55 protein-coding genes and 1 pseudogene (1 of these 56 cut by a window edge) are annotated in these 54,259 nt (G+C 73.3%); 13 read left to right on the top strand and 43 right to left on the bottom strand.

Features of this window, described 5'->3' with window-relative positions; translation table 11 throughout:
• A protein-coding gene (locus ACFUJ1_RS29870) for a TetR/AcrR family transcriptional regulator (RefSeq protein WP_378650657.1) crosses the window boundary here: on the bottom strand, positions 1 to 144 show its beginning. It extends 558 nt beyond the left edge of the window; the window shows 144 of its 702 coding nt (coding positions 1-144); its start codon is at positions 142 to 144; the stop codon falls past the left edge of the window.
• A gap of 93 nt (positions 145 to 237) precedes the next feature.
• Here ACFUJ1_RS29870 and ACFUJ1_RS29865 point away from each other — a divergent pair, with 93 nt between their 5' ends.
• Positions 238 to 1,416: an FAD-dependent monooxygenase gene (locus ACFUJ1_RS29865; RefSeq protein ID WP_378650656.1), complete on the top strand. Its 1,179-nt coding sequence runs from the start codon at positions 238 to 240 to the stop codon at positions 1,414 to 1,416.
• Here the strand turns inward: ACFUJ1_RS29865 and ACFUJ1_RS29860 are convergent.
• Positions 1,389 to 2,282, bottom strand: coding sequence for an alpha/beta fold hydrolase (locus ACFUJ1_RS29860; protein WP_378650655.1), 894 nt, complete (start codon positions 2,280 to 2,282; stop codon positions 1,389 to 1,391). The genes ACFUJ1_RS29865 and ACFUJ1_RS29860 overlap by 28 nt on opposite strands.
• A 56-nt stretch (positions 2,283 to 2,338) precedes the next feature.
• On the opposite strand from ACFUJ1_RS29860, the gene ACFUJ1_RS29855 reads away from it, so the two are divergent.
• Complete coding sequence (locus tag ACFUJ1_RS29855; protein ID WP_378650654.1) at positions 2,339 to 4,261, top strand: BTAD domain-containing putative transcriptional regulator; 1,923 nt, start codon at positions 2,339 to 2,341, stop codon at positions 4,259 to 4,261.
• A gap of 5 nt (positions 4,262 to 4,266) precedes the next feature.
• On the opposite strand, the gene ACFUJ1_RS29850 is transcribed toward ACFUJ1_RS29855, so the two are convergent.
• Positions 4,267 to 4,797 (bottom strand): DinB family protein, encoded by a 531-nt coding sequence (locus ACFUJ1_RS29850; protein ID WP_378650653.1) that lies wholly within the window; start codon positions 4,795 to 4,797, stop codon positions 4,267 to 4,269.
• Positions 4,798 to 4,892: 95 nt separating this feature from the next.
• Between ACFUJ1_RS29850 and ACFUJ1_RS29845 the strand changes: the two genes are divergently transcribed.
• On the top strand, positions 4,893 to 5,843 hold the full coding sequence (locus tag ACFUJ1_RS29845) for a helix-turn-helix transcriptional regulator (RefSeq protein ID WP_378650652.1): 951 nt from the start codon (positions 4,893 to 4,895) through the stop codon (positions 5,841 to 5,843).
• Positions 5,844 to 5,846: 3 nt separating this feature from the next.
• Here the strand turns inward: ACFUJ1_RS29845 and ACFUJ1_RS29840 are convergent, their stop codons facing one another.
• The 3 genes from ACFUJ1_RS29840 to ACFUJ1_RS29830 all read right to left on the bottom strand — a co-directional run bounded on the left by ACFUJ1_RS29840 (position 5,847) and on the right by ACFUJ1_RS29830 (position 9,107).
• Positions 5,847 to 7,037 carry a cytochrome P450 gene (locus tag ACFUJ1_RS29840; protein WP_378650651.1) on the bottom strand — a complete coding sequence of 397 codons (1,191 nt, stop codon included), beginning with the start codon at positions 7,035 to 7,037 and terminating at the stop codon, positions 5,847 to 5,849.
• 137 nt (positions 7,038 to 7,174) lie between these two features.
• Positions 7,175 to 8,401 carry a hypothetical protein gene (locus ACFUJ1_RS29835; protein ID WP_378650650.1) on the bottom strand — a complete coding sequence of 409 codons (1,227 nt, stop codon included), beginning with the start codon at positions 8,399 to 8,401 and terminating at the stop codon, positions 7,175 to 7,177.
• Positions 8,402 to 8,612: 211 nt separating this feature from the next.
• Positions 8,613 to 9,107, bottom strand: a complete 495-nt coding sequence (locus ACFUJ1_RS29830) for a hypothetical protein (protein ID WP_378650649.1) — start codon at positions 9,105 to 9,107, stop codon at positions 8,613 to 8,615.
• Positions 9,108 to 9,600: 493 nt separating this feature from the next.
• On the opposite strand from ACFUJ1_RS29830, the gene ACFUJ1_RS29825 reads away from it, so the two are divergent.
• Positions 9,601 to 9,894: a hypothetical protein gene (locus tag ACFUJ1_RS29825; RefSeq protein WP_378650648.1), complete on the top strand. Its 294-nt coding sequence runs from the start codon at positions 9,601 to 9,603 to the stop codon at positions 9,892 to 9,894.
• 6 nt (positions 9,895 to 9,900) lie between these two features.
• On the opposite strand, the gene rho is transcribed toward ACFUJ1_RS29825, so the two are convergent.
• The 3 genes from rho to ACFUJ1_RS29810 form a co-directional block, all read right to left on the bottom strand.
• Positions 9,901 to 11,016, bottom strand: a complete 1,116-nt coding sequence (rho, locus tag ACFUJ1_RS29820; protein WP_378650647.1) for a transcription termination factor Rho — start codon at positions 11,014 to 11,016, stop codon at positions 9,901 to 9,903.
• A gap of 234 nt (positions 11,017 to 11,250) precedes the next feature.
• Positions 11,251 to 12,258 carry a DUF3349 domain-containing protein gene (locus tag ACFUJ1_RS29815; RefSeq protein WP_378650646.1) on the bottom strand — a complete coding sequence of 336 codons (1,008 nt, stop codon included), beginning with the start codon at positions 12,256 to 12,258 and terminating at the stop codon, positions 11,251 to 11,253.
• Between the two features lie 57 nt (positions 12,259 to 12,315).
• Positions 12,316 to 13,821, bottom strand: coding sequence for a phytoene desaturase family protein (locus ACFUJ1_RS29810; protein WP_378650645.1), 1,506 nt, complete (start codon positions 13,819 to 13,821; stop codon positions 12,316 to 12,318).
• A 74-nt stretch (positions 13,822 to 13,895) separates the two neighbouring features.
• On the opposite strand from ACFUJ1_RS29810, the gene ACFUJ1_RS29805 reads away from it, so the two are divergent.
• Complete coding sequence (locus ACFUJ1_RS29805; RefSeq protein ID WP_378650644.1) at positions 13,896 to 14,369, top strand: nitroreductase family deazaflavin-dependent oxidoreductase; 474 nt, start codon at positions 13,896 to 13,898, stop codon at positions 14,367 to 14,369.
• 325 nt (positions 14,370 to 14,694) lie between these two features.
• Here the strand turns inward: ACFUJ1_RS29805 and ACFUJ1_RS29800 are convergent, their stop codons facing one another.
• From ACFUJ1_RS29800 to ACFUJ1_RS29785, 4 genes and pseudogenes are all read right to left on the bottom strand, one after another.
• The gene (locus tag ACFUJ1_RS29800) at positions 14,695 to 15,138 is read right to left on the bottom strand and encodes a Type 1 glutamine amidotransferase-like domain-containing protein (RefSeq protein WP_378650643.1); all 444 of its coding nucleotides are present in this window, start codon (positions 15,136 to 15,138) and stop codon (positions 14,695 to 14,697) included.
• Positions 15,138 to 15,638: a YcxB family protein gene (locus tag ACFUJ1_RS29795; protein ID WP_378650642.1), complete on the bottom strand. Its 501-nt coding sequence runs from the start codon at positions 15,636 to 15,638 to the stop codon at positions 15,138 to 15,140. The genes ACFUJ1_RS29800 and ACFUJ1_RS29795 overlap by 1 nt, the downstream gene beginning before the upstream one ends.
• Before the next feature lie 27 nt (positions 15,639 to 15,665).
• Positions 15,666 to 16,853, bottom strand: coding sequence for a hypothetical protein (locus tag ACFUJ1_RS29790; protein ID WP_378650641.1), 1,188 nt, complete (start codon positions 16,851 to 16,853; stop codon positions 15,666 to 15,668).
• A 139-nt stretch (positions 16,854 to 16,992) separates the two neighbouring features.
• Positions 16,993 to 18,093 (bottom strand): annotated as a pseudogene (locus ACFUJ1_RS29785) (nitrate/nitrite transporter).
• Between the two features lie 122 nt (positions 18,094 to 18,215).
• On the opposite strand from ACFUJ1_RS29785, the gene ACFUJ1_RS29780 reads away from it, so the two are divergent.
• Together ACFUJ1_RS29780 and ACFUJ1_RS29775 are read left to right on the top strand one after the other, a co-directional pair.
• Positions 18,216 to 18,359, top strand: a complete 144-nt coding sequence (locus tag ACFUJ1_RS29780) for a hypothetical protein (RefSeq protein ID WP_378650689.1) — start codon at positions 18,216 to 18,218, stop codon at positions 18,357 to 18,359.
• A gap of 502 nt (positions 18,360 to 18,861) precedes the next feature.
• Positions 18,862 to 19,038: a hypothetical protein gene (locus tag ACFUJ1_RS29775; RefSeq protein ID WP_378650640.1), complete on the top strand. Its 177-nt coding sequence runs from the start codon at positions 18,862 to 18,864 to the stop codon at positions 19,036 to 19,038.
• A gap of 3 nt (positions 19,039 to 19,041) precedes the next feature.
• Here ACFUJ1_RS29775 and ACFUJ1_RS29770 read toward each other — a convergent pair whose 3' ends face one another.
• Entirely contained in the window at positions 19,042 to 20,286 is a 1,245-nt protein-coding gene (locus tag ACFUJ1_RS29770; RefSeq protein WP_378650639.1) for a serine hydrolase, read from the bottom strand.
• A gap of 111 nt (positions 20,287 to 20,397) precedes the next feature.
• Here ACFUJ1_RS29770 and ACFUJ1_RS29765 point away from each other — a divergent pair, with 111 nt between their 5' ends.
• Positions 20,398 to 22,395, top strand: a complete 1,998-nt coding sequence (locus ACFUJ1_RS29765) for a hypothetical protein (protein ID WP_378650638.1) — start codon at positions 20,398 to 20,400, stop codon at positions 22,393 to 22,395.
• On the opposite strand, the gene ACFUJ1_RS29760 is transcribed toward ACFUJ1_RS29765, so the two are convergent.
• Genes ACFUJ1_RS29760 through ACFUJ1_RS29750 form a run of 3 tightly spaced genes read right to left on the bottom strand, consistent with a single transcriptional unit; the run spans position 22,392 to position 25,894 of the window.
• Complete coding sequence (locus tag ACFUJ1_RS29760; protein WP_378650637.1) at positions 22,392 to 23,939, bottom strand: long-chain fatty acid--CoA ligase; 1,548 nt, start codon at positions 23,937 to 23,939, stop codon at positions 22,392 to 22,394. The genes ACFUJ1_RS29765 and ACFUJ1_RS29760 overlap by 4 nt on opposite strands.
• A complete protein-coding gene (locus ACFUJ1_RS29755; RefSeq protein WP_378650636.1) occupies positions 23,939 to 25,072 on the bottom strand; it encodes a DUF5938 domain-containing protein in 1,134 nt (377 codons plus the stop codon). The genes ACFUJ1_RS29760 and ACFUJ1_RS29755 overlap by 1 nt, the downstream gene beginning before the upstream one ends.
• A 27-nt stretch (positions 25,073 to 25,099) precedes the next feature.
• Entirely contained in the window at positions 25,100 to 25,894 is a 795-nt protein-coding gene (locus ACFUJ1_RS29750; RefSeq protein WP_378650635.1) for an SDR family NAD(P)-dependent oxidoreductase, read from the bottom strand.
• Positions 25,895 to 26,022: 128 nt separating this feature from the next.
• On the opposite strand from ACFUJ1_RS29750, the gene ACFUJ1_RS29745 reads away from it, so the two are divergent.
• Entirely contained in the window at positions 26,023 to 26,628 is a 606-nt protein-coding gene (locus tag ACFUJ1_RS29745; protein WP_378650634.1) for a TetR/AcrR family transcriptional regulator, read from the top strand.
• 55 nt (positions 26,629 to 26,683) lie between these two features.
• On the opposite strand, the gene ACFUJ1_RS29740 is transcribed toward ACFUJ1_RS29745, so the two are convergent.
• From ACFUJ1_RS29740 to ACFUJ1_RS29715, 6 genes are read right to left on the bottom strand one after another with little or no spacing between them, the layout of a single operon-like run.
• Positions 26,684 to 27,382, bottom strand: coding sequence for a hypothetical protein (locus ACFUJ1_RS29740; protein ID WP_378650633.1), 699 nt, complete (start codon positions 27,380 to 27,382; stop codon positions 26,684 to 26,686).
• Between the two features lie 39 nt (positions 27,383 to 27,421).
• On the bottom strand, positions 27,422 to 28,480 hold the full coding sequence (locus ACFUJ1_RS29735) for an LLM class flavin-dependent oxidoreductase (RefSeq protein WP_378650632.1): 1,059 nt from the start codon (positions 28,478 to 28,480) through the stop codon (positions 27,422 to 27,424).
• A 31-nt stretch (positions 28,481 to 28,511) separates the two neighbouring features.
• Complete coding sequence (locus tag ACFUJ1_RS29730) at positions 28,512 to 29,723, bottom strand: ketosynthase chain-length factor (RefSeq protein WP_378650631.1); 1,212 nt, start codon at positions 29,721 to 29,723, stop codon at positions 28,512 to 28,514.
• Positions 29,720 to 30,982 (bottom strand): beta-ketoacyl-[acyl-carrier-protein] synthase family protein, encoded by a 1,263-nt coding sequence (locus ACFUJ1_RS29725; protein WP_378650630.1) that lies wholly within the window; start codon positions 30,980 to 30,982, stop codon positions 29,720 to 29,722. Before ACFUJ1_RS29725 ends, ACFUJ1_RS29730 begins: the two co-directional genes overlap by 4 nt.
• Entirely contained in the window at positions 30,979 to 31,719 is a 741-nt protein-coding gene (locus ACFUJ1_RS29720) for a hypothetical protein (protein ID WP_378650629.1), read from the bottom strand. Before ACFUJ1_RS29720 ends, ACFUJ1_RS29725 begins: the two co-directional genes overlap by 4 nt.
• Positions 31,719 to 32,714, bottom strand: coding sequence for a ketoacyl-ACP synthase III family protein (locus ACFUJ1_RS29715; protein WP_378650628.1), 996 nt, complete (start codon positions 32,712 to 32,714; stop codon positions 31,719 to 31,721). Before ACFUJ1_RS29715 ends, ACFUJ1_RS29720 begins: the two co-directional genes overlap by 1 nt.
• 197 nt (positions 32,715 to 32,911) lie before the next feature.
• Here ACFUJ1_RS29715 and ACFUJ1_RS29710 point away from each other — a divergent pair, with 197 nt between their 5' ends.
• Positions 32,912 to 33,907, top strand: a complete 996-nt coding sequence (locus tag ACFUJ1_RS29710; RefSeq protein WP_378650627.1) for an acyltransferase domain-containing protein — start codon at positions 32,912 to 32,914, stop codon at positions 33,905 to 33,907.
• A 1-nt stretch (position 33,908) separates the two neighbouring features.
• On the opposite strand, the gene ACFUJ1_RS29705 is transcribed toward ACFUJ1_RS29710, so the two are convergent.
• The 17 genes from ACFUJ1_RS29705 to ACFUJ1_RS29625 all read right to left on the bottom strand — a co-directional run bounded on the left by ACFUJ1_RS29705 (position 33,909) and on the right by ACFUJ1_RS29625 (position 49,925).
• Positions 33,909 to 34,688, bottom strand: coding sequence for an SDR family NAD(P)-dependent oxidoreductase (locus tag ACFUJ1_RS29705; protein WP_378650626.1), 780 nt, complete (start codon positions 34,686 to 34,688; stop codon positions 33,909 to 33,911).
• An 82-nt stretch (positions 34,689 to 34,770) separates the two neighbouring features.
• Positions 34,771 to 35,622 carry an NAD(P)H-binding protein gene (locus tag ACFUJ1_RS29700; protein WP_378650625.1) on the bottom strand — a complete coding sequence of 284 codons (852 nt, stop codon included), beginning with the start codon at positions 35,620 to 35,622 and terminating at the stop codon, positions 34,771 to 34,773.
• 8 nt (positions 35,623 to 35,630) lie between these two features.
• Positions 35,631 to 36,473: a BTAD domain-containing putative transcriptional regulator gene (locus ACFUJ1_RS29695; RefSeq protein WP_378650624.1), complete on the bottom strand. Its 843-nt coding sequence runs from the start codon at positions 36,471 to 36,473 to the stop codon at positions 35,631 to 35,633.
• 288 nt (positions 36,474 to 36,761) lie between these two features.
• Positions 36,762 to 37,691 carry an MBL fold metallo-hydrolase gene (locus ACFUJ1_RS29690; RefSeq protein ID WP_378650623.1) on the bottom strand — a complete coding sequence of 310 codons (930 nt, stop codon included), beginning with the start codon at positions 37,689 to 37,691 and terminating at the stop codon, positions 36,762 to 36,764.
• 55 nt (positions 37,692 to 37,746) lie between these two features.
• Positions 37,747 to 38,637, bottom strand: coding sequence for a glutathione S-transferase C-terminal domain-containing protein (locus tag ACFUJ1_RS29685; protein ID WP_378650622.1), 891 nt, complete (start codon positions 38,635 to 38,637; stop codon positions 37,747 to 37,749).
• Positions 38,634 to 40,259 (bottom strand): ABC transporter ATP-binding protein, encoded by a 1,626-nt coding sequence (locus ACFUJ1_RS29680; protein ID WP_378650621.1) that lies wholly within the window; start codon positions 40,257 to 40,259, stop codon positions 38,634 to 38,636. The genes ACFUJ1_RS29685 and ACFUJ1_RS29680 overlap by 4 nt, the downstream gene beginning before the upstream one ends.
• The gene (locus ACFUJ1_RS29675; RefSeq protein ID WP_378650620.1) at positions 40,256 to 41,062 is read right to left on the bottom strand and encodes an ABC transporter permease; all 807 of its coding nucleotides are present in this window, start codon (positions 41,060 to 41,062) and stop codon (positions 40,256 to 40,258) included. The genes ACFUJ1_RS29680 and ACFUJ1_RS29675 overlap by 4 nt, the downstream gene beginning before the upstream one ends.
• On the bottom strand, positions 41,049 to 42,032 hold the full coding sequence (locus ACFUJ1_RS29670) for an ABC transporter permease (protein WP_378650619.1): 984 nt from the start codon (positions 42,030 to 42,032) through the stop codon (positions 41,049 to 41,051). Before ACFUJ1_RS29670 ends, ACFUJ1_RS29675 begins: the two co-directional genes overlap by 14 nt.
• Positions 42,032 to 43,597 carry an ABC transporter substrate-binding protein gene (locus ACFUJ1_RS29665; protein ID WP_378650618.1) on the bottom strand — a complete coding sequence of 522 codons (1,566 nt, stop codon included), beginning with the start codon at positions 43,595 to 43,597 and terminating at the stop codon, positions 42,032 to 42,034. The genes ACFUJ1_RS29670 and ACFUJ1_RS29665 overlap by 1 nt, the downstream gene beginning before the upstream one ends.
• The gene (locus ACFUJ1_RS29660; RefSeq protein WP_378650617.1) at positions 43,594 to 44,055 is read right to left on the bottom strand and encodes a nuclear transport factor 2 family protein; all 462 of its coding nucleotides are present in this window, start codon (positions 44,053 to 44,055) and stop codon (positions 43,594 to 43,596) included. The genes ACFUJ1_RS29665 and ACFUJ1_RS29660 overlap by 4 nt, the downstream gene beginning before the upstream one ends.
• A gap of 23 nt (positions 44,056 to 44,078) precedes the next feature.
• Positions 44,079 to 45,029 carry an aromatase/cyclase gene (locus ACFUJ1_RS29655; RefSeq protein ID WP_378650616.1) on the bottom strand — a complete coding sequence of 317 codons (951 nt, stop codon included), beginning with the start codon at positions 45,027 to 45,029 and terminating at the stop codon, positions 44,079 to 44,081.
• Between the two features lie 35 nt (positions 45,030 to 45,064).
• On the bottom strand, positions 45,065 to 45,805 hold the full coding sequence (locus ACFUJ1_RS29650; protein WP_378650615.1) for an SDR family NAD(P)-dependent oxidoreductase: 741 nt from the start codon (positions 45,803 to 45,805) through the stop codon (positions 45,065 to 45,067).
• Complete coding sequence (locus tag ACFUJ1_RS29645; protein WP_378650614.1) at positions 45,802 to 46,026, bottom strand: ferredoxin; 225 nt, start codon at positions 46,024 to 46,026, stop codon at positions 45,802 to 45,804. The genes ACFUJ1_RS29650 and ACFUJ1_RS29645 overlap by 4 nt, the downstream gene beginning before the upstream one ends.
• A gap of 4 nt (positions 46,027 to 46,030) precedes the next feature.
• Positions 46,031 to 47,227, bottom strand: coding sequence for a cytochrome P450 (locus tag ACFUJ1_RS29640; RefSeq protein WP_378650685.1), 1,197 nt, complete (start codon positions 47,225 to 47,227; stop codon positions 46,031 to 46,033).
• Between the two features lie 37 nt (positions 47,228 to 47,264).
• The gene (locus tag ACFUJ1_RS29635; RefSeq protein ID WP_378650613.1) at positions 47,265 to 48,155 is read right to left on the bottom strand and encodes a hypothetical protein; all 891 of its coding nucleotides are present in this window, start codon (positions 48,153 to 48,155) and stop codon (positions 47,265 to 47,267) included.
• On the bottom strand, positions 48,152 to 49,621 hold the full coding sequence (locus tag ACFUJ1_RS29630; RefSeq protein ID WP_378650612.1) for an MFS transporter: 1,470 nt from the start codon (positions 49,619 to 49,621) through the stop codon (positions 48,152 to 48,154). Before ACFUJ1_RS29630 ends, ACFUJ1_RS29635 begins: the two co-directional genes overlap by 4 nt.
• Positions 49,622 to 49,658: 37 nt before the next feature.
• Positions 49,659 to 49,925 (bottom strand): acyl carrier protein, encoded by a 267-nt coding sequence (locus tag ACFUJ1_RS29625; protein WP_378650611.1) that lies wholly within the window; start codon positions 49,923 to 49,925, stop codon positions 49,659 to 49,661.
• 195 nt (positions 49,926 to 50,120) lie between these two features.
• Here ACFUJ1_RS29625 and ACFUJ1_RS29620 point away from each other — a divergent pair, with 195 nt between their 5' ends.
• A complete protein-coding gene (locus ACFUJ1_RS29620; RefSeq protein ID WP_378650610.1) occupies positions 50,121 to 50,453 on the top strand; it encodes a winged helix-turn-helix transcriptional regulator in 333 nt (110 codons plus the stop codon).
• A 28-nt stretch (positions 50,454 to 50,481) separates the two neighbouring features.
• Here the strand turns inward: ACFUJ1_RS29620 and ACFUJ1_RS29615 are convergent, their stop codons facing one another.
• The 3 genes from ACFUJ1_RS29615 to ACFUJ1_RS29605 form a co-directional block, all read right to left on the bottom strand.
• Positions 50,482 to 51,036, bottom strand: a complete 555-nt coding sequence (locus tag ACFUJ1_RS29615) for a hypothetical protein (protein ID WP_378650688.1) — start codon at positions 51,034 to 51,036, stop codon at positions 50,482 to 50,484.
• Positions 51,037 to 51,407: 371 nt separating this feature from the next.
• Entirely contained in the window at positions 51,408 to 51,764 is a 357-nt protein-coding gene (locus ACFUJ1_RS29610) for a rhodanese-like domain-containing protein (protein WP_378650609.1), read from the bottom strand.
• A gap of 9 nt (positions 51,765 to 51,773) precedes the next feature.
• Positions 51,774 to 52,187, bottom strand: coding sequence for a MarR family winged helix-turn-helix transcriptional regulator (locus ACFUJ1_RS29605; RefSeq protein WP_378650608.1), 414 nt, complete (start codon positions 52,185 to 52,187; stop codon positions 51,774 to 51,776).
• Between the two features lie 112 nt (positions 52,188 to 52,299).
• Here ACFUJ1_RS29605 and ACFUJ1_RS29600 point away from each other — a divergent pair, with 112 nt between their 5' ends.
• Entirely contained in the window at positions 52,300 to 53,100 is an 801-nt protein-coding gene (locus ACFUJ1_RS29600) for an alpha/beta fold hydrolase (RefSeq protein ID WP_378650607.1), read from the top strand.
• 65 nt (positions 53,101 to 53,165) lie between these two features.
• Entirely contained in the window at positions 53,166 to 54,230 is a 1,065-nt protein-coding gene (locus tag ACFUJ1_RS29595) for a serine hydrolase domain-containing protein (RefSeq protein ID WP_378650606.1), read from the top strand.
• Positions 54,231 to 54,259: the final 29 nt, after the last annotated feature.

Below are 54,259 nucleotides of genomic sequence, written 5' to 3'. Positions count from 1 at the left end.
CATGGAGAGCGTGGCCAGGCCGTCGGCGTCGGCGAGCGCGATCGCCTCGGCCACGATCAGCTCCGGTGTCAGTGCGGGTTTCGGGCCGCGCGTGGGGCGGCGCTCGACGCCCCAGAGCAGTTCAAGGGCGGTCGGTGCCGGCATGCGCGCTCCCTTGTTGACGGATAACTGTGTCTACCATACGCTGATCCGTGTCCGACGGATACAGTATCCATTGGACGCAGATTGGAGACCACCATGCGCACCACCACCGTCCTCATTTCGGGTGCGGGCATCGCCGGGCCCGCGCTCGCCTACTGGCTGGACCGCTTCGGCTTCCTGGTCACCGTCGTCGAGCGGGCGCCCGCGCTGCGCTCCGGCGGCCAGGCCGTCGACTTCAAGGGCCGCACGCACCGCACCGTGCTGGAGCGGATGGGCGTGTGGGACGAGATCACGCGGGCGCGGACCGGCACCACCGACACCGTCTTCGTCGACGGCACCGGCCGCGAGCTGGCGACCATGCCGGGCGAGTTCACCGGCGGCGACGTCGAGATCCTGCGCGGTGACCTGTCGCGGATCCTGTACCGGCGCACCGCCGATCGCTGCGACTACCGCTTCGGCGATGCCGTCTCCGCGCTCACCGAGACCGCCGCCGGGGTGCAGGTGGAGTTCGAGCGCGCCCCCGCCGAGCGCTTCGACCTGGTCCTCGGCGCCGACGGCATCCACTCCCGGGTGCGCGCGCTCGCCTTCGGCCCGGAGGCGGAGTACGTCGAGCACCGCGGCTACTGCTACGCCGTCGCCGGGGCGAGCCCGTGGACCGGCGGCACCGGCGCCCCGGAGCGGATGCGCGCCACCGGCCACAACGCGCCGGGCAGGCTCGCGGTGAGCGGCGGCCCGAAGGCCGAGCAGCTGTACCTCTTCGCCGGGCCCGCGCCGGACCACAGGGCCGAACCCGCGGCGCAGCGGCGGCTGGTCGCCGACGCCTTCGCCGGGCTCGGCTGGGAGGTGCCGCGCATGCTGGCCGAGCTGCCCGGCTTCGACGACTTCCACCTGGACGCCATCGCCCGGGTCCGGATGCCCACCTTCAGCCGGGGCCGGGTGGCGATGGTCGGCGACGCCGGGTACGGCAACACCCTCGGCGGCTTCGGCACCGGCCTCGCCGTCGTCGGCGCCGCCGTGCTCGCCGGCGAGCTGGCCGTCGCCGACGGCGACCACGCCGTCGCCTTCCCCCGCTACGACGCGCTGATGAAGAAGTACGCGAAGATCGCGGGGAACAGCAATGCCGGGCGCTTCCTCGCCCCGCGCACCGCGACCGGCATCCGGCTGCGCAACGGGTTCCTCCGCTCCCCGGTATTCGGGCTCATGACGAAGTACGCGAGTTCCGCCGCCGAGGAGATCGAGCTGCGCGACTACCCGGCCGCGCTCCCCACCCGCTGATCCGCGTCGCGGCGCAGCAGCGCCCTGAGCTCGGCGGCGACCAGCGCGGGCTCCTCCTCGGCGATGAAATGCCCGCAGGAGACGGTGCGGTGCTGCAGATCCGGCGCCCAGGCGCGCCAGAGCGCGGCGGCGTCGTAGCCGAGCCGGGCGCCCCAGTCCTGCTGCAGCACGGTGACCGGCATGGCGAGCGTGCGGCCCGCGGCCAGGTCGGCGCGGTCGTGCTCGACGTCGACGGTGGCCGAGGCGCGGTAGTCGGCGACGATCGAGGGGACGGCGGCGCGGCTCGCGGCCAGGTACTCGGCCCTGACCTCGGCGGGCAGTGCCTCCGGGCGCAGGGTCCAGGCATCGAGGAAGTGGCCGAAGAAGGCGTCGGCGCTCGCCGCGATCATCGCCTCCGGGAGCCCCTCCGGCTGCGCCATCAGGGACAGGTGGAAGCCGACCGCGCCCGCGGTGCCGTGCAACGCGTCCCACATGTCGAGCGTGGGCAGCACGTCCAGGCAGGCGAGGTGGGTGACGGCGGCCGGGTGGTCCAGCCCGGCGCGGAAGGCGACGATGGCGCCGCGGTCGTGGCCGGCCAGCGCGAAGCGCGGGTGCCCGAGCTGTTTCGCCAGCGCGACGATGTCCGCGGCCATGGTGCGCTTGGCGTAGCCGGTGCGCGGCTTGTCGCTGGCGCCGTAGCCGCGCAGGTCGGGGCAGATCACGGTGTGCTCGGCGGCCAGCTCGGCGGCGACGTGCCGCCACATGAGCCGGGTCTGCGGGAAGCCGTGCAGCAGCACGATCGGGCTGCCCGCGCCGCCGACGGCGGCGGAGAGGCGCACACCGTCGGCGACCTCGATGTCGTGCGTGGTGAATCCGGAGAAGGTCATGGGACCAGCCTGCGGGGCGCGAATGAGCAACCGATGAGCGCCGCTAGGGTGCGGTGATGGAGATCGGCGTGCTCGGTGCGGTGCGCGCGCAGTCCGGTCCCGGCGCGCCGGTGGCGCTGGGTGGCCCGCGGCAGCGCGCCCTGCTGGCCCGGCTCGTCGTCGCCCAGCGCCGGGTGGTGCCGGTTCCGGTACTGATCGAGTCGCTCTGGCCCGAGCCGCCCGCCGACGCCGTCGGCACCGTGCGCACCTTCGTCGCGGCGCTGCGGCGGGCACTCGAGCCGGACCGGGTGCCACGCACGCCGCCGCGGCTGCTCGTCACCGATGGCCCCGGTTACGCCCTGCGATTGCCCGACGCCGCCGTAGACGCCTGGCGCTTCGCCGACGTCGTCGACACGCTCGGCGACGCACCGCCCGCCCGCGTCGCCGGCACCCTCACCGAGGCGCTCGGCTGGTGGCGGGGCCCCGCCTACGCCGAGGCAGGGCAGGCGCCGTGGGCCGTCGCCCCGCGCACCAGGCTCACCGAACTCCGGCTGCACGCGATCGAGCGCCTGGCCGAGGCGCGGATCGCGCTCGGCGAGACCGACTCCGCCGCGGCCGAACTGGATGCCCACGTCCTGGAGCACCCGTGGCGCGAGGAGGGCTGGCGGCTCCTGGCGCTCGCCCTGTACCGCTCCGGCAGGCAGGCCGACGCGCTCGGCACCGTGCGCCGCGCCCGCGCCGTCCTGCGCGACCGGCTCGGCATCGACCCCGGCCCGCGCCTCGCCCGTCTGGAACGGGAGATGCTGAACCAGGCCGAGCACCTCGACCCGGCCGACGGCGCGGCCCGCGTCTGGGCCGATGCCACCGCCGCCTACGCGGGCACCGTCTCCGACCGCACCCGCCTCACCTCCACCGTCGGCCTGCTGCGCGACCTCGCCGTCACCGGCGGCCACGGCCTCGAAGCCGCCCAGCGGCACCGCTCCGACGCCGTGGCCGCCGCCGAGGAGCTCGGCGACCCCGAGCTCACCGCCCGGGTGATCGGCGCCTACGACGTCCCCGCGCTCTGGCCCCGCGCCGACGACCCGCCCCGGGCGAGGGCGCTCGTCCGGGCCGCCGAACGCACCCTCGCCGCGCTCCCCGCGGCCCCCGCCCTCCGCTGCCGCCTGCTCGCCACCATCGCGGTGGAGTCCCGCGGCGCCGACGCCACCCCGCGCGCCGCGCACGCGGCACGGGAAGCCGAGCGGCTGGCCCGCGAACTCGGCGACGCCGCCCTGCTCGCACACGCCCTGAACGGCCGCTACATGCAGAGCTTCACCCGCACCGGCCGCGCCCCCGAACGCGCCGAACTCGGCACCGAACTGCTCGCGCTCGCCGACCGCAACGGCCTGGTCCGCCCCGCCGTCCTCGGCCACCTCGTCCGCCTGCAATCGGCCTGCGCCCTGGACGATCTCGACACCGCCGACCGGCACGCCACCGCCGTCGACGCCCTGGCCACCAGGCACGACATCCCCCTGGTCACCGTCTTCACCACCTGGTACCGCGCCCTGCGCACCGCCCGCACCGAGCCCTTCGACCGAGCCCGCGCCGCCTACCACCGAGCCGCCGAGCCGCTCCCCGGCTCCGGCATGCCCGGCCTCACCGCAGGCCTGCTCCCCCTCGCCCTTGCCGCCCTGCACCTCCAGCACGACCGCCCCATCGACGACACCGACCACGGCCCCGCCCAACCCTGGCTGCACCCCCTCCTGCTCGCCGAATCCGGCGACCACCGAGCCGCCCGCACCGCCCTGCGCACCCTGCCCCCTCCCCCGCCCGACCCGCACGCCGAAGCCCTCTGGTGCGCCGTGGCCCGAGCCGCCCTGCTCTCCTCCGACCCCGCCACCATCATCCGGGCGCACGCCGCCCTCACCCCCGCCGCCACCGAAATAGCGGGCGCCGCGGGCGGTCTCCTCACCGCGGGCCCGGTCGCCACCCACCTCGCCGAACTCGACCGGGCCGGGTAGCGGGCTCAGCCCATGGTCTTCTGACCGTCCAGCGACTCCCGGATGATGTCGGCGTGCCCGGAGTGCTGGTTGGTCTCGGCGACGATGTGCATGAGCACGCGGCGCGCGGACCAGGTGGACTCCTGGAACCAGGGGGCGGCGGGGAGGGGGAGCTCGGCGCTCAGGTCGGCGGTGGCGACGAGGGCGTCGGTGCGATCGGCGATCTGCTGGTAGGTCGCCAGCACGTCGGCCAGGGTCTCGTCCGGGAGCAGGCGGAAGTCGGTGTCGCGCTGGGCGAAGTCGGCCTCGGTCATGGCGTCCATGTTCTTCATCGAGGACGGGTCGACGATGAAGTCGGCCCAGCCGCGCTCGGTGGCGGCGACGTGCTTGATCAGCCCGCCGAGGGTGAGCTCGCTGGCGGTCGGACGCTCACGTGCCTGCTCGTCGGTGAGGTTCTGCACGGTGAAGCGCAGGAAGAAGCGGGCCTTGCCGAGCATGGCGAGCAGGTCCCTGCGCTCGGCGTCGAGGACGGCGGGGGCGGCGGTGGAGGTGGTCATGTCGGGCCTTTCGGTCGAGTGGTTCCGGCTTCGAGAACTACGGTAGAACCCATTGCGGCCACTTTCCGGCCGCAATTCCGCGCAGAATCGAGAACATGGCCAATACCAGCACCCGAACCCTGCGGCTGCTGTCGCTTCTGCAGACGCACCGGTACTGGCCGGGCACCGAGCTGGCCGACCGGCTCGGCGTCTCGCCGCGCACCCTGCGCCGTGACGTCGAGCGGCTGCGCGAACTCGGCTACCCGGTGCAGGCGAACCGCGGCGTCGACGGCGGCTACCAGCTCGCGCCCGGCGCCGCGCTTCCGCCGCTCATGATCGACGACGAGGAGGCGGTCGCCCTGGTCATCGGATTGCAGACGGCCGCGCACGGCGGCGTGGCCGGCGTCGCCGAGCCGTCGATCCGGGCGCTGGCGAAGGTGATCCAGGTGCTCCCGCCGCGGCTGCGCAAGCGGGTCGACGCGCTGCGCGCCATGACCGTCCCGGCGACCTTCGACGCGGCGGCGGCCGGCCCGGACCCCACCGTGCTCACCGCCCTGGCCGCCGCCTGCCGCGACACCGAGCGGCTGCGCTTCGGCTACACCGCCGCCGACGGCCGCAGCGCCGACCGGCACACCGAGCCGCACCGCCTCGTCTCGCTGGGCAGGCGCTGGTACCTGGTCGCCTACGACCTGCACCGGCACGACTGGCGCAGCTTCCGGGTGGACCGGCTCACCGAGCCGCGCGGCGACGGCTCCCGCTTCCGCCCGCGCGAGCTGCCCGCCGCCGACGCCGCCGCCTTCGTCCGCGCCGCCGTCGAGAACGTGCCGCGGCCGTACCGGATCGAAGCGATCGTGCAGACCTCGGCCGAGCAGGTCAGGGCCAGGATCGGCCGCTGGTGCACCGCCGAGGAGATCGACCCGGGCAGCTGCCTGGTGCGGATGACCGCCGACTCGCTGGAGTGGCCGATCATGGGCCTCGGCTCGCTGGACGCCGACTTCGCGGTGGTCGAGCCCGCGGAGCTGCGCGACCGGCTGCACGCCTGGGGCGAGCGGTTCGGCCGGGTCTGACCGCTACCCGACGAGCAGTGGCAGCCGCTCCCAGCCGCGCACGGTGGAGGTGGGCGAGAGCTCGAGCCCGTCCCACTCCACGTCCCAGCTCGGGAAGCGCGCCAGCAACTCCTCCAGCGCCACCCTCGCCTCCAGCCTGGCCAGCGAGGCGCCGAGGCAGAAGTGCGTGCCGAGGCCGAAGGTGCGCAGGTTGCTGATCTTCCGATGGATGTCGAAGCGGTCCGGCTCGTCCCAGCGCTCGGCGTCCCGGTTGGCCGAGGCGACCAGGATCATCATGGCGCTGCCCGCTGGCACGACCTGCCCGTGCAGCTCGACGTCGGCGGTGACGTAGCGGGCGATGGCGTGCCCGGTCGGCTCGAAGCGCAGCGTCTCCTCGATGGCGTTCGGGATGAGCCGCGGATCGGCGGCGAGCGCGGCGCGCTGCTCCGGGTACCTGGCCAGCAGTGAGCCGAGCCAGCCGAGCAGCCTTGCCGTCGTCTCGTTGCCCGCGCCCGCCACCACCGAGATGTAGGTCAGGATCTCCTGCCTGGTCAGCGTGCGGGTGACACCGGCGGTGTCGACGAACTCGGCCTGCAGCAGCTCGGTCATCAGGTCGTCCGACGGGTGCTCGGCGCGCCAATCGATGTACTCGGCGAAGTGGTCGGCGTTCGGGATCGCCCGCTCGGAGACCTGCATGCGCTGCCCCGGCTCGGTGCGCAGGTTGGCGTCGGCCCGGTCCCTGACCGCCTGCTGGTCCGCCTCCGGGATGCCGAGCAGCATCCCGATCACCCGCATCGGCACCTCGTTCGCGTAGGCGGCCATGAGGTCGAACCGGTCCAGCCCGGCGAGCCGGTCGAGCGCGCGCACGCACATCTCCCGGATCTGCGGCTCCAGCGAGAGGATCCGGCGCGGGGTGAAGACCCTGGCCAGCAGCCCGCGGTGGATGTCGTGCGCGGGCGGGTCCTCCATGAGCAGGGTGCCCGGCGGAATCTCGATGCCCGCCTTGATGATCTCCAGGATCGGGCCGCGCGAGGAGGAGAAGGTCCGCCAGTCCAGCAGCGCCCGGTCCACGTCGTCGTAGCGGCTCACCGCCCAGAAGTCGTGGGTGGCGTTGTAGTACAGCGGTGCCTCGGCACGCAGCCGTGCGTAGACCGGGTACGGATCGCGCGCGATGTCGCGGTCGAACGGGTCCCAGTAGACGGGTTCGGTGACCATGGGGGCCGCCTTCGAGTCGAGCGAACCTGCGGAAGAATCAAATTACCACTCCGCAAGTACGTCGATCCGGAGAACGAGAACAAGATTCTTGCGAACGGCCACCCGCCGCAGGCTGCGACGGGTGGCCGGTATCGCGGTCAGATCCGGTCGAGCAACCAGCCGCACAGCTCCTCGGTGATCTGCGTGTGCGGCTCGCTGGACGAGGCGAGCACGAAGTCGTCGAAGGCGCTCTCCTCCGGAACCAGCTCGTCGATCGGGGTGTAGAGCTCCGCGTGCGTGTCCAGGTTCCGCACGTCGACCGCGCTCACCGCCGGGACGAAGCAGTGCTCCGGGATCGGGTTCTCCACGCCGAGGCCGAAGATCTTGTTCAGTCCATCGGCGAGGATCCCGAACCCGGCCAGGGTGCCGCCCGGCGCGCCGTCGATATCCGGCAGGTCGGGGGTGTGCACCTCGTTCTTCTGCACGGTGACCACGCGCAGCAGCGCGGCGAGGTCGTCGCCGCCGGTCGGCGTGGTGCGCAGGTCGGTGCCGAAGATCCCGATGCCCTTGCCGCGCACCGCGGTCCGCCCGGCGCCGATGCCGTTGCCGACGCCGTTGCCCGGGCCGTTGGCGAGCCCGAGCAACCGGGGCCTGCGCGGCCAGTCGCCGACCCGGCGCAGCTCCTCGAGGAACTGCACGCGCAGCTCGCTCATCACCGGCTTGTCCGACCAGTCCGCGATGTGCCGCCACAGCAGCTGCTGCGCCGCCGGGCTGTTCATCTGGTCCGAGAACCGGCTGTCCAGATCCCGGATGTAGTGCGCGAAGCTCTGCAGCGAGATCGGGATGTTGGCGCCCCGGTGCGGGCTGTCGTAGGAGAAGTAGGTCGCCGTCTGGTGGTCGATCCCCTGCGTCTCCAGCGCGGCCAGCGCGTGCCTGGTGACCAGCCCGCCCATGCTGAACCCGCCGACCACCAGCGGTTCCCCGCCCGCGCGCTGGGCGATGGCCCGCATGATCGCGGCCCGCGCGGCGTGGCTGTTGTCCAGGATGGAGGCGCTGCGCTCGGTGAAGCCGAGCAGGATCACGTCCCGGCCCCGCTTGCGCAGCTCGGAGATCAGCGGGTACCTGCCGTTCTGCTCCAAGCCGGAGTAGCTGAACTTCAGCGTGCTCGGCCCGCTGTTGAAGCCGTCGGCCAGGATCACCGGACGGGTCAGCCCCCCGTGGCCGCGGTCGCCGTAGTAGACCCAGGCCATGCCGCTGGGCAGCTCCCAGGTCTCGTCCGGGTTCGGCGGCTCGACAGCGGGGGCCGCCACCGGCCCCGATCCCAGCAGAATGGGGGACGCTGCCCGCAGGGCGGCGGCGACATCACGTTCGTTCGGATCGCTCACTTGGCTCCCTCACGTCGCTCTTCGACCGCACCCGGCGGCGCGGCCGGGTCGAGTATGGAGCGCACGCGCGGCCGCCCGTCGAGACAACCGCAGATCATCGGGGGTTCACCGCCCTGCCGCCCGCGATGGCCGCTGTCCGGGAAACGAAGGTTTCGATCGGGGGGCGATCCGCGCGGCCCCCCTGTGTTTCCGACCGGAAACAATGCGGAGGTCAGTGAATGATCGGGAAGTCGCTCTCGTGCACCGAGACCACCACCGCCAGATCGGCGAAGGGCGCGGAGCCGCGGGCCATCCGGTGCCCCCACCTGGCCAGGGAGCCGCGCACGCCGTACTTGATCCGGATCCCCTCGCGCACGGTGTTCAGCACCGAGCCCTCGCCGAAGATCAGCGCCTCGCCCTGCTGTTCCCGCGAGCCGAGCGCCCGCGCCCCGCGCCAGTCGCCGGACTGGACGATGACCCGCGGATCGCGAACCAGCTGCTCGACCTCGGGCGACCACGACGACACCCGGAACGCGAGCCTGCCGTCGCCTGCGGGCACCACCAGCCGCTTCCGCGTCTCCCAGCGGCCAGGCAGCACCTCGTGGGTGACCAGGACGGTGCCCGCATCCCACCAGAAGGAGCCGGGGTGCCAATCGGCCGGACGGCCGAAGGCCCGCTCCGGCAGGTTCTCCTTGTCCACGCTATCGGCCTCGATCGTCGTCGTCATGGATCCCACCTGCCCCTTGTGTCACACCGGTTTCCGCACGGCACTACCCGCGATACGTCCTCCGAACCCGGCCACGTTTACCCACGCGGCGAGCGGCTACATCCTCATCGACACCAGACCCCCTGCCGGGGCGAAACAACCGCGGACCGGGCCGAGCGCCTCGACACGACCGACCGTTCCGTTCCACCCGCGCCGGCAGGGGCCGGACGGCCGGGGCGCCCCCCAGCGTACCCGCGGTGACCGCTCGGCCCTCGCCTCCACCCGAGGCGAGTGAGCCCGGTCACCTGACCGGCGCCCCGGCCGCACCGCCCCGCAGTGGGCGGACCCGCGGCCACCTGGCATTTCCCTGCCGTTCATGGTCCCGACGCCGCCCGTACGCCGTTCTCCGGCGCGATACATTGACGTAACGCGCCATCGGAGGGTCACGATTGAGAGCGTAACAACATTGGTTGACGCGTCTTCGACAGGGGAGAATCTCGTGGAACCGTGGACTGTGACCAGTCCAACCGACGGCGTACTTCGCTTCACCAACGCCACCCATTCCCGCGCGGCGATGATCGCCGTCGAGCCGGTCGGCGACGTCCAGCTCGGGCCGAGCGATCCGGGCGACCCCTACACGAGCTTCGTCTCGGAGGGGCGCGCGCCCGGCGAGTACTTCGAGCGCCGGGTGACCAGGCGCACCGGCTCCGGCCCCGCGGGGATCCGGGTGCGCTGGATGATCGCCGGGATCGGCCCGCGCACCTGGGTGCACAGCCTCACCGACCTGCGGGCGGGCACCGCCAGCTGAAGGCGCTCAGCGCTGCGCGGCGGTGACCCCGGCGAGGAACTCGGCATTGGTACCCACCTGGCGCAGCCCGGTCAGCAGCAGCTCCAGCGGTTTGCCGCCCGCGGCCGCGGCGAGCGTGCGACGCAGCAGCGCGTCGGCGGCGAGCTCGCCGGAGGTGAGGAGCAGCTCCTCCCTGCGGGTGCCGGAGCGCGGCAGGTCGACGGCGGGGAAGGTGCGCCGCTCGGCGGCGGCGCGGTCGAGCACGAGTTCGGCGTTGCCGGTGCTCTTGCACTCCTCGAAGATCACCGTGTCGGCCAGCGAGCCGGTGTCGACCAGGGTGGTGGCGACGATGGTGAGCGATCCGCCGTTCTCGATATTGCGGGCGGCGCCGAGGAAGCGTTTCGGCGGCAGCAGGGCGGCGGAGTCGACGCCGCCGGAGAGGATCCGCCCGGAGGCGGGTGCGGCCAGGTTGTAGGCGCGGGCCAGCCGGGTGAGCGAGTCGAGCAGCACGACGACGTCGCGGCCCGCCTCGACCAGCCGCTTGGCCCGCTCGATCGCCAGCTCCGCCATGCCGACCTGCTCGGCCGGGGTGCAGTCGAAGGTGGCGGCGGCGATATCGCCCGGCACCGAGCGGGTGAAGTCGGTGACCTCCTCCGGCCGCTCGCCGACCAGGACGAGCACCAGTTCGCACTCGGGGTGGTTCTTGGCGATGCCGTGCGCGACGGCGCGCAGCACCGAGGTCTTGCCCGCCTTGGGCGGGGCGACGATCAGCGCGCGCTGGCCCTTGCCGATCGGCATGGCCAGGTCGACGACGCGGCCGGTGAGTTCGTGCGGCTCGGTCTCCAGCCGCAGCCGCTGGTCCGGGTGCAGCGGCGTGAGCTCCGCGAAGGCGGGCCGCGCCTTCGCCCGCGCCGGGTCGAGGCCGTTGACGGCCGTCACCCGCAGCAGCGGGTCGCGTTTGCCGCGGGCGCCGGGGCCCGCCACGCCGGTGACGAAATCGCCGCGGCGCAGGCCGTTTTCCCGCAGCAGGCGGGGTGCGAGGTAGAGGTCGCCGTCGTCCGGGAGGTAGCCGCGCACCCGCAGGGTGGCGGTACCGCCGGTGATGTCGAGGATGCCGGTGACGGCACGTTCTTCGATGGTCATGGGAATGTCCTTGCAAGAGTATGGGTTTCGGAGACGTCCGGGCATGCGGCCGCAGACGTGCGCAGAACACGGAAGCTGCGCGGGGGCGAGAGGGATTCTCGGAATCTCGATGCGGGAGCAGTGCTACATCCGCGGGGAGAAGACGCGGCCAGAGTACGTCCGGCGGCGCTGCCCGGTCAAGGGCCGAACTCGCTGACCGGTGCAACAGCGCCGGTCAGCGCGGTATTCCCGGTTTCAGCGCCGGGTTTCGTCCGGGCGCGAGCCGACCGGGACCCCGGTCACCATGAAGACGGTGCGCCTGCCGACCTCGACGGCGTTGTCGGCGAAGCGCTCGTAGTACCGGCCGATCAGCGTGAGGTCGACGGCGGCGGCGACGCCGTGGTCCCAGAGCGGGCCGAGCACCGTGGCGAGCAGCTCCTCGTGCAGGTCGTCCATGGTGTCGTCCTGGTCGGCGAGCCCGGCCGCGACCTCGGCGTCCCCGGATTCCAGCACCTCGGCGGCGGTGGCGGCGATGGCCGCGGCGGCCGCCCCCATGCGGGCGACCAGCGGGCGCACCGGTTCGGGGACGACGTGCTCCGGGTGCCTGCGCCTGGCCGCGGCCGCGATGTGCGCGGCGAGCGCGGCCATCCGGCGCAGGTGGGTGCCGAGCTGGAGGGCGGTGACCACCTGCCGCAGCTCGCCCGCGACCGGGGACTGCAGGGCAAGCAGCCTGGCGGCCTCGCGCTCGATCTCCGCGCGCACCGCACCCGCTTCGGCGGCGAGGTCGATGGCGGTCTCGGCGCTGCTCAGCTCGGCCTCCACCAGCGCGGTGGTGGCCTCCGCGACGACCGCGCCCGCCCGCAGGCACAGGCCGTGCAGCAGTTCGGCCAGGCCGCGCAGGTCGTCGTGGTAGCCGACCCTGGCGTTGTGCTCGGAGGGGCCGCCGGGCAGCACCGGCGGCCGCCAGGTGCCCTCGACCGGCCAGTCCACCGCGTTCAACCGCTCCCTGACCCGGGCGAGGTCGGATTCCCGCGGCAGTTCCTGGGTGAGCCGGGTGATGGCGACGCCCGCCTCGACCCGGTCGGCGGGCAGCGTGCCCTGCGCGACCAGCCCGGCGACCACCTGCTCCACCTCGTCGTCGCTCAGGCGGCGGCCGAGCAGCGCGAGCAGCGGCACCCGGTCCTGCTCGGGCACGCCGTCCGGGTAGCCGGCCCGCAGCCAGTCGACGATCCGGCCGAGCAGCTGCGACCATTCGAAACTCACGCCATCACGCTCCCTGTACTCGCCGCCGCGATGCCCACTCGGGGCGACATCGAAACCCTATCCGCTGTCGCCCGCCCGCGCCGGGCCGACCAGCCCGGCGACGATCCGCGCGGAGAGCAGCACCAGCGGGAGCCCGCCGCCGGGGTGCGCCGAGCCGCCGACCAGGTACAACCCGGGCACCGGCGCGGTGTTGGCCGGGCGCAGGAAGGCCGCGCGCGGGCCGTTGGAGGAGGAGCCGTAGATGCAGCCGCCCGGGGTCGCGGTGCGCCGCTCCAGCTCGGCCGGGTGGATGATCGCCCGGTGCAGGATCCTCCCGCGCACGTCGACGCCGCGCTCGGCCATGAGGTCGAGGATCCGGTCGGCGTAGCGGTCGGCGAGTCCCGTTGTGTCCCAGTCCATGTCGTGCTCCGGGGCGTGCCTGGGCGCGTTCACGAGCACGAACCAGGCGCCGGTGCCCGGCCCCGGCACTATTTCCGGGTCGTCGGGGGCGCTGATGTAGACGGTGGGGCTGCGGACCGGGCGCAGCGGGCCGTTCCTGCCGAAGACCGAGTCGAATTCGTCGTCGTAGTCCTCGGCGAAGAGCACGCAGTGGTGCGGCAGCGGTGGCGGGTCGTCCAGCGCGAGCAGCAGCGCGAAGCCGGAGAGCGACGGGATCGCGCGGCGCAGCCGGGCTCTCGCGCGCCGGGCTTGCCGGGTGTGCACCAACTTTCCGTACACCTGCGCGGCATCGGCATTGGCGACCACCAGGTCGGCCGCGCGGCCGGTGCCGTCGGCGAGCACGGCGCCGGTGACCCGGCCGCTCGGGTCGGTGACCAGCTCGGTGACCTCGGCCTCGGTCTCCAGCACGCCGCCGAGTTCGACGAGGCGGTCCCGCAGCGCCGTGGCGATCCGGCCCAACCCCCCGCCGACGTACCAGGAGCCGAAGGCCTGCTCGCTCCACGGCACCGAGGCGAGCGCGGCGGGCGCGCGGCGCGGGTCGGAGCCGGTGTAGGTGGCGTAGCGGTCGAGCAGGAAGCGCAGCCGCGGGTCGTCCAGGTAGCGGCGGCCGAGGCCGCGCAGCGTCTGCCAGGGGGCCACCGTGCGCACCTGGTCCGGGGTGGCGATGCCGCCGATCATGGTGCGCAGCCCCATCGGCGACTCCAGGAACGGCTCGTGCGTGACGTCCCAGATCTTCTCGGCGCGGCCGAGCAGTGCCGACCACTGCGCGCCGCGACCGGGGCCGAGCGCGGCGTCCAGCGCGGCCGGGATCTCGGCGAGCTCGCCCGGCATGTCCAGCTCGGTGCCGTCCGGGAAGCGGTAGCGGGCCGCGACCGGCAGTTTCCGCAGCTCGAGCACGTCGTGCACCGAGCTGCCCGCCGCGGCGAAGGTCTCCTCCAGCACGTGCGGCAGGGTCAGCAGCGAGGGCCCGGTGTCGAAGCGGAACCCGTCCAGCTCCAGCACCCCGAGCTTGCCGCCGATCTCCGCCGACTGCTCCAGCACGGTCACCTCGTGCCCGAGCGCCCGCAGCCGCAGCGCCGCCGCCAGCCCGCCGACGCCGGCGCCGACGACCAGAACCCGGCTCATCCGCCCACTCCTTCCGTTCGCACCGACTCTACGGGCGCGTCGTTTCGCGCCGCCCCCGGTGGGAAAACCGGAATGTGTCCCGCAATCCGCTCCCGCCCCTGGCCCGCTGGCTCGGCCGACAGCCGTGGGTGATGCGCACCGCGCCGCTGGTGCTCACCACCGAGCGCTTCCTGCGCGGGGCGAGCGGGAATCGGCTCGGCGTGCTCGACCTCGCCGGGCTGCCGACGCTGCGGCTCACCGTGGCCGGTCGCAAGACCGGGGAGCCGCGGGAGACCTCGCTGCTGTACGTGCCGTACGGGGCCGATTTCCTGATCATCGGGTCGAACTGGGGGAATGCGAAGCATCCGGTGTGGTCGGCGAATCTGCGGGCGGCCGACACCGCGCGGGTGCGGTTGCACGACGAGGTCTTCACGGTGACCGTTCTGGAGTTGGCGGGTGCCGAGCGGGAGAAGGCGTGGGCGGCGGCGCTGAAGTTCTGGCCCGGATACCGGGTCGAGGAGAAGATGGCGGCGGGGCGGCGCTTCCGCATCTTCGAGTTGCGCCGCTGAGCCCCCGGCTCGGGCAGTCCACCCGCCCGTACGCCGCCCCGGTCTCGCCGGTCGGCCCACCGCCCGAACATCGACCACGGCGAGCAGCCGCAGCTGCTTCGCTGCCGCGTCGCCACCTCGTACGGCACGACTGAGCGGACCGATCCTCGGTCCGCCCGCTCAGGCGGGTGACACAGTCGACAAGCTGCTCAGCACCCCGGCTGGAACGGGTAGCAGGGCCGGCGACCGGCTGGAGCCGGACGCGGTTCCGCGGGCGATCCCGGCCGGAAGGTGGCCGGGGAACGGTATGCGGCCGAGCACAGGGCGGCGCCGGGTTGCGCACCTGTCACAGGCGGGTGACGTCGAGACGGTGCTCGGCTCCCGGCTCCACGAAATAGGCGCCGCCGGAGCTGTTCTCGGCGAGCGCGCCGGCGAAGGTCGTGCCGCGGTAGAGCAGGCCGACTCCGTCGTCCGTGGCGTACCCGGGCGGCAGTACCCGGGCGTCGATGAGGCGCTGGAAGAGCGGGCGGCGCTCGGGCTCCGAATCGGTGTGCACGCCGTTGGCATACGGCAGCAGCGCGAGGCCGTCGGTGATCGGGCGAAAGTCGGGGCCGAACGAGTCGGTGGTGCCGCCGACGTGCCAGCAGATCGAGCCCGCCGACACTCCGGTCAGCACCACCCCGGCATTCCAGGCGGCCGCGAGCGCGGGGCCGAGATCGTGCAGTCGCCACATGGCCAGCAGTGCCGCGACGCTGCCGCCCACTACCCGGATCACGTCGACGGCGGGCATCAGGCCGGCTCGGCCAGGGCGGCCGGGTGCCCGCCGGGGCGGCGGGCGAGGAAGGCGGCGAAGGTCTGCCGCTGGTCGGCGGTCATGGCGGCTTTGGGCACGGTGATCGCCTGGAACTTGCCGACCATCAACAGCCAGGCTTCCGGTGTGTCTGTGATGGAGCTGAATATGGCCCAGTGGTAACGGGCTTCGAAGAGCGGGCCGGATGCCGAGAAATGTTCGTCGGTGAAGGTCATTCGCACCGCGGCGGTCAGCGCCGGGGATTGGCGGCGGATCACCCACCGCAGCAGCAGTGGGCCGCTCAGGACGGCAACGAGAAAACCGGCGGCGATGTAGACGATGCCGAGTTCCCTCGTCCCGTCCGCAAGTGCGAGCAGTGCCCCGACCAGGGCGACGCTCAGGCCGAGTATGCGGTAGATCAGCACCGACCGCCGGAGCAGGTGTCGCAGGGTGCGCCGCAGCAGGTGCTCGTCGTAGGGGAGGTCGATGGTGATGTGCACCCGTGCATCGTAGGCAGGCGCGACGGGTCAGCAGTCCGACTGGAACGGGTAGCAGATCGGAGTCTGCTCGGCGGGCCGGGGCGCGGGGACCGGGTCGGGGCGGTCGGCCACGGTCTGGACCGGGAGCGGGGTGTTCTGCGCCGGGGCCGCGTCATCGGCGGCGGCGCACCGGCTGAACAGCCACAGGGCGGTGCCGAAGGCGACCAGGGCGAGGATTGCCAGCAGGAGGGAGGTGAGGGGGCTGCGCTTGCGGGCTACGGAGTGCAGGGTGGAGCCGGGAGGGGGTGGTGGGTCCACGGGCGGGGTCGCTCCCACCCCGGGAGAATGCGTGACTCCGGCGGTCGTGGTCGGTGCCGGCTCGGCCGCAGGTGGCGCTGAACCAGCGACCGGCGCTGATTCAGCGACCGGCGCGGAGCCGGTGCCGGGCAGCGGCGGGACCGGGACCGCTACGGGTGGTCCGGACGTCGCGGACGTCGAAGAGTCCGGTACGGGAACACTTCCGGCAGTCGGCGGCACTGCGGCCGTTGCCGGCGGCGGCACTGCGGCCGTTGCCGGCGGGGGTACCGCCGCCGACGGCGCTGTGGCTGCGGCACCGGTTCCAGCGATCTGCGCACCACCCGCCCCGGGAAACCCCATCGCGACGAGCTGCTCGTCGGAAAGCGCGTGCTGCTCCCCCACCAACACATCGAGCGCCCCGCGAACCCGCTCCGCGGTCCACGCCACCGACCGCACCTGCTCGACCGCCGCCAACCGCTCGTACAGCTGATGCGGGTCCTCCGCGAGCAATACATCGGTCCCCGCGGGCAACCCCTCCCGATCGAGGTTCATCGTGATCGGCACCCCGGCGAACGGCACCACGACCAGCAACCCGAGCACCTCGACCGGCGAATCCTCGTCGCCGAGAACAGCTCCCACCGCCTCGATGGTCTCGGTGAGCCGATCCAGCGGGTTGGTGTCCCGCAACCGCACCTCGATCGGATCGCCGGAGATTCCCGCCATCCGCCACGGCTCCGCGGCCGGGCACTGCATGTCCCCGGTCATCGGCTCGGTCGGCATCTCGATGTCGATCACCAGGCAGGCGCGCGGCGTGAAAACCACCAGATCCGCGTCCAGGCCGGTGCCGAGCACGCGCCGGAACCCGCCGGGCGCGGACAACCGGCAGCCGGAGACGGCGATCCCGGGCAGTTCCCCGGCCTGCAGCCAGTCGATGACCAATTGCTCTGTGTCGGAGGCATCTCCGCGGCTTCCACGTACGACGAACACCGCAGACCACTCCCTTTTCCCACTGCCCGGCCGCACGACGACCGACTTGCCGCAGCGTTACCCCGGATTCGCCCCGCCAACCGGGCGCGCGCTACCTCCGCGGCGGGACGTCGATCCCCTCCGCCGCCATCCGCGACCGCATCTTGCGCCGCGTGATCAGCACCCCCGTCACGGCGACGATCCAGATCGGGTACTGCGCGGTCCAGGCGAGCCGGAAGGCGTCGAATCCGTACCCGCCCGCGTGCTGCAGCACGATGCCCATGGTCTCGACGACGAGCAGGGTGGCGAGGAAGCCGCCGATATCGACGATGCCCTGGGCGGTGCCGAGGCTGCGGTGAGCGGCGGAACGGGTGCCTGGCGCTGAGCACGCCGAGGATCGGGCCCGCGGTGAGCGCGGCCGGCACCGAGACGGTGAGCAGCACGCCGGCGGTCGCGCGCGAGAGTCCCTGCGCGGTCACCAGGTACGGCACGCCCCACCTGAGCGCGAAGGTGGTGATGGAGAACTGGGTGCCCATGTGGGTGAAGAAGCCGAGCCGGGTGCCCGGGTGCGCCCAGACCTCGCGAATCCTGGTCGTGCGCGGGGGTGCCGCGGCGACGGGGGTGGTGCCGGGCGGGGCGTCGCGGATGGCGGCGAGCGCCAGCATCGCGAGCAGCACTCCGACGGCGGCGGCGGAGAGGTAGGCGGTGGTCCAGCCCGCCGCGTTCAGCACGGCCAGGAACGGGATGGCGGAGAGCACCGAGCTGGCCGAGCATGCCGGTGAGCTGGGAGATCAGCGGGCACCCGGCGGGCCGGGAACCAGCGCGGCACGAGCCGGAGCACGGAGATGAAGGTGCAGGCGTCGCCCATGCCGACCAGCACCCGCCCGGCAACCGCGAGCGGGAGCAGGTCGGTGAGCGCGAGCAGCCCCTGCCCGGCCGCCATGAGCACGGCCCCCACGGCGATCATCACGCGCGAGCCGACCCGGTCGAGCAGCAGCCCGGCCGGGATCTGCATGCCCGCGTACACGATCACCTGCAGCACGACGAAGCCGGAGAGCGCGGCGGGGCCCACGTGGAAGCGCTCGGCGGCGGTCAGCCCGGAGACGCCGAAGGAGGTGCGCTGCAGGACGGCGACGACGTAGGCCGCGACCCCGATCCCCCAGATCGCCCAGGCGCGGCTCGGTGCGGACCTGCCATCAAGGTAGCTGCGGATGCGCTGCCGGAGCGGCGCGGGTGCGGGCTCGGCCGAGAGCTGCTGTGGACGATCAAGGGGGCTGACTCGGATCCGGCGCGGAATCGCGTTTGCGCACAGGCGGGTGCGGGATTCCAGCCGGTATGACGAACCCCTTCGAAGACCCGAACGAACCCGAACTCTTCGCCCCGCTCGACGCCGACGACAATATCGAGGCGCTGACCGAGGCGATCGTGTTCGACGACGACAACTGGATCCGCAACCTCGGCGTGCCCGGCTCCGGATAGACCGCGCGGAAATGGATTGCGCCGCCCCGCGATCCCGTGTCACCCTTGTACCCATGATCACGAATACCGGGAAGGCGGTCGCCGCCGCCCTCGGGTGAGCGCCTCGACCCCGTCACGCGCCGCCCGAGGGTGCGGCACCGGTTTTCCACTCCCCGCTCCTGCAGTTCCTCCGCTGTGCGTGCTCGGCGCGCCGATTCCGATTCGAGGTGATCCCCCATGGCTCGTAGTCTCTTCGCACTCGCCCGTCGCTCGCGCATGCCGGTGACCGATCACCTCGGACAGCCGTATCGCGAACGGTAGTTCCCCCGAACCTTCCCGATTTCGGCGCGTGACCACCGCGGCCGCCCCTCCGACCTGCGTCCGGACTCTCCGAACGTGGTGCGTGACCAGCGGCGCGAAGCGGACTGCAGGCTGGCCCGCGCCCGGAACCCCCTTGCCCCGTCGCGCGGCGGCGGCGCATGATCGGACGGGTCAACCGTCCCACCATCAGCGAGGAACGATCATGCTCAGAACCCTCACCAGGGCATCCGCCGTCACCGCGATCGCACTGGCCGCCGGGGCGCTCGCCGCACCGGCCGCGCTCGCGGACGCACCGCGGGCCGAGCCGGTCGCCGGCTCGGTCTCCGTCTGCATCAACATCCCGGTTCCGCCGCCGGTCAGCGTCAATATCTGCCTCTGACCGTCAGAGGTCGAAGATCCGCTCCCCGGCGGGGAGCGGGGCGAAGCGCGCGGAGACCTGCGCGACCAGCCGCCACGGACGGTCCGTGTCGGTCGTGGCCTTGCCATTGGTCAGGACCGCACCGGACAGTCCGCGGGCGGGGTCGCCCCAGCCGTACTGGGTGGTGAGCCCGCTGCGCCCGAAGTGCGCCTCGGTGTGCCTGCCGAACTTGGAACGGCGCGCCCCCAGCTCGAAACCGGCCCGGCTCACCCGGCCCGCCGCGCCCGGCAGCCACGGTGCGGGTGCTACCGCCGCCCGCACGGTATCCGGCTCCATGATCCGCACGCCGTCGAGTTCGCCTCCGCGCGTGAGGATCTCGTAGAAGCGCGAGAGTTCCTCCGCCGTGGTCACCAGGTTGCCCGACGGCAATTCCGCGGTGAGGAAGCCGCGCACCGCAGCCGCGGAGACGGCACCGCTCATTCCCCCGCCGAGCGCTCGGCGCGCCAGGTAGGCCGATGCCTTCGACGGGCGCGGGCCGGTCTTCACACTCGGCACCACGGCGTCGACCTGCTCCTCCGGCACGCCGAAGTTCGTCCAGCGGAAGCCGAGCGGGATCAGCACCCGCTCCGCCAGATGGTCGCGGATGCGCGTGCCGGTGGCGGCGCGCACCACGGCGCGCTGGATCAACCCGCTGGTGAGCGCGTGGTAGACGCGGAAGCGGCGGCGCGGCCACGCCGGTTTCAGGTCGGCCAGCGCGCGCAGTGCGAGCTCCTCGTCCAGCACCAGCTCGGAGCCGCGGTAGGGCGGGGTGATGAACGGGATTCCGGCGGAGTGGTTCAGCACGTCGCCGATGGTGATGGCGCCCTTGCCGTTGGCGGCGAAGCCGGGCAGGTAGTCGGCCACCGGGTCGTCGGCGGCGAAGGCGCCCTGCTCCATGAGCATGGCGGTGACGGCGGCGGCGACGCCCTTGGCGGTGGAGAAACCGCAGAACGGGGTGCCGGTGGTGAGCAGCACCCGCTCGGTGTCGGGGGCGTCCCGCGGGGCGTTGCCCCAGCCGTGGCCGATGCCGCGGTTCAGCACGACGTGGCCGTTGCGGCGCAGGCAGAGCTGGATGGCGGGGGTGGTGCCGAGGCGGTACCAGTCGCGGACCGACTCCCAGACGGCGTCGATGTCGGCGCGGGTCAGACCGGCGTCGGCCGGGTCGGCCTCGGGGCCGACGGTGGTCACCGAGTCGAGGTCTCCGGTCACCCGGATCAGCGCGGCAGTCACCCGGCCCAGCCTAGTCACCGTTCCGGACGATCATCCGGGGGCGGATCGGGTGCGGGGGTGCGGCCGTGCCACGATCGGAGCCGTGCTGCCGCCCGCGTCAGGTCCCGCTCCATGGCTGTGATCGTCGCCGATACGGCGACGGGTACCGGCGCCGCCGAGCGGGGCCGCCGCCGGCTGCCGCCGGTGCTGGTGGTGGCGTTGCTGCTGGTCGCCGTGCAGCTCGTGGTGCGGGCGGCGGTGGTCGGGCGGGGGTACTTCTACTGGGACGATCTGATCCTGATCGGGCGGTCCGGGACGTATCCGCTGCTCTCCGCGGAGTTCATCGGGTACGACCACGACGGGCACCTCATGCCGGGCGCCTTCGCCGTCGCGCACCTGCTGACCGATCTCGCGCCGCTGCGGTGGGGGCCAGCGGCGGTGTCGCTGGTGGTCGGGCAGGTCGTCGCCGCGCTGGCGGTGCTGCGCGTGCTGTGGTTGCTGCTGCCGCGGTGGGCGCTGCTCGGGCCGCTGGTCTTCTACCTGTTCACGCCGCTGACGCTGCCCGCTTTCGCCTGGTGGGCGGCCGGGTTGAACTCGCTGCCGATGCAGGCGGCGCTGGCCTGGGTGGCGGGGGACGCCGTGCGGTTGGTGCGCACCGGGGAGCGGCGGTACGCGGTGTCCGGGGTCGCGGTGACCGTGCTGGGGTTGCTGTTCTTCGAGAAGGCGGTGCTGGTGCCGTTCGTGGCGCTGGTGACGGTGGTGCTGGTACTTCGTTCCGAAGGGGTCGGCGGACCGGCAGTTCGCGCCGAGGGCGCCTGGCGTGCCGCGCTGCGCCGGGGTGCGCTGCTGTGGCAGGGGTCGGCGGTCGTGCTCGCGGTGTGGGCGATCGCGTACGTGGTGCTCGTGCGCGATCGGTTCGCCGTGCCGCGCGCGGACATGGTGGTGGAGCTGGCGAACCACGGGGTGTCGTGGGGTGTGCTGCCGACGTTGCTCGGCGGGCCGTGGAGGTGGGAACGGTGGAACCCGAGCCCACCGTGGGCCGATCCGCCGCTCGCGCTGGTCGTCCTCGCGTGGGTGGCGGTGGTGGCGGCACTGGTGTGGTCGGTGCGGACGCGGTACCGGACGGGCGGGGTGTGGGTGGCGGCGGGCGGGTACGTCGCGGTGTCGACCGTGGCCATGATCGTCACGCGGTCCGGGGACGAGACGGCCTACGAGCTCGCCCGGACGCTCCGGTACCACACCGATTCCGCCGTCGTGATCGCCATCGCCGCGGCCCTGGTGCTGGCCGCGCCGCGCCGGGCGGCGGCACCCGACCCCACCGCATCGCGCGCCCGCTCCACCCACGCCGCACCAGCCACCCACGCACCAGCCACCCACGCCGAACCAGCCACCCGCGCCGAACCAGCCACCCGCGCCGGATCGGCCACCCGCGCCGCATCGGCCACCGACGCGAGCACACAGCGCGGCCACGGGGCCGTCGCGACCGCGCGACATCGCGTACTGCCCACCCTGGCCGCCGCGCTCTTCATCGCCGGTTCCCTCTGGTCCACCGCCACCTTCACCCGCGCCTGGACCGACAACCCCACCCGCGCCTACCTCACGAACGCCGAGGCCGCGCTCACCGCCCGCCCCTCGGTCCCCCTGCTCGACCAGGCCGTCTCGGTGTGGATCCTGCTCCCGGTCGCCCACCCGCACAACATGACCGGCCACGTCTTCGCCGCTCTCCCCGACCGCGTCGAGATCGGCTCCACCACAACCGAACCGAAGATCCTCGACGACTCCGGCCACCTCATCCCGGCCGACCTGTTCGCCGTCCGCTACGCGCTGCCCGGCCCGATCCCCGGCTGCGGCACCCTGCTCACCGACCGCGCCGTCACCCCGCTCCCCGCCGACGGCCCGCTCATCCCCGCCGAGTGGACGGTCCAGCTCAACTACTTCGCCTCGGGCCGGGGCGAGATCGAAATCCGCTTTCCCGGAGACGATTTCGTCGAGGTTCCGGTGGCCGAGGGTCCGGGAACGGTGTACGCGCGGGTGCCGGGCGGCGGCGACCGGCTGGAGGCCCGCTCGACCACCCCCGGCACGACCGTCTGCGTCGGCGGCAGCCCGATCGGCGGCGTCGTCCCGCGCTAACCGGCGCCGGACTCCAGCAGTTGCTGCTTGATCTCGGTCTTCAACACCTTCCCGATCTTGGAGCGCGGCAGGTCCGCCCACACCTCCAGCTGCTTGGGCGCCTTCACACTGCCGATCCGCTCCTTGACGAACGCCGTCAGCTCGGCGGCGGAGACGGTGCTGCCCGGCCGGATGGTGAGCACGGCGGTGACCCGCTCCCCCCACTTGTCGTCCGGCAGCCCGACCACCGCGCAGTCGGCGACCGCCGGGTGCGCCATGAGGGCCTGCTCCACCTCGGTGGAGTAGACGTTGAAGCCGCCGGTGATGACCATGTCCTTGGCCCGGTCGACGATGTAGAGGAAGCCGTCGGCGTCCAGGTAGCCGATGTCGCCGGTGTGGTGCCAGCCGTGCGCCGACGCCTCGGCGGTGGCCTCGGGGTTCTTGTAGTAGCCGCGCATGACGAGCGAGCCGCGGACCACGATCTCGCCGCGTTCGCCGCGCGGGAGCAGGCGGCCGCCCTCGCCCATGATGGCGACGGTGACCAGCGGGGACGGGCGTCCGGCCGAGGAGAGCCTGGCCCGGGCGATGGAGCCGCTGCCGTCGAAGTGGTCGTGCGGGGCCATGGTGGAGACCATCATGGGCGCCTCGGTCTGGCCGAAGAGCTGGGCCATGACCGGGCCGATCCGGCGCAGCGCCTCCTCCAGCCGCGCGGTCGACATCGGCGCGGCGCCGTACCAGAAGCACTGCAGCGAGGAGAGGTCCCTTCGCACCAGCGAGGGATGGTCGAGGACCAGGTAGATGAGGGTCGGTGGCAGGAAGGTGTGCGTGATCCGGTGCCGCTCGATGTGGTCGAGGAACCCGGTGACGTCCGGCGCGCGCATGACCACGATCGAGCCGCCGTGGCAGAGCACCGGGAAGCAGAGCACCCCGGCGGCGTGCGTGAGCGGGGCCAGCGCCAGGTAGCGGGGCCGGGCGCCGTCCACCGGCCAGGGGTAGCTCATGAGCGTGACCGCGGTCATGGCCTCCAGGTTGGCGCCGGTGAGCAACACCCCCTTCGGCTTTCCGGTGGTGCCGCCGGTGCCCGCGATCATGGCGATGTCGTCGGGGGCGTGCCGGTCGACCGATTCACCTGCCGCGCCCAGGAATTCATCCCAGCCGAGGGTGTCCGGCACGGTGTCGTCCAGGCACACCAGGGTGTGCAGGGCGGGCAACGCCGACCGGATCTCGGCGACCAGCGGGGCGAAGGAGCCCTGGAAGATCAGCACCGAGCAGTCGGTGAGCGCGAGGAAGTCCCGGTTCTCCGCTGCGGCGTTGCGCGGGTTGATCGGGCACCACACCGCCCCGGCCCGGCTGATGCCGAAGACGCAGGTGAACGCGGTCGGGTCGTTGGCGGAGAGGATGGCGACCTTGTCGCCGGGGGCGACCCCGCGTGCTACCAGCGCCGCCGCGACCCGGGCGCTGAGGTCGAGCACCTCGGCGTAGGTCGCGGTGGTGCCGTCGCAGACCAGGCAGGGGGCGCCCGGGTCGAGCGACGCCCCCTTGTCCAGGAAGTCGACGAGCCGCATCAGTTCGCCTGGTAGGTCAGCGCCGGCTCGGCCACCAGGCCGAAGGCGCGCAGCTGGCCGAGCAGCTCGCGGTGCCCGAACGCCTTGCAGCCGGAGGCGAAACCGGTCCGCTTCGGCGGCTGCTGCAGCAGGTAGGAGGCGGCGAACGCCTGCAGCAGCCCGGTCTGCTTGTAGTTCTGGTTGCCGTGGATGACGCAGTGCGCGCGGCCGAGCGGCCCGGATGCGTACACCGAGTCCAGCGACTTGTTCAGCCGCGGATTCTCCCGCGGCGGCATCACGTTCATCACCTGGGCGGCGGTCGCGGTCAGCACCTCGTCCCTCGCCTCGGGGTCCATGTCCTTCGTCGCCTCCAGCGCCTGCGCGACGATCTGCGGCACGCCGTGCATCAGCGCCGCGTTGAAGACGCCGCCCTGCGCCTTGCAGTTCGCCACCCGCGGATCGTGTTTGTACCAGACCGGGTGCGAGGTGCCGCCCCACGGCAGCGACATGGCCAGCTCGTGCTGCCCGGGCACGACCAGCGGCACCAGCCCCTGGTTCGGGTCGAACTCCACGTAGCTGTTCTGTTGCAGATAATGCGCCCGCGAGGTGGCGGCGTTCACCAGAATGGTGCGGGTGGAGGCGATGGTCGGGGAGCCGCCCCAGAACACCGCGATGTCGAGCGAGTCGAGACCGGGCTTCTCCAAACACAATTCGGCCGCGATCTCACCGGTGGTGTACATGTGCGCCAGCCCGGGGGCGAGCAGCAGCCCGGCGGCGGCGAAATCGGCGCCGTACTTCTCGTCGCAGGTGATCAGCCAGTCCTGCTCGCCGGTGGTGTCCAGGTAGTGCGTGCCCGCGGCCAGGCATGCCTCCACCACCTCGGGGCCGAAGGAGCTGAACGGGCCGACGGTGTTGCACACCACCGAGGCGCCGCGGAAGAGCTCGGTCAGCGCGGCGACGTCGTGGTTCACCTCGGCGATCTCGTAGTCGGCGGTCTCGATGCCCGCCACATTGGTGTCGAGCGAGCTTTTCAGCTTGCCGCTGTCCCGGCCCGCGGCGAGGAACGGAATCCCGTACTCGCGCAGGTACTCACAGACGAGGCGGCCGGTGTAGCCGGAGGCGCCGTAGACGACGACGGGCTTGGTGCTGGTCATGATGGTCTCTCTTCCTGGTCGGGGGGGTCACATACCCATGCCGCCGTCGACCGGCAGGCCGGCGCCGTTGACGAAGGCGGCGGAGTCGGAGGCGAGGAAGACCACCGCGTTCGCGATGTCCTCGGTGGCGGCCAGCCGCCCGGACGGGGTCAGCTCGACGACCGCGCCGACCGCCTCCTCCGGCGAGCCGAACAGCCCGAGCCGCGCCACGTCGTTCGCCAGCCCGGCGCCCATCTCGTTGGGCACCAGCCCCGGGTACAGACAGTTCACCCGGACCCCGTAGCCGAGCTTGCCGCTCTCCATGGCCGCGACCCGGGTGAGCCGGTCCACCGCGGACTTGGTCGCGGAGTAGACCGCGATCGCCGGGAAGGCGATGGTCGCCGCCACCGAGGCGATATTGATGACCGAACCGCCGTTGCCCGCCGCGCCGCCGGGGCGCATGGTGCGGAAGGCGTGCTTGATGCCGAGCGCGGTGCCGAGGACGTTGACCTCGAGCATCGTCCGCACGCCGTCCGGATCCAGATCGGCGAGCAGGCTGCTGACCTCGACCCCGGCATTGTTGACCAGGATGTCCAGCCCGCCGAGCTGCTCGACCGCGGCCGCCGCGGCCGCCTCCCAGGAGGCGTCGTCGGTGACGTCCAGATGCACGAAACCGTGGCCGGTGCCGAGGGTTTCGGCGAGTTTCGCGCCGCGATCGTCCTGGATGTCGGCGATCACGACGCGCGCCCCGGCCTGGGCCAGCGCGTGCGCCATCCCCTCGCCGAGTCCTTGCGCGCCGCCGGTGACGAGGGCGGAACGGCCGGTCAGGTCCATGTGGGTCATCTGCGCTCCTTGATCGGGGTGATGCGGGTCACACGGTTCCACCTTTTCATGACAGTTGTCAAGACTTTCTCGGACAGACGTCAAGATTCTGCTGGTCGATCGTCAAGAAAGTCGGTTAAACTCTCGCCATGCCGCGCGCCAACCCGATCGACAAGCACGACCTGCGCCGCCGCGCGCTCGCGGACTCCGCGCTGCGCACGCTCGGCGAGCTCGGCTATGCCCGGTCGTCGCTGCGCGAGATCGCGAACAACTCGGAGTTCTCGCACGGCGTGGTGCACTACTACTTCCACGACAAGCTGCAGCTCATCGTCTACTGCGTCCTGCAGTACAAGCAGACCTGCGTCACCCGCTACGACGGCGTGATCGCCGACGCGACCACGCCCGACGGGCTGGTCGCCGCCTTCGCCGACAAGCTCGCCGAGACCATCGTGGACGAGGCACCCATGCACCGGCTCTGGTACGACCTGCGCTCGCAGAGCATGTTCGAGGAGAGCCTGCGCGAGGCGGTCGGGCAGATCGACCGGCTGCTGGAGGAGATGATCTGGCACGTCGTCACCCGGTACTCCGCGCTCTCCGGGGTCGCGCCCGCGATGTCGCCGAACACCGCGTACGGGATGCTGGACGGGCTGTTCCAGCAGGCGCTGCTCGGCTATCTGAGCGGGCGGGCGGAGGCGCTGGAGGCGCTGCGGGAGCAGGTGCGGCGGGTCATGCCGCTGGTGCTCGCGGCCGCATGAACGCCGCGAAGCCGGCCGGGCCGACGGGCCCGACCGGCTCGAACACCGCGTTCGGCTACTTCGGCGCGGCCGGGAACGGCGTATTGATCGTGGTGAAGTACCGCACGGCGGCGAGCACCGCCACCGGCGCGGTGACCAGCAGCTGACCCACCAGGGTGCCGAGCGCCCCGATGGCGACGATCCCGCCGACGCAGCCGACGACCGCGGCCGGGCCGAAGGCGCCGAAGAGCCCGACGATGGCGGCCGAGGCCACGGTCGCGCCCGCGACCCCGCCGAGCACGCAGCCGACGGCGCCGCCGGTGAGCCCGCCGACGAGCGTGCCGACGGTGGCGCCTGTACCGATGGTGCTGGTCAGCCGGTTCCAGGCGGCGAGCTCCCGGTCGTACTCGTTCTTCCACGGCGCCTTGTCCTCGTACGGGGGGGCGACCGGGCGGTAGGCGGCGTGCGCGGCGTCGAAGAGCGGGGTGAGCACGGCCCGGTGCCCGGCGATCTCGGCGCCGATCGGGAAGACGAAGTCGTCCACCCGGAAGGACAGCTCGGTGCCTGCCAGCACCGTGCCGTCGGCGGCGGTGATGGTGAAGGTGCCGTCGGCGGCGCGCAGCGCGCCGCCGTCGGTCTCGATCACGACGTGCTCGGGGGTGGTGGTCGCGGTGTAGCCGACCGTGCCCGGGTCGGCGGGGGCGGCGTGCGCGAGCGCGGGGAACGCGGTGAGTGCGGCGGTGAGCAGGGCGACGGTGCCGATGCGTGGCTTCATACGGTGTGCTTCCTCGTCGATGGACGCGGTACAGGGAGTTCAGGCGAATTCCGGCGCGATCTTGTCCGCGACGGCGTCCAGGGTGCGGCGCGCGACGTCGATGGGCAGGTTGCCGGAGTGGATGGTCAGGCTGACGGTGACGTCGGTGCCGTAGCGCTCGCCGAGCCGGGTGAGCTGGGCGCGCACGTCGTCGGCGGTGCCTGCCAGGATGTGGTCCTCGCCGAGCCGGGTGTCGAAGTGCAGCAGCGCGCCCACGTTCGCCAGGTTCTCGTAGCCGGGGTAGTCGGTGCTGGTGTTGCGCGCCCAGGCGCCGGTGGCCTCGGCGATCTTGTCCGAGTAGAGCTGCTCGTCGTGGCGGCCGAGCTCGAGGGCCCGGTCGCGGTCGTCGGCGATGAAGGCGGCCAGGCTGATCTGCACCTGCTCGGTGCCGGGGGTGCGGCCGCCATCGGCCCAGCCGCGGCGGTAGGCGGCCAGGATCTCGCTGAAGCCGGCGCGTCCGGCGATGGCGGGCACCGCCTGCAGACCCCGGCCCAGCCGCCCGGCCGCCTCGGCCGAGGCCGGGCTGGTGGCGGTGGCGACGAAGATGTCCGGCCCCTCCGGCCGGAAGGGCCTCGGCAGCAGGGTGACCGGGCCGAAGCGGTGGAACGGGCCGTCGGCGACCACGTCCTCCTCGGTCCAGAGCCGCTGCACCAGGTGCACCCCCTCGTCGAAGCGGGCCCGGCTCTCGTCGAGGCCGATTCCGAAGGCCGCGAACTCGTCCGGCAGGAAGCCGCGGCCGAAACCGACGTCGAGCCTGCCCCTGCTCAGGTTGTCGAGCACGGCGAGCTTGCCCGCCAGCTGGATCGGGTGCGCGAAGGCCGGGATCACCGCGCCGGTGGCGATCCGGATGTCGCGGGTGCGGGCGGCGACGGCGGACAGGAACGGCACCGGGTCGGGGCTGTACCCGCCGTACGGGAAGAAGTAGTGCTCGACGGTCTTGACGTGGTGGAAGCCGCGCTCGTCGGCGTAGACCGCGAGGTCGAGCGCGTCCTCGAAGTAACGGTGCGCGGGCAGGTCGCCGGGGCCGACTGCCGGGAAGAAGGTGATGCCGAATCGCATGATGTTCCTCGGGGTTCGGGGGGTGCGCCGGTCAGCGGCGCAGGACGAGGGCGGAGTTGAAGCCGCCGAAGCCGCGGGCCAGCACCAGCGCGGTGCGCAGCGGCGCGGAGCGCGGGGCGCCGAGCACGAGGTCGAGCTCGTAGCCGGGGGCGGGGGCACGGGTGCCGACGGTCGGCGGGATCACCTGGTCGCGCAGGGCGAGCAGCGCGGTGGCGACGTCGAGCGGCGGGCCGCCCGCGATCAGCCGCCCCACGGTCGACTTGGGCGCCGTCACCGGCACGCCGTGCGGGCCGAAGACCGCGGCCAGCGTCTCGGCTTCGGCGGCGTCGAGGCCGGGCAGCCCGGCGGCATCGGCGAAGACCACGTCGACCTCGCCCGGCTCCAGCCCGGCGTCGGCGAGCGCGGCGCGCACCGCGCGCTCCAGGGTCGGTCCGCGGCCGCTGTCCGGGTGCGGGTCGAAGGAGGAGCCGTACCCGGCGATACCGCCGTAGATCTGTGGCGCGCCGCGCTCGGCGGCGGAGTCGGCGTCCTCCAGGATGAGCAGGGCGCCGCCCTCCCCCGGCACGTACCCGGCGGCCTCGGCGTCGAACGGCAGGTAGGCGCGGTCCGGCGCTGCGGCGCGGCTGAGCCTGCCGTGCGCGATCTGCGCGACGAAGGCGTACGGGTTGAGCGGCGCCTCCAGCCCGCCCGCGACCGAGACCCGCTGGCCGCGCCGGATCAGCCTGCGTGCGTGCCCGATCGCGTCCAGCCCGCCGGCCTGGTCGGCCACGATGGAGCCGCCGGCACCGCGCAGGTCGTTGCGGATCGAGATCTGGCCGGTGTTCACCGCGTAGAACCAGGCGAAGCACTGGTAGGCGCTCACGTGGTCCGGGCCGAGGGTCCAGAGCTTCTGCACCTCGCGCTGGGTGAAGTCGAAGCCGCCGCTCGCGTTCGACGTGGTGACGCCGAGGGTGTCGCTGTCCAGCGCGGAGAGCTCGATCCCGGCATCGGCGATGGCCCAATCCGCGACGGCGACGGCGAGTTTGGTGACCGGGTCGGTCTGCGGGATGAGCCGGCTCGGCACGTGCGCGGCCACGTCGAAGTCGAGGATCTCACCGGCGAAGCGGCTCGGGTACGCGCTCACGTCGTAGCGGCTGACCCGGTCGATGCCGAGCGTGCCCGCCAGTACCGCCTTCCAGTAGTTCGCCGCGCCGAGGCCGTTCGGCGCCGCCACCGCGAGCCCGGTCACCACCACCCCGCTCACGCGACACCCGCCTTCGCCAGCACGACGGCGCTCTGGAAGCCGCCGAAGCCGCTGCCGACCGAGAGCGCGACGTCCACCCGGGCCGGGCGTGCCTCCAGCGGCACGTAATCCAGATCCAGCTCCGGATCGGGATCGTGCAGGTTGGCGGTCGGCGGCACCGCCGAGTTCGCCATGGCCAGGACACAGGCGACCAGTTCGATGGCGCCGATGGCGCCGAGCGAGTGCCCGATCATCGACTTGATGGAGCTGACCGGGGTCTCGTAGGCGTGCTGCCCGAGGCTGCGCTTGAAGGCCGCGGTCTCGTGCCGGTCGTTCTGCTTGGTGCCCGACCCGTGCGCGTTGACGTAGTCGATGGTCGTCGGGTCGAGCCTGGCCTCGCGCAGCGCGGCATCGATGGCCAGGCTCATCTCGATGCCGTCCGGGCGCAGTCCGGTCATGTGGTAGGCGTTGCAGCGCGAGGCGTGGCCGCGCACCTCCGCGTAGATGGTGGCGCCGCGGGCCCTGGCGTGCTCGTACTCCTCCAGCACCAGGGTGGCGGCGCCCTCGGCCACCACGAAGCCGTTGCGGGTGGCGTCGAACGGCCGCGAGGCGTGCTCCGGGTCGTCGTTGCGCGGGGAGGTGGCCTTGATGGCGTCGAAGCAGGCCACCGCCAGCGGCGAGATGGGGGCGTCGGCGCCGCCCGCGATCACCACGTCCGCGGCGCCGTCCAGGATCAGGTCGCGGCCGTAGCCGATGGCGTCCAGCCCGGAGGTGCAGCCGGACGACACCAGCGCGGTCGGCCCCTCGGCGCCCACCGCCCAGGCCACCTCGGCCGCGATCGAACTGGGGACCAGGTAGTTGTAGAGGTGCGGGGTGGCGTACTCGCTCTCCAGCTCCCACAGCCTGCCGGTGTCGCTGAGCACCAGGTACTCGTCCTCCAGCGAGGTGGTGGCGCCGACGGCGCTGCCGACGCTCACCCCGACCCGGCCGGGGTCGACGGCCTCCGGTTCGATGCCGGAGTCGCGCAGCGCCTCCCGCACCGTCGCCACCGCGAGCTGCGCGGCCCGGTCCATCCGCCGCTCCTCGCGGGCGCCGATGCCGTGCGCCCTCGGGTCGAAGTCGCACTCGCCTGCCATCTGGGAGCGGAAGGGCGACGGGTCGAATCGGGTGATCCGGCGGGTCGCGGTGGCGCCGGAGGTGAGCAGTTTCCAGAATTGCGCGACGTCGTCCGCGCCGGGAACGACCGAGCCGAGGCCGGTGATCACCACTCGTCGTGTCATAGCTTCTGTCCTCGGGTCGGGCTGCCGTCAGGGCAGCTGGATCGATGGGGGGTGGTGGAAGATGTCGTGCGGATCCCACAGGGAATGCCGGAGCGGTTGGCATCCTGGTCGCGGACCCCGGTGTCGGGGTAGTCGATGTAGCAGCCGTCGGTGCGGCCGTCCGGGATCGGCACGTTCCCGGTGCCCGCGTAGACGGACCGGAAGAGCCGGGTGGCCCAGGCGATATCGGCCGCGTCCTCGGCGGGCTCGGTCCACAGCGACTGGTAGAGCACCTTGAAGATCGCGCCGCGCTGGGCCACCGCGGTGTCACCGGGGGCGGCGAGCCCGACCTTGCCGCCCACCGGGTTGATCACCACCATGGCGTGGCTGTTGTGGATCTCGTCGCTGGTCAGCGCCGCGTACACGAGCTCGGCCCGGGCGTCGGTGTGCCCGCGCAGGTGGTACGCGGCATGGTTGTCGCTGCGCACCGAGAGGGTGCGGTTCTCGTCCACCGCCCGCTGCACCGCGGCCACCACCTCGGCGGTCGAGCGCGGCACCGCGATGTAGGCGGGGGCGGCGGTCCAGCGCTGGTTCACGCCGGTCACGAGTTCCCGGTAGCGAGGATCGCCCGGCTCCACGTAGGCGGGCACCGCGGGCGGTACCACCGCCTCGCCGGGCGCCCCGCAGGCCGCGGCCGCCGTGGCGGCGCCGCCGAGCGAGAGCACCCGCAGGAAGCCGCCGCGGCTGAGCGTGGTCATCAGAGCACCTCCGCCACGGCCGCGCTCCAGGAGAAGCCGGCGCCGACGCCTGCCAGCAGCACCGCGTCGCCGGTGCGCAGCAGGTCGCGCTCGCGCAGGTGGGCCAGGCCTGCGATCTGGTCGCCCGCGCCCAGGTGCCCGACGGTGCGCGCCAGCGCCCAGGTGGTGCGCTCGACGTCGATGTCGAAGGGGCGCAGGAAGGTACTGCCGAGCCTGCGCCGCCCGAAGTGCGGCAGCACGAACCAGTCGATGTCGCTGACCTTCACCCCGGCCGCCTCCAGGGCGCGGGTGACGACGAGCTCCTGCGCGCGCCGCACCTGCTCGACCACGGCCAGCGTCGAGGTGCCCGCCAGGAAGTCCTTCTTCAGCGGGTCCAGGTCCACCCGCGGCCGCACCGCGAACGGGGCCGCGCCGAACGGGTCGGTGCCGCGGTGCATCCCCTCCAGCTCCGGCTCGGAGACCTGCTCGAAGGAGCGGAATACCGCGAACCCGCCGGTGCGCGAGAGGACGAGTGCGGTGCCGCCGTCGCCGTAGACGGTGCCGGGGTCGCTGCGCCTGCGGTCGAAGCCGGGCGCGGCGAAGCGGTCGCCGGTGCTGACCAGTGCCAGCTCCAGGTCGCGCAGCGCCAGGTAGGCCCCGGCGAACTCGATCGCGGCCATCCCGCCGTTCGACATCTGCCGGATCTCCAGCGAGATCGCGTTCCGCGCGCCTGCTGCGCGCTGCACGTAGGAGGAGGGCGACCACAGGTCGTGGCCCTGGTGGTAGACGTCGGCGTGCGCGACCAGGTCGAGCTCGGCGCCGCCGACCCCGGCGTCGGCCAGCGCGGCGAGCGCGGCCGCCGCGGCGAGCTCGGGGCCGGATTCGCCGGTGGACACGGCGACGGTCGCCATCCCGGTGCCTGCGACGAGCTCCGGCGGGTGGTCGCCGTCGGTCACCGGCACGCGGGGGGCGAGCGCGGTGCCGACGCCGCGGATGTAGAGGGTGTCGTTCGCCACGATGGCGGGACCTCGCGATCGAGTCGGGCTGATCTGGAACGTTTCTCCGCTGCCGATCATGGGCGGGGCCGGTGGACCGGCACTGGAGGGCCGGTCCAGGGCGAACGGCTCCAGGGCGCCTCTACCGCGCGCCCAGCGTCCCCCGGCACGGTCGGGATCGGTACCCGCGCCCGCGGGTCGGTGGAAGGAAGGTCCCGGTGAGCGAACGACGAGATGCCCCGCGCGGCGTGGTGCTGGTACTGCCCGGCCAGGGCACGCAGCGGGCCCGGATGGGCACCGGGCTGTACGCGGCGCTGCCGGAGTTCGCCGAGCGGGTCGACCACGTGCTCGGGCACTGGGGCGCGGCGGGCGCGGAGATCCGCGCGGACTGGCTCGCCGACTCCCCCGCGCTCGGCATCGACGACATCCGGCGGGCGCAGCCGCTGCTCTTCGCCATCGACTGGGCGCTCGGCGACCACCTGCTCGCGCACGGCACCGTTCCGGTGGCGCTGGTCGGGCACAGCGTCGGCGAGCTGGCGGCCTCGGTGCTGGCGGGGGTGCTCGGGCTGGCCGATGCGACGGCGCTGATGGCGGATCGGCTGGTGCAGCTGGCCGACGCGCCGCCCGGCGCCATGCTCGCGGTCGCCGCCCGCCCGGAGGACGTGGCGTTCTGCCTCGGCGACGGGGTGGACATCGGCGCGATCAACGGCCCGCGGCAGGTGGTGCTGGCCGGTTCGCTGCCGGATATCGACCGGGCGGCGGCGCGGCTGGCCGCCGCCGGGATCAGCACCAGGCAGGCCAGGTCACCGGTCGCCTTCCACAGCGGGCAGATAGCAGCACACGCGCTGCGCTCGCTGCCCGCGGTGCGGGCGGTGCCGTTCCGCGCACCCGCGCTGCCGCTCTGGTCGGCCTACACGGGCGCGCCGCTCACCGCGGAGCAGGTGCACACCCCGGCGTTCTGGGCCGGGCAGCCCGCCGCGCCGGTGCTCTTCTGGCCGACGCTCACCGCGGCACTCGACCACGTCGGCCCGGCGCTGGTCGTGGAGACCGGCCCCGGCCGCAGCCTGAGCACGGCCGCGCGCAGGCACCCGGCTCTGGTGTCGGGCGCGTCGGCGGCGGTGGCGCTGCTGCCACACGCCGCGGGCGACCCGGATCAGGACCTGCGCGCCTTCCGCGACGCGCTGGAGCTGATCCGGGCGGGCAGCACGGTGTGAGTCAGAAGTTGCCGAGCCCGCCGCAGACATTGATCGCCTGCGCGGTGATCGAGGCGGCGGGCTCGGAGGCCAGGTACCCGACCAGCCCGGCCACCTCGTCCGCGGTCGAGTAGCGGCCGAGCGGGATGGTGGCGTTGAACTTGTCCAGCACCGCCTGCTCGGAGGTCTCCCAGATCGCGGCGTAGCCGGACCTGACCCGCTCCGCCATCGGCGTCTCCACGTAGCCGGGGCAGACCGCGTTCACCGTGACGCCGGTCGGCGCCAGCTCCTTGCCGAGCGCCTTGCTGAACCCGACCACCCCGTGCTTGGAGGCGCTGTACGGCGCCGCCAGCACCACGCCCTGCTTGCCCGCGGTGGAGGCGATATTGATGATCCGGCCCCAGCCGCGCTCCTCCAGCCCGGCGGCGAGCACGTGCCTGGTGAGGCGGAAGACGCTGTTCAGGTTGGTTTCGATGATGTCGTCCCAGAGCTCGTCGGCGATCTGCGAGGTGCGCCCGCCGCCGTTGCGCCCGGCATTGTTCACCAGGATCTCGATCGCGCCGAACTCGTCGGTTGCCGTTGCCACCAGGGTGCGCAGCTGCTTGTCGTCGCGGACGTCGGCCACCGCCCCCGCCGCCTGATATCCCTTGTCCCGCAACTGCCGCACCGTCTCGCGTACCGTCTCCGCGGTGCGCGCCGCGAGGAAGACGCGGTGCCCGCGCTCCGCGAGCGTGCCTGCGACGGCGAGCCCGATGCCGCTCGTCGCTCCGGTGACCAGTGCCGTCCGTGCCGTCTCCGGCATCTCGCCTCCTGCTGTCGTCGCTGTGGTCCGGCTTCGACTCTGGCGCACCGCGGTCCAGGCACGGTCCAGCCGGGCTCGGGGGTCAGGCGAAGCGGAAGGCGTTGGCGTAGGCCCACTGCCGGAAGGTGCGGGCGGGGCGGCCGAGCAGCTCGGCGACGGTCCCGTGCACGGTCGGGGTGAGGGTCAGGTAGCGGCGCTGCACCGGGATGTAGTCGCGGACGAACTCCGGCGACTGGGTGCGGGCCAGCGCCGCCAGCGCCTCCTCCTCGGTGAGCCGGACGAACTCGAGCGGCCTGCCGAGCACTTCGCCCAGGATCTCCACCTGGTCGGTGACGGTGACCACCTCCGGCCCGGTGAGAGTGTGCGTGGCGCCCCGATGCGCGTCGACCCCCGCGTTCAGGATCAGCGCGGCCACCGCCGCGAGATCCTCCGGATCGAGCAGCGGCGCGGCCAGTTCCGGGAAGAGCGCCTGCACCCGGCCGTGCTCGCGGATGGCAGGCGCCCAGCGCAGCGCGTTGGAGGCCAGCCCGCCGGGGCGCAGCACCGCCGTCGGCAGGCCGAGCTCGGCCAGCTGCCGCTCGGCCAGCACGTGCTTGCGGTAGATCGGGTTCTCGAAGCCGTCGAACTCGGTGTTCACCACCGCCTTCGACGAGAGCAGCAGCACCCGGAGCCCGGGGTGGGCCGCCGCCGCCTCGACGAAGGCGGCGGCGCCGTCGGCGACGGTGAGCAGGAAGACCTGGTTGATGCCGTCCAGCGCGGCGCGCAGCGAGGCGGCGTCGGTGAGATCGCCGGTCACCGTCTCGATCCGGCGGTCGAGTTCGGTCGCGGGGGTGCGGTGCACCAGCACTCGCACCGAGTGCCCCGCGGCGAGCAGCTTTCCGGGAAGGTGCCGGGCGGCGTTGCCGGTGGCACCGGTGACGAGGATGCGGGACATGTTCGCGTTCAGCGCCTTTCGTCGGTCTGGTAGGCGAGGTCGAGCGAGATGCCGCCCGCGACGGTCGCCGTGTCGTAGAGGTACTCCGCGCCGCCGAGGACGGCGTCGTGCAGCCGGCGGATCTTGGCGGAGGTCTCCAGCCCCAGCTCTTCGCGCATCCTGGACTGCAGGTCGCGGAAGCGGTCGAGTGCGTCGGCCTGCCTGCCCGAGCGGTACAGCGCGAGCATGAGCTGGGCGTGGATGTTCTCGTTCAGCGCGTACCTGGCGGAGAGGCTGGAGAGCTCGCCGATCAGCTGGTGGTGGCGGCCCAGCCGCAGCTCCGCCTCGATCCGCTGCTCGATGGCGCCGAGCCTGCGCTCCTCCAGCCCGCGCACGTAGGTCTGCAGCGCGGCGCCGGTCTGGATGTCGACCACCGCGTCGCCACGCCAGATGTCGGCGGCGGCGTTCAGCATCCGCACCGCCTTGAGGTCGTCACCGGCCGCGGCGGCCTTCTCCCCGGCGCGCACCAGCCCGTCGAAGCGGAAGGCGTCGACGGTCTGCGGGTCGGCGCGCAGCATGTAGCCGTAGTCCTTGGTGATCAGGATGCTGCGCGCGGCCTCGAGCGAGCCGACGCCGGGCAGGTCGCTCAGCGACTTGCGGATCTGCAGCACGTAGGTCTGCAGCGTCGAGCCCGCGGTCGACGGCGGCTCGTCGCCCCACAGCTCCTCCACGCACAGCCCGGTGGTGACCACGCTGTTGGCCTCGAAGATGAACAGCGCCAGCAGCTGCTTGGGCTTGGGTGCGGTCGGCACCACGGAGCGGCCGTGGAACCCGACGAAGAGCGGACCTAGGACACTGAATTCGACAGACACGGCTGGCTCACCTTCGATCTCGGCACAGCGGAGCCGCCGCACGCCGCGACCGCCACCCGTGGTGGCGGTGGGGTGATCAGCGGTGGCCGGCTCCGGAGGGGCGCGGTTGCACGGCACGAGCGCGACGGCGTCCCCGGGCTGCGTCGCGTGCGTCCCCGGCGGGACATCGGCCGCGGGCAGCGCGCCGGGAGCGACGATCGGCACGACGGGCACAATTCGCCATCGTCGCCCCCTTTCCGATCGTGTACGCAGTTTAGGTCTCCCGGCTGCCCCGCGCGACGCGAGCGCTCAGGCCGCCGACGCGGGAACCTGCCCGTCGTGCAGCGCGATCATGTCGCCGAACGAGCCCAGCACGTCGATCGGCGCCCCGAGCGGCTGCGCGGGGTCGAGTTCGAGCAGCGCGCGGTGCAGGTTCGACACCAGCCGCTCGGCCTCGCCGAGCCCCGCGAACTCACCGTGATCGGCGGCCCGCGCTATCTCCAGCGCGCTCACGCCCGCCGCGGCGCCGTCGGCCGCGAGGCTCTGGATCCACCTCAGGTAGCGGCGGTTCTCCGCGATCACCGCGGGGCCGGAGACCGGGCCGTGCCCGGGCACCACGATCAGCGGGTCGAGCGCGGCGACGGCGTCCAGCGCGGCCACGGTGCCCGCCACCGACCCCATCAGCGCGTAGGGCGCCACCCCGGCCAGCACGATGTCGCCGGCGAAGAGCACCCGCTGCTCGGGCAGCCAGGCCAGCAGGTCGCCGGTGGTGTGCGCGGGGCCGGGGTGGATCAGCTCGATCCGCGTGTCGCCCGCGTGGATCACCGCGCCCGCGTCCACGGTGAGGTCGGGCAGCCGCAGCTCGACCGCGCCCCAGTCGACGTCGCGCCAGAGCGTCGTCATGCCGAGCCCGGCCTTCGCCGCCTCCTCCCGCGTCGCGGTGTGCGCTACGATCAGCGACCGGTCGAACACCACGTTGCCGAACGAGTGGTCGCCGTGGAAGTGCGTGTTCACCAGCCACTCCGGGGCCGCGCCGTCGAGCAGCTCGGCCACCGTGCCCGCCAGCGCCCGGCTGCGCCGCTCGGTGGCGGTGGTGTCGATCAGCACCGCGTGCCCGGCGGAGCGGATCAGCCCGGCGTTGTTCACGCACCAGCCGCCGTCCGGCTGGACATAGGCGAAGACGTCGGGCGCCACCTCCTCGAGTACCGGTGCGGCGGCGTGCGCGGGGAGTGAACTCATGGCTCCAGCCTGACCGCCGCTGCTCCAGTCGCGCTCCACGAACGGTCCAGACCGGTCAGCTCCACCGCGAGGGGGTGGCCGCCGGCACCACCTGGTGCTCGCGCAGGAACGCGAAGTTGGTGCCGAAGTTGCGCCGGATCACCTCGAAGTTGGTGGTGGAGGCGAACTGCGGCACCGCGTGCAGCGCCCTGGCGTAGGCCCACAGGTGCGGGTAGCCGCGCGGGTAGAGCACGTTGGACTCGAAGATGCCCGGGTAGGCGACCTCGAACCGCACCAGCGAAACATAGAGCCGCACATCGGATTCGGTGATCGTCCCGCCGTTCAGGTAGCGGCGGCCCGCGAGCCGGGTGTCGAGTGCGGCGAGCGCCTCCATGGTGTCGGTGATCAGCGCCCGGTGGTTCTCCTCGCGTGCCTCGTGGCCGACGATGTGGATCACGCTGTGGATGTTGTCGTAGAGCCACTCGTTGATCTCGTCGATCTCGGCGCGCAGCGCGGCCGGGTAGAGATCGGCCTCCCGCGTGGCGAATTCGTCGAAGCGGATGGCCAGGTCGCGGCTGATGGCGTCGGCGTCGTTGCTCACGATGACCCGGTTGTGGGTGTCCCACAGCGTCGGGACGCCGGCCCGGTGTCCGGGCTCCATGGCCTCCCAGACGGCGCGCAGCGCGGCCGGGTCGTCGTCGGAGTAGGAGAGCGCGACGGCCTCCTCCAAGCCCTTGAGCTTGCGGGTGATGGCGGCACGGTTCGACCAGGAACAGCCCCAGCTCACGAAGAGCCGGTAGCGGCCGGGCTCGGCCGGGAACGACGGGGTGCCGAGCCTGCCCTGGAAGCGGGCGGGCGGCCGGACGATGGAGCCGTCCGGGCGGCGCATCACCCCGGCGGCGGAATCGGGCATGTCGCAGCTGGCGGCCGGGGTGTGGTCGGCGCGCCGGGAGACGTCGGTGCTCACGGGTTCTCCTCGGGGTCGGGAACGGGCCGCGGGGTCGCGGCCACGAGATCGCGGGTGTACGGGTGCCGCGGATTGCCGAAGACCTCGGCGGTGGCTCCGGTCTCGACCACCCGGCCCGCGGCCAGCACCACCAGCCGATCGGTGACGGCGGCGGCCGCGTTGAGGTCGTGCGTGACGAAGACGACGGCGAGGCCGAGGTCGGCGCGCAGGGTGCGCAGCAGGGCGAGGATCTGGGCGGTGGCGGCGTCGTCCAGGGCGGAGACGGCCTCGTCGCAGATCAGTACCCGCGGGCCGGTGGCGATGGCCCTGGCGATGGCGACGCGCTGGCACTGGCCGCCGGAGAGGCGGTCGGGGGTGTGCGACAGGACCTCCTCCGGGAGGCCGACGCGGGCGGCCAGCTCCCTGACCCTTGCCTTCCGGTCGCCGATCGCGAAGGCGCGCAGCGGCTCCTCGATGGCGCGGTGCGCGGAGTAGCGGGGGTCGATGGCGGAGAACGGCTGCTGCGCGACGAGCTGCACCGCGCGGCGGAACTCGCGGCGCGCGGCGCGGTCGAGGGTGCGCAGGTCACGCCCGGCGAAACGGACCGCGCCCGCGTCCGGGGATTCCAGGCCGGTGAGCAGCCGGGCCAGCGTGGTCTTGCCCGCGCCGGAGCCGCCGACCAGGGCGAGTGCGTCGCCGGGGGCGAGGGTCAGGGACGCCTCGTGCACGCCGGCCCCGCCGTACAGCTTGCGGACGCCGTCGAGGGCGAGGAGTTCGGCGGGTTCCCCGCCGGAGCCGGGGACGACCTCGCGCGGCCGCGTCGCCGCCGAGGGGGCGGCCGGTGCCGGGCTCGGCGGTGCGCCGAGCCCGGCGCGGGCGGCACGGATCACCGTGCCGATATCCCCCTCGGTCCGCACGGTTCCGCCGCCGAGCAGCACGCCGCGTGTCGCGCGCTCGGCGGCCAGCGCGAGATCGTGGGTCACCATGAGCACGCCGATCCGCTCGCGCTCGGCGAGCACGGCGATCCAGTCCATGACCCTGGCCTGGGCGATGGTGTCCAGCGCGGCGGCGGGCTCGTCGGCGATGAGCAGCGCGGGCCCGGCCGCGAGCGCGACCGCGATGAGCACCCGCTGCGCCATGCCGCCGGAGAGCTCGTGCGGGTAGCGCCGCGCGACGGCGTCCGGGTCGTCGAACCCGACCCGCCCGAGCAGCTCGGCGATCCGCGCCCGCCGCTGCTCGCGGGTGAGCCGCCTGGCGCCGGGCACCCCCTCCAGGAGCTGCGGCCCGACCCGCAGCACGGGATCGAGCGCGACGGTGCAGTCCTGCGGCACCAGCCCGACCCGGCGCCCGCGGATCGCCCGCATCCGGCGCCGGTCCGCGGGGTCGACCGGCTGTCCGCCGAAGGCCAGCTCCGCGGTCTCCGCGGCCGCATCGTCCGGCAGCAGCCCGAGCACCGCGTTCAGAATGCTCGACTTCCCCGAGCCGGACTGCCCGAGCAGCGCCACGATCTCCCCCGGCCCGACCTCGAGGTCGACGTCGCGCACGGCCGGTTCCCGCCCGGCGTAGCGCACGGTGAGCCCGCGCACCCGCAGCGCGGGAACCGTTGTCGCGACGGATGTCTCGGCGATCCGCACCGCGGTCATGTCCCGGCCTCCTCGGGTTGCAGGTACGCCGAGAGCACATTGACCGCGATCACGACGACCGCGATCACCGCGCCCGGCGCGATGCTGAGCCACCACTCGGTGGAGACCGAGCCGCGGCCGGCGGCGACCAGCGCGCCCCACTCCGGCGACGGCGGCGGCTCGCCGAAGCCGAGGAAGGAGAGCGCCGAGATGCCGAGCACCGCGGCGGCGAACTCCAGTGCCGCCAGCGCCGCGACCGGCCGGGTGGCGTTCGGCAGCACGTGCAGCAGCAGCACCGCGAGGTGCCCGCGCCCGGAGACCCGCGCTGCGGTGACGTAGGGCCTGGCGGCGATGCGCAGCACCTCGGCCCGCATGAGCCGGGCCACGCTGCCGATGCTGACCAGCCCGACCGCGAGCGCCACGTTCACCGTGCCGAAGCCGAAGGTGGTGATCAGACTCATGGCCAGCAGGAACGACGGCACCGAGAGCACCACGTCCACCAGCCGGCCGATGATGTCGCCGGTGAGCCCGCCGAAATACCCGGCGAGCAGCCCGAGCAGCCCGCCTGCGAGCAGCGCCACCGCGACGGCGAGCAGCGCGGCGGGTACCGAGGCGGCGGTGCCGTGCACCACCCGGGCGAAGAGGTCGCGGCCGAGCCCGTCGGTGCCGAACCAGTGTTCGGCGCCGGGTGGCCGGTAGGTGGCGGCCGGATCCACCGCGAACGGGTCGCGGCGTGCGAAGACGCCGGGGGCCAGTGCCCACCCGGCGATCAGCGCGAGCACCGCGACCGCGGCGCAGGCCCCCGCCCGCTCACGCGAGGGCACGGGCACCCCGCGCGGCGAGCTCGGGCGGTCCGCCGCCGACCCGGATCCGCGGGTCGAGCACGGGGTAGAGCAGGTCGATCACCAGGTTCACGGTGACGATCAGCGCCGAGCCGAGCACCGTCACCGCGAGCACCACCGGGGTGTCCTTGTCCACGATGGCGTCCGCGGTGAGCTTGCCCATGCCGTGCCGGGAGAACACCGTCTCCACCACCACCGAGCCGGAGACCAGCCCGCCGATCAGCAGGCCGGTCATGGTCAGCGCGGGCAGGCTCGCGTTCCGGAGCAGGTGCCCGAGCACGATCCTGGTCTCGCCGATCCCCTTGGCGCGCAGCGTCCGGACGAACGGCTGCCGCGCGGTGGCGGCCAGGCTGCGGCCGAGAATCTGGCCGACCACCGCCGCCACCGGGACGGCGAGGGTGAGCGCGGGCAGCAGCACCGCGGCCGGGCCGCGGCCGCCGATGCCGGGGAGCAGCCGCCACTCGAAGGCGACGAAGTGCACCAGCAACAGCCCGACCAGGAAGGTGGGCAGCGAGATCGCCACCACCGGGACCGTGTGCAGGGCCCGGCCGAGCCCGCGGTACCCGGTCAGCGCGGCCGCCACCGCGAGCAGGATCCCGGTGGGCAATCCGATGGCGAGCGCGACACCGGCCAGCTCGAGGGTGCCGGGCAGCGCCTCGCGCAGCACCGCCCCGACGTTCGCGCCGGAGCGGATCGAGTACCCCGGGTCGCCGCGCAGCAGCCCGAGCCCGGAGTCGAGGTACTGCTGCCACACCGGCCGGTCCAGCCCGAGCCGCTCGCGCAGCGCCGTGATCTGCGCCGCGGAGAGCCCGGCGTCGTCCGCGCCGGTGGCACTGAGCTGGATCCGCACCGGATCGCCGGGCAGCACCCGCAGGATCAGGAACGCGAGGCTGTAGGCCACCGCGACGGTGAGCGCGGCCTGCAGCACCCGGAGCGCGGCGAACCGGCCCATCAGGCGCCCCAGGCGGTGTCGTGGAAGCTGCCGTCCACCGGATATCCGGTGAGCCGGGAGTCGGTGGCCACCAGCGAGCCGGGCTCGTAGAGCGGCACCGCGAGCCCGCGCTCCAGGATGGCGCGCTGGATGGCGGCGACGGTGCTCGCGCGCTGCTCCGGATCCGCCTGTGCCGCCTGCTGATCCAGGACGGCGTTGAGCGGGTCGTCGGCGGCGAGCCGCGCCCGGTTCTTGCCCGCGGCGGCGAAGACGGTGCGCAGCACGTCCGGGTCGCCGCGGGTCTGGTTGAAGACCAGCAGGTCGTAGTCGCCCGCGTCCTGGGTCGGGGAGAGCTCGGCGACCGGGAGGCCGCGCAGCGTCAGCTCGATCCCGCTCTGCGCCCACTGCTGCTGCAGCAGCTCCAGCAGCGGGCTGTTGATCTGGTCCACCGAGGGATAGGTGAGCGCCAGGCTGAGCCGCTGCCCGTTCTTCGCCCTGACCCCGTCGGAGCCGGGACGCCAGCCCGCCGCGTCGAGCAGGCTCGCGGCCCGCGCCCGGTCGAAGCCGAGCTGGTCGGCGAGCGCCAGGTAGCCGGGCGTGTTGGCGGTGAGGATGCCGGTGGCGGGCGGTGCGGCGCCGCCGAGCGCGACCCCGACCAGCTGGCCGCGGTCGGTGGCGGGCAGCAGCGCGCGGCGCACCGCCTCGTCGGCCAGCGGGCCGCGGGTGACGTTCGGCGTCGCGGTGTAGACGACGCCGGGCGCGGCGATCCGCACCGTGCCGAACCGGTCGGACGGCAGCCCGTCCAGCTGCCGCTTGGGGATGCCGGTCGCCACGTCGACGGAGCCGGAGTCCAGCGCGTCGAACTGCACGCCGGGCTCCTTGACCAGGTGGAATTCGAGGCGCCGCAGCGTCGCCGGGCCGGGCCGCCACGGCTCGGCGCCCCAGGCGTAGTCCGCGCGCCGGACCAGGGAGACCCGCTCCTTGCCCTGGATGCTCTCCAGGGTGAACGGACCGGTGCCCGCGTACCGGCCCGCACAGCGCTCCTGCGGGCTCGTGCCCCACGCGCCGGGCGAGATCGGGGCCAGCGCGGTGGTCGATGCGGCCTGCGGGAACGAGCTCTTCGGTGCGCCGAAGCGCACGGTGAGCGTCTCCGGCGCGACGGCGACCGCCTCGACGTAGCCGCTGAGCAGGCTGTTGGCGGTGGCCGCCGCGGCACCGAGCGCGACGACGCCGTCCCAGGTGGTCTTGACCGCGGTGGCGTCGAGCCTGGCGCCGTCGCTGAAGGTGACGTCGTCGCGCAGCACGAAGGTCCACTCGGTGCCGGTGGCATTGCCGCTCCACGACTTCGCCAGCCACGGGTGCAGCGAGCCGTCGCCCGGATCCTGGTAGACCAGCGAGTCGACGAGCGGCCGGACGAAGGGGCTGCTGTTGGCGGTCAGGTTCTGCGCCGGGTCGACGCAGTCGGCGGTGTTGGCGGTCGCGATGGTCAGCGCGTCCCTGCCGATCGCGGAGTCCGCCGCGCCGCAGCCGGCGGCGGCGAGGGTGCCGAGCAGTGCCGCGGCCAGCGCCGCGGCGCGGATCCTCATGGCCGCGCCCCCTGGGCCAGGTCGTCGCGGGTCACCAGGCGGTCGGCCACCGCGAGCGCGCCGCTCGGGCCGCGGTGCAGTTCGTCCCGCACCAGCACGCTGGGCAGGAACCGCACGGCGCCGTCGCGATCGGTGAGCGAGGTCAGCGCGTAGTAGCTGACCAGCAGGATCTCCGCGGACGGGCCGGGGTCGATGACGAACTGGTCGAACCAGTGCCGGTGCGTCACCTCGGCGTGCGCGGCGGCGGTGGCCCTGGTGGCCGCGGCGATGGCCGCGCGACCGCGCAGCGCGTCGTCCCTGGAGGCGTGGCGCAGCACCCCGTCGGGGGTGAAGGTGGCGGCGAAGCCGTCGGCGTCCACGTCGTCGAGCAGCCGCGCCTGGCGGGCAAGGAAGTCGCGGACGCGGACGGAGGTCTCGACATCGTGCCGGAGGGTCCCGGAATCGTCGGTGATGGTCACGGAGTTCTCTCGTTTCTCTGTGCTCAGGCCACCGAGCGCTTCGCCTCGGCGAAGTCCCGCGCTGCCTCGAGCGTGCGAATGCTGTTGCCGCCGAGCGCGGCCCTGACCCGCCGCTCGACGTCGTCGCGGTCGGCGGCGCCGAGCCGGGCGCGTAGCGCCTCGACGTCGACCCGCGCGGTGTGGTGCGCGGTGGCGACGGTGCCCCCGCCGGACTCCGCGAGCGTCCAGCGGCCGTGGTGGCCGAGGAAGCCATCGGGCAGCACGTCCTGCTTGTAGGCGAGCTCGAACGGCCCGGTGCGCACCCGGTGCGAGCGGGTGGTGTGCGCGTCGCCGGTGCCGGTGACGGTGTCCATCTCCAGCACCTGGGTCCCGTCCAGATAGCCGAGGTCGACGCGGGAGACGTGCGGCAGCCGCTGCGGCCACAGCTCGGCCCGGTACAGGAAGTCGAAGATCGGCTCCGCGGGCGCGGCGATCTCGATGCTGTCGGCGAAGGCGAAGGTGGCGACCGAGCCGTCCGCGGCGGCGATCGCGGCCGCCGCGACCGCGGCCAGCTCCTTCTCGCTGTTGGCGTCGATCGCCCGCTCGATCCAGGCCACGTGCTCCCGGTCGTCGCCCACCGCGCTGTAGGTGTGGTCGAGGATCACCGTCGCGGTGCCGTCGGGGTGGGTCTCCACCCGCCACACGCCGGACATCGCGGCGACCGGCGGCGCCGAGACCAGCTGCCGGAAGTGCACGATTCGGCGCTCCGGGTCGAGCTCGCGCCGGGAGCGCCAGGCCTTGACCGTGCCGGGGGCGTGCGCCCAGATGTCGAGGAGCTCGTCGTCGCCGCCCGCGGCGCCGCGGCGCACGTGCACGGTGGGCGGGAAGATCACCGGCCAGCGCTCGGCGTCGGCGATCACCGCGTAGAGCGCGGCGGCGGGCGCGGCCACGTTCACGGTGTGCCTGGTGGTGTACTCGGTGTCGGGTGCGGGCATGGTCACTCCTGGGTCGTGCGGTGTCGGTTCGGGTTTCAGCGCAGGTGCACGCCGCCGTCGACCAGCAGCACGGTGCCGGTCGCGTAGGTGCTGCGGGCCAGGCCGAGCACCGCATCGGCGACATCGCCGGGCGTACCGAGGCGGCGCAGCGGCGCGATCTCCCGCACCTGGGCCCGCGGGCCGGTGAGCGCGGTGGTGAAGGCGGTGTCGATCAGCCCCGGCGCCACCGCGTTCACCCGGATCTCCGGGCCGAGGGTGGCGGCGAGCAGCCGGGTCAGGTGCTCGACGGCGGCCTTGCTCACCGCGTACGGGATCGAGCTGCCCGCGGGTCTGCTGCCCGCGATGGAGGAGATGTTGACGATCTGCCCGTGCGGCGAGCGCTTCAGGTGCTCGGCCGCGGCCACGGTGAGCCGCCAGGTGCCGAACACGTTGACCTCGAAGATCTCCCGCCAGACAGCCACCGGGGCGCCGGCCAGGTCGGCGTGCGGAATCTGCCTGGTCACCCCGGCGTTGTTCACCAGCACGTCCAGCCCGCCGAACTCGGCAACCACCCGGTGCACCAGGTCGGTGGCCTCGGTGTCGTCGGTGATGTCGGCGCGGAAGTAGCGCGCGCCGGGGATGTCGGCGGCCACCTTCTCCCCCGCCGCCACCGAGGTGGCCGAGTTCACCGCCACCCGGTAGCCCGCGGCGCCGAACCCGGCGGCGATCTCGGCGCCGATCCCGGAGGACGATCCGGTGACCAGCACCACCGGCTCGCGCGTCGCACTGTCGGTCATGTCGTCTCCCTCCGCCGGGCCGCGAAGTCGATCGCGGACACCGGGCACGTAGCGCGGACCTCGGCCAGCCGCGCGGTCAGCGTCACGTCGGCCGCGCCGATGCCGGGCCGCAGCACGACGGTGCCGAGGTCGTCGTCCTGGTCGAAGAACTCCGGGGCCAGCCGGGCGCAGTGGCCGGAGCCGATGCAGCGCCCGGCGTCGGCGCGGATGCGGACGGCCACGGCGTCACCACGCGACCCGCAGCTCGTGCAGCCCGTAGACCGATTTCTCCGGCCCGAAGGTGCTGTCGCCGGTCAGCCGCAGCGTCGGCACCCGGTCGAAGAGCCGGGTCAGCGCGATCTCCAGCTCGGTGCGGGCAAGCGGCTGGCCGAGGCACTGGTGGATGCCGAAGCCGAAGGCCAGGTGCCGGTTCGGTTCCCGGTCGATGTCGAAGCGGGTGGCCGCGGCGAACACCGCCTCGTCCCGGTTCGCCGCGGGCACCGAGGCGATCACGCCCTCGCCCGCGCGGATCACGGTGTCGCCGATCCGCACGTCCTCCAGCGCGACCCGGGGCACCCCCGTGTGCACGATGGAGAGGAAGCGGAGCAGCTCCTCCACCACCCGGGTGATCAGGGTGGGGTCGGCGCGCAGCCGGGCGTGCTGCTCCGGGTGGTTCAGCAGCGTATAGACGCCGAGCCCGATCATGTTGGCGGTGGTCTCGTGCCCGGCGACCAGCAGCAGCAGCGCCGAGCTCTTCAGATCCTCCGGGTCGAGCTCACCGGTCAGCACCCGCTCGTGCACCTGCCGGGAGAGTACGTCGTCACCCGGCTCGGCGCGCTTGCGCTCGGCGAGTTCGCCCAGGTACTCCCGCAGCTCGACGACGGCCCGCGCGCTCTGCTCCAGGGTGAACTCGGAACTGAGCATGCGGCGCCCGCGCTCCTGGAAGTACTCGTGGTCGGCGTAGGGCACCCCGAGCAGCGCGGCGATCACCGCGGAGGGGATCGGCAGCGCGAAGTTCGACACCAGGTCGGCCGGTTGCCCGGCGCCGAGCAACTGCTCCACGGCGCGGTCGACGATCTCCTCGATGGCCGGGCGCAGCGCGTCGATCCGCTTGACGATGAACTCCCGGCTCAGCATCCGGCGCAGCCGGTCGTGCTCGGGCGGATCGAGCCGCAGGAACGGAATGTGCTTCTGCCCCACGCTGGCCCGCAGCGCGGCGGAGACGAACGGGAAGCCGGCGTTGCGGGCGTCCGCGCTGAACCGGTGGTCGCCGAGCACCGCCTTGACGTCCTCGTAGCGGGTCAGCAGCCAGGCCTCGGTGCCGTTGTAGAGGGTGATCCGCGCGGTCGGGGTGCTGCCGCGCAGCAGCGCGTACTCCCGCGGCGGGTGCAGGTCGTCGGTGCGCTCGAACGGGAACGGGGGCGCCTGGGTCGGCGTGTGCACGGACAAGGCTGAAACCTTCCTTCGGTGAGCTGACGGGTCAGGAGGTGCCGAGCCGGTCCCAGGACAACGCGGGGTCGTGTGAGAGCAGCCGGTTCTCGGCGTGGGCTTTGGCCGCCTCCAGCGTGTCGAGGCTGTGTTTGCCGAGCGCGCCGCGGACCCGCCTGGTGGCGGCCTCGACGGTGGCGTCAGGGCCGAGCACCTTCTCGATCCCGACCGGGTCCAGCGCGACGGTGTGCCTGCCGGTGATGGTGACCGACCCGGCGTGCTGCTCCACCGACCACTGCCCCAGGTGCGCGCGGGCGATCGGCGGCACCGAGCTCGGCTTGTACACCACCCGGGAGCTGCCGAGCAGGATCCGTAGCGACGGAATGCGATGCCGCGCACCGTCGTCGGCGCGCACGGTGGTCCACACCCGCTGCACGCCGCCCTCGTCCTCGTCCCAGGCCACGTCGTCGACGTGCGCGAGGGCGGCGGGCCAGTGCGTGAGGTCGCGCAGGAAGGCGTAGGCCTCGGCGGCGGCGCCGTGCGTGCGCACCATGTCCTCGAAGGTGTACACCCAGGCGCCGTGACCGCCGGGCAGCGCGGCGGACTCGATGAGCTCGGCCAGCACCCGGCGCACCGCGGGGACCAGCGGCGCGTCCGGCGCCGCCTCGACCGGCGCCGCGTCCGGGGCGGCGTCGCGCTGCCTGCGCACCGTCACCGGCGCGGCGGTGTCCGCACCGAAGACCAGCACCGTGCCGTCCGCGCCCGCGCGGCGCTCCAGCACCACCGGGCGCACCGTGCGCTCCTCGGCCAGCCACAGCTCGAAGATCTCCGCGTCGTCGCTGGCGGTGAGCGCCCTGGTGTGGATCGCGGGCCCGGCGAACAGCGGCCAGGCGTGCACGTCGGCAAGCAGCCGATCGACGGGTGAGGGCAGTGCGGTCATCATCGACTCTCTTCTGCTCGGGGACCGGTTCCGGTGCGCGGGCGCCCCGGCAGCAGCGCCGCGCTGAGCGCCGCGAGCACGAGGATCACCGCGGCGACGGCGAAGGCCGTCGTGTAGCCGTCGGTGATCGCCTGCGCGTCGGGCGTGCCGTCGCCGCGGGTGCGGGCGGCGGCGACGATGGTGAGGACGGCGAGCCCGACCGAGCCGCCCAGCTGCCTGGTGGCATTGGCCAGCCCGGAGACCACGCCCGCGTCCTGCGGCGCGGCGCCGCCGATCGCGGTTGCCGCGGTCGGCGCGAGGGCGAGCCCGATGCCGAGGAACACCACCAGCCCGGGCACCACCACCGACCAGCCGATGCTCGAGTCCGCGTCCAGCGGGGTCAGCGCGGCGAAGGCGAGCGCGGCGAGCGCGGTTCCGGCGATGATCACCAGCCGCGGCGGGGTGCCGCGCTTCAGCAGCCTGGCCGCCGACTGCGCCCCGATCACCGTGGTCACCGCGAACGGAACGAAGACCAGCCCGGCGGCGAGCGCCGAGAGCTCGCGCACCCCCTGCAGGTACAGCGAGACGAAGTACAGCACCGAGAAGAATCCGGCGCCGAGCAGGAACATGGTCAGGTTGGCCACCGCGACCGCGCGCTGCCGGACGATCCGCAGCGGCAGCAGCGGGTGCGGCACCCGCGCCTCGACGACGACGAAGAGCGCGAGCAGCGCGATCCCGATCAGCACCGCACCGGTGCCGACGGCGTCGAAGGCGGCCTCCTTGCCGAACCGCACCAGGCCGTAGACCAGCGCGAGGAAACCGGCGGTGACGGTGGCGCCGCCCAGCACGTCCAGCCTGCCCGCGGCGCGCTCGGCGTCCCTGGTCAGGTACGTCAGCGCGAGCACCGCGAGCACCAGCCCGACCGGCACGTTGACCAGCAGCACCCAGCGCCAGGAGAAGAACTCGGTGAGCAACCCGCCGAGCACGGCGCCGATCGCGCCGCCGACGGCGCCCATCATGGTCCAGGTCGCGATGGCCTGGGTGCGCCGCGGCCCCTCCGCGAAGGCGGCGGTGAGGATGGCCAGCGTGGCCGGGGCGAGCACCGCGCCGCCGATCCCCTGCACGGCGCGCGCCGCCACCAGCCAGATCGCGTTCGGTGCCAGCCCGCCCGCCAGGCTGGCCAGCGTGAACACCACCAGGCTGAGCACGAAGACCCGGCGCCTGCCGTACAGGTCGGCGGCCCGGCCGCCGATCAGCATGAAGCCGGCGAAGGTCAGCGTGTAGGCGGTGACCACCCACTGCAGATCCTCCTCGGCGAAGCCGAGCGATCCGCGGATGCCGGGCAGCGCCACATTGACGATCGAGACATCGAGCACGACGATCAGCTGTCCCGTGCAGGCGAGCGCCACCAGGATCCAGTCCCTTGTGCGGCGCTCGGTGTCCTTGACCTGCGGCGCTTGCGCGGGCGCCCCGTCGATTCCGTTCGTCATATCCGCTTTCCCGATCGTGTCGTGGCGCCGCCCGCACTCAGGCGCCGGCGCCCGCTCGCAGCCCGGCCTCGAGCTGGGTGAGCAATTGGCGTGGGGTCGTGATGTTCTCGAGTTCGTCGTCGGACAACTTCACGCCGTAGCGGCGCGCGATGATCGCGGCGGCCTCGAGCAGGGCCAGCGAGTCGTAGCCGAGTTCGGCGAAGTCGGTATCGAGCACATCGCCCTCGAGATCGACCGATTCGTCCTCCCCGGCGGCTTCCCGCAGGATGTCCTTCAGCTCCGCGGCGCCGAATTGCACGCTCATGGTTCGCTCCTCAGCTCGTCTCCTCGATCGGACCTGCCGAGCCTGACAGCACCCGCTGGACGATCCCTGGAATCGCGCTGTAGCCGAAGGGCATCTACGCACCATCATCGCCACAGCAGCGATACATTGGTAAGAAGCCACTTTCAGGTGTGCTACTCACCGACGGAAAGTTTGCAGATGACCACGCTTTTACCCGTGATCTCAGAGAACCGCGCGCTGCTGCGTCGCGACTGCCCCGGCCGGGCGCTGCTCGACCACATCACCGGGAAGTGGGGCGTACTCGTGCTCACCTCGCTCGCCGACGGCCCGCTGCGGTTCCATCAGCTGCGCGCCCGGATCGACGGCGTGAGCGACAAGATGCTCACCCAGACCCTGCGCACCTTCGCAGGCGACGGGCTGGTGGAGCGCACGGTACTGCCCACCGCGCCGCCCTCGGTGAGCTACGCGCTCACCGACCTCGGCGCCGAGGCCGCGCAGGAGCTGGAGCCGTTCCTGCGCTGGGTGCGCACGACGGCTTCGCGCCCATAGGGTTCCCGCCGCGCGGGGCGGGGGATTGTCAGCGCACGAGGCGCAGGCAGGCCCTGGTGCCGCCGGCCAGGCTGTCCAGCCACTGCTGCGCGCCGTCCCAGCCGTCGGCGCGGGCGCACTGCAGCAGCAGCCGCAGGGCGGTGAGGGTGAACTGGCGTTCCCGCGGACCGAGCGACAGCAACCCACTCGCACGCTGCTGCCAGAGCGGCGCGCCGTGGTCCGGGTAGGCGACCTGCTCGGCCGCCATCTGCGCGACGACGGCCTCGTGCAGCCCGGTCCGGCGCGGGTCCTCGTCCAGCCAGCGCAGCGCGCCGACGGCCCGGCCCCAGGAGGTGAGCCGGTGCTCGTAGCAGAGCGGGATACTCCGCGAGTCCGGCCGGAGTGGCTCGAAATCGGTTAGCAGTTCGCGCATTCCGGTGGTGGTGACCCCGTCCCACCAGCGCACCGTCATGGTGTCGACGGCACCGCCCCCGTTCGCCGGGCCGGTGCGCATCAGGTGCACGCGGCAGCCGGCCAGCTCGGCCAGCCGCGCGGAGGCCCGCACCAGCTCACCGTCGACGACATCGGCGCATTCCGATCCCACCCGCGTCTCCCTCCACGCATACGGCAAATATGCCGCAACGATACGGTCCGGTGGGCGCGCGCGGTCCTGATACCGCGGAAATGGCCCCGCCCCCGCCCGGAGAATCCGGGCGGGGGCGGGGTGGTTATGCGGTCGAGCGCTCAGGAAGAGCCGGTGGAGCCGAAGAGCAGGTCACTCAGTCCGCCGACGACATCGAGCAGCAGTTCCACAAGACCCATGATCGTTCTCCCCATTCTCTCTCGAACGCGACCGGGGTCCTTCCCCGACGCACCCGCGACGTTAATGGGGCTGGGCAGCGGAATCGAGCGAAGTTACAGGTCAGAGGGATTACCGTCGGGAGCCCGCACCGCACCGGGAGGGGCCGGGCAGGTTTACTCCGCCGAATCCTGGCTCCGCCCGGTCAGCGCACCGCCCGCGGCCCGCCACTGGATCAGCCCGCCGCTCATATTGACGGCGTCGAAGCCGTTCTCCACGAGCAGGTTGGCCGCGCCCGCCGAGCGCAGCCCGCCGGTGCAGAAGGTGATGAGCAGCCGCTCCTCCGGCAGCTCGGGGCAGCGGTCGAGCAGCGCCTCCAGCGGCAGGTGCACCGCGCCGGGGATGTGCGTGCGGCTCCACTCGAACTCGCGCCGGACATCGACGATCAGCGCGCCATCGGCCACCAGTCGCAGCGCCTCCGCTGCGCTCACCGCCGGTGGCCTGCGCAGGTAGTGCCGCAGCCTGGTACTCATTCCTTCAGTCTAACTGAAGGTCATCCGGGCGAGCTCGGCCCGCAACCCAGCGGTCAGCTCCGGATGCCGCGCGGCGAACTCGGCGTCCAGCCGGGCGACGACCTCGGCCGCCCGGCCGAGCAGCTCCTCCCCCGCCGCCGTCACCCGCAGCGTCGACGCGGCCCCCGGCTGCGCCGTCCCGTCGTCCACCAGCCCGCCCGCCACGAACCCGCGCACCGCCGTGTGCGCGCTCTGCACGGTGATCCGCGAGCGCCGCGCCAGTTCGCTGAACGAGATCCCCGGCGTGCCGCGCACGTGCCCGAGCAACCCGTACTTGCGGGTGGTCAAGCCGAGCGGTCGCAGCGCCTCGGCGTAGGCCGCGTCCACCACCCTGGCCACCGTCAGCAGGGTGATGGTGGGGCTGAACGGTGGGCGCTCGGGCATGGGGGCAGGGTACCCGGCGATCTTCTAGTGATCGAAAATTCCCGCACGGCAATCCGATTGACAGGCTCAGTTCACCGTATAAGTTACCGAGTAATCTTCTACGATCGGCGCCATGAACCCACGAAGGACCCGCGCGGCGTTCGGCGCCGCCCTCCTCGCCGTCGCCGGCCTCGCCACCGCCGCCCCCGCGCACGCCGCCGACCGCCCGACCGTCGTCCTCGTGCACGGCGCCTTCGCCGACTCCTCCGGCTGGAGCGAGGTGGCGGCGCGGCTCGGCGCCGACGGCTATCCGGTGCGCACCTTCGACAACCCGCTGCGCGGCCCGGCCTACGACGCGGACCGGCTGGAGCAGTTCCTCGCCGGGCTGGACGGGCCGATCGTGCTGGTGGGGCACTCGTACGGCGGCGTGGTGGTGACCAATACGCACGATCCCGACGTGCGGGCCAACGTCTACGTGGCGGCGTTCGCACCGGAGCGGGGGCAGCGCATGCTGGAGCTGCTGAACCCGATCCCGTACCCGGGCAGCCTGCTGCTTCCGCCCGCGCTGCTGGCCGGGCCGGTGCCCGATCCGACCAGCCCGGCCGGGGTGAACCTGGACGCCTTCGTCACCGAGCCGTTCTTCCGCGAGGTCTTCTGCCAGGACGTCCCGCCGGCCAGGGCGGCGGAGCTGTTCCGGCACCAGAAAACCGCCGCCGTGGGGACCAACCTGGAGCCGACCGAGGACCCCTCGTGGGCGACGGTCCCCAGCTGGTACCTGGTCGCCGGGCAGGACCGGGTGCTGCCGCCCGCGCTGCAGCGCGACACCGCGGCGAGGGTGGCGCCCGGCCGCACCCGCGAGATCACCGCCTCGCACGCCGCCTACGTCGCGCAGCCGGGCGCGGTCGCCGACATCGTCCGGGCCGCGGCGGGCTGACCCTTCAGGGAAGCAGCCGGAAAACACGGGGCGCAACCGGTTTTGCGGGGGCTAGCGTCCCTGCGATGACCGAGATCCATGGTTCCTGGGACGCCAGCTTCGCCGGGGTCGCCGAGGCGCTCGGCGCCGCACTCGGCGCGGACGGGGCGGGCGCATCGGCCGCCGTCTTCGTCGACGGGGAGCCGGTGCTCGACGCCTGGGGCGGTTTCCGGGACGCGGCGCACACGCTGCCGTGGGAGCGCGACACCATCGTGAACGTCTGGTCCACCACCAAGACCATGGTGGCGCTCTGCGCGCTGATCCTCGCCGACCGCGGCGAGCTGGAGCTGGACGCCCCGGTCGCGCGGTACTGGCCGGAGTTCGCCGCGGCGGGCAAGGCCGAGGTCAGGGTGCGGCACCTGCTCGGCCACACCGCCGGGCTGCCGGAGTGGACCGAGCCGGTGACCGCCGCCGAGCTCTACGACGGCCCCGCGGTCACCGCGGCGCTGGCCGCGCAGCCACCCGCCTGGCCGCCGGGCACGGCGGCCGGGTACCACGCCGTCACCTTCGGTTTCCTGGTCGGCGAGGTGATCGCGCGGGTCAGCGGGCGCAGCGTCGGGCAGTTCTTCGCCGAGGAGGTGGCCGGGCCGCTCGGCGCCGACTTCCACATCGGGCTGGCCGCCGAGCACGACCACCGGGTCGCCGAGCTCGTCGCGGACCCGGCCGGGGACCGCCCGGACGGCTTCCCGGTCGGCGTCTCGGACGCGAACACCGCCGCCTGGCGGCGCGCGCAGATCCCGGCGATCGACGGCCACGGCAATGGCCGCTCGATCGCGCTGGTGCAGTCGGCGCTGGCCTGCGGCGGCAGCGTCGGCGGGGTCCGGCTGCTCTCCGCGGCCGGGGCCGAGCGGGTCTTCGACGAGCAGTTCGCCGGCACCGACCTGGTGCTCGGGCAGCCGATCCGCTGGGGTCTGGGCTACCGGCTGGAGAACCGCACCTGCTCGTGGGGCGGCTGGGGCGGCTCGGTGGTGCTCTCCGACGCCGAGCAGCGGATGACGGTGGCGTACACGATGAACCAGGTGCTCTGGCAGGACGGCTACGACCGCGGGCTGGACGTGGTGTTCGCCGCCTACGCCGGGATCACCTCCTGACGAGAACGGCGCCCCGGCCACTGTGTGGC

It is taken from the genome of Nocardia sp. NPDC057227, assembly GCF_042669725.1.
Taxonomy (GTDB): domain Bacteria; phylum Actinomycetota; class Actinomycetes; order Mycobacteriales; family Mycobacteriaceae; genus Nocardia; species Nocardia asteroides_A.
Note: the sequence above shows the minus strand (reverse complement) of the source record. Positions and strands in the feature narration are given on the sequence as shown.

What these genes read in the sequence shown, in the direction of transcription:
- ACFUJ1_RS29690 (WP_378650623.1), bottom strand. Translation starts at nt 37,691, where the DNA reads ATGAGTTCACTCCCCGCGCACGCCGCCGCACCGGTACTCGAGGAGGTG.
- rho (WP_378650647.1), bottom strand. Translation starts at nt 11,016, where the DNA reads ATGACCATCGAAGAACGTGCCGTCACCGGCATCCTCGACATCACCGGC.
- ACFUJ1_RS29855 (WP_378650654.1), top strand. Translation starts at nt 2,339, where the DNA reads ATGGAGATCGGCGTGCTCGGTGCGGTGCGCGCGCAGTCCGGTCCCGGC.
- ACFUJ1_RS29705 (WP_378650626.1), bottom strand. Translation starts at nt 34,688, where the DNA reads ATGCCGGAGACGGCACGGACGGCACTGGTCACCGGAGCGACGAGCGGC.
- ACFUJ1_RS29740 (WP_378650633.1), bottom strand. Translation starts at nt 27,382, where the DNA reads ATGAAGCCACGCATCGGCACCGTCGCCCTGCTCACCGCCGCACTCACC.
- ACFUJ1_RS29745 (WP_378650634.1), top strand. Translation starts at nt 26,023, where the DNA reads ATGCCGCGCGCCAACCCGATCGACAAGCACGACCTGCGCCGCCGCGCG.
- ACFUJ1_RS29735 (WP_378650632.1), bottom strand. Translation starts at nt 28,480, where the DNA reads ATGCGATTCGGCATCACCTTCTTCCCGGCAGTCGGCCCCGGCGACCTG.
- ACFUJ1_RS29600 (WP_378650607.1), top strand. Translation starts at nt 52,300, where the DNA reads ATGAACCCACGAAGGACCCGCGCGGCGTTCGGCGCCGCCCTCCTCGCC.
- ACFUJ1_RS29605 (WP_378650608.1), bottom strand. Translation starts at nt 52,187, where the DNA reads ATGCCCGAGCGCCCACCGTTCAGCCCCACCATCACCCTGCTGACGGTG.
- ACFUJ1_RS29630 (WP_378650612.1), bottom strand. Translation starts at nt 49,621, where the DNA reads ATGACGAACGGAATCGACGGGGCGCCCGCGCAAGCGCCGCAGGTCAAG.
- ACFUJ1_RS29840 (WP_378650651.1), bottom strand. Translation starts at nt 7,037, where the DNA reads ATGGTCACCGAACCCGTCTACTGGGACCCGTTCGACCGCGACATCGCG.
- ACFUJ1_RS29810 (WP_378650645.1), bottom strand. Translation starts at nt 13,821, where the DNA reads ATGAGCCGGGTTCTGGTCGTCGGCGCCGGCGTCGGCGGGCTGGCGGCG.
- ACFUJ1_RS29755 (WP_378650636.1), bottom strand. Translation starts at nt 25,072, where the DNA reads ATGACCAGCACCAAGCCCGTCGTCGTCTACGGCGCCTCCGGCTACACC.
- ACFUJ1_RS29750 (WP_378650635.1), bottom strand. Translation starts at nt 25,894, where the DNA reads ATGACCCACATGGACCTGACCGGCCGTTCCGCCCTCGTCACCGGCGGC.
- ACFUJ1_RS29760 (WP_378650637.1), bottom strand. Translation starts at nt 23,939, where the DNA reads ATGCGGCTCGTCGACTTCCTGGACAAGGGGGCGTCGCTCGACCCGGGC.
- ACFUJ1_RS29655 (WP_378650616.1), bottom strand. Translation starts at nt 45,029, where the DNA reads ATGCCCGCACCCGACACCGAGTACACCACCAGGCACACCGTGAACGTG.
- ACFUJ1_RS29775 (WP_378650640.1), top strand. Translation starts at nt 18,862, where the DNA reads ATGCTCAGAACCCTCACCAGGGCATCCGCCGTCACCGCGATCGCACTG.
- ACFUJ1_RS29850 (WP_378650653.1), bottom strand. Translation starts at nt 4,797, where the DNA reads ATGACCACCTCCACCGCCGCCCCCGCCGTCCTCGACGCCGAGCGCAGG.
- ACFUJ1_RS29635 (WP_378650613.1), bottom strand. Translation starts at nt 48,155, where the DNA reads ATGATGACCGCACTGCCCTCACCCGTCGATCGGCTGCTTGCCGACGTG.
- ACFUJ1_RS29700 (WP_378650625.1), bottom strand. Translation starts at nt 35,622, where the DNA reads ATGTCCCGCATCCTCGTCACCGGTGCCACCGGCAACGCCGCCCGGCAC.
- ACFUJ1_RS29625 (WP_378650611.1), bottom strand. Translation starts at nt 49,925, where the DNA reads ATGAGCGTGCAATTCGGCGCCGCGGAGCTGAAGGACATCCTGCGGGAA.
- ACFUJ1_RS29865 (WP_378650656.1), top strand. Translation starts at nt 238, where the DNA reads ATGCGCACCACCACCGTCCTCATTTCGGGTGCGGGCATCGCCGGGCCC.
- ACFUJ1_RS29670 (WP_378650619.1), bottom strand. Translation starts at nt 42,032, where the DNA reads ATGGGCCGGTTCGCCGCGCTCCGGGTGCTGCAGGCCGCGCTCACCGTC.
- ACFUJ1_RS29650 (WP_378650615.1), bottom strand. Translation starts at nt 45,805, where the DNA reads ATGACCGACAGTGCGACGCGCGAGCCGGTGGTGCTGGTCACCGGATCG.
- ACFUJ1_RS29830 (WP_378650649.1), bottom strand. Translation starts at nt 9,107, where the DNA reads ATGACGACGACGATCGAGGCCGATAGCGTGGACAAGGAGAACCTGCCG.
- ACFUJ1_RS29610 (WP_378650609.1), bottom strand. Translation starts at nt 51,764, where the DNA reads ATGAGTACCAGGCTGCGGCACTACCTGCGCAGGCCACCGGCGGTGAGC.
- ACFUJ1_RS29800 (WP_378650643.1), bottom strand. Translation starts at nt 15,138, where the DNA reads ATGCCCGCCGTCGACGTGATCCGGGTAGTGGGCGGCAGCGTCGCGGCA.
- ACFUJ1_RS29680 (WP_378650621.1), bottom strand. Translation starts at nt 40,259, where the DNA reads ATGACCGCGGTGCGGATCGCCGAGACATCCGTCGCGACAACGGTTCCC.
- ACFUJ1_RS29845 (WP_378650652.1), top strand. Translation starts at nt 4,893, where the DNA reads ATGGCCAATACCAGCACCCGAACCCTGCGGCTGCTGTCGCTTCTGCAG.
- ACFUJ1_RS29765 (WP_378650638.1), top strand. Translation starts at nt 20,398, where the DNA reads ATGGCTGTGATCGTCGCCGATACGGCGACGGGTACCGGCGCCGCCGAG.
- ACFUJ1_RS29720 (WP_378650629.1), bottom strand. Translation starts at nt 31,719, where the DNA reads ATGACCACGCTCAGCCGCGGCGGCTTCCTGCGGGTGCTCTCGCTCGGC.
- ACFUJ1_RS29595 (WP_378650606.1), top strand. Translation starts at nt 53,166, where the DNA reads ATGACCGAGATCCATGGTTCCTGGGACGCCAGCTTCGCCGGGGTCGCC.
- ACFUJ1_RS29860 (WP_378650655.1), bottom strand. Translation starts at nt 2,282, where the DNA reads ATGACCTTCTCCGGATTCACCACGCACGACATCGAGGTCGCCGACGGT.
- ACFUJ1_RS29665 (WP_378650618.1), bottom strand. Translation starts at nt 43,597, where the DNA reads ATGAGGATCCGCGCCGCGGCGCTGGCCGCGGCACTGCTCGGCACCCTC.
- ACFUJ1_RS29780 (WP_378650689.1), top strand. Translation starts at nt 18,216, where the DNA reads ATGACGAACCCCTTCGAAGACCCGAACGAACCCGAACTCTTCGCCCCG.
- ACFUJ1_RS29725 (WP_378650630.1), bottom strand. Translation starts at nt 30,982, where the DNA reads ATGACACGACGAGTGGTGATCACCGGCCTCGGCTCGGTCGTTCCCGGC.